At 71.5% G+C, this 55,671-nt stretch carries 53 protein-coding genes (1 of these 53 only partly in view); 25 read left to right on the top strand and 28 right to left on the bottom strand.

Features of this window, described 5'->3' with window-relative positions:
* Window positions 1-569, bottom strand: the 5' end (the start) of a protein-coding gene (locus tag ADL03_RS31820; protein WP_157529520.1) for an ATP-binding protein. It extends 964 nt beyond the left edge of the window; 569 of the gene's 1,533 nt are visible here — the first part of the coding sequence; it begins with the start codon at window positions 567-569; its stop codon lies off the left edge, out of view.
* Window positions 566-1,714: a PP2C family protein-serine/threonine phosphatase gene (locus tag ADL03_RS31815; RefSeq protein WP_053737282.1), complete on the bottom strand. Its 1,149-nt coding sequence runs from the start codon at window positions 1,712-1,714 to the stop codon at window positions 566-568. The genes ADL03_RS31820 and ADL03_RS31815 overlap by 4 nt, the downstream gene beginning before the upstream one ends.
* A gap of 53 nt (window positions 1,715-1,767) precedes the next feature.
* Here ADL03_RS31815 and ADL03_RS31810 point away from each other — a divergent pair, with 53 nt between their 5' ends.
* Window positions 1,768-2,265 carry a GNAT family N-acetyltransferase gene (locus tag ADL03_RS31810; protein WP_369809044.1) on the top strand — a complete coding sequence of 166 codons (498 nt, stop codon included), beginning with the start codon at window positions 1,768-1,770 and terminating at the stop codon, window positions 2,263-2,265.
* On the opposite strand, the gene ADL03_RS31805 is transcribed toward ADL03_RS31810, so the two are convergent.
* From ADL03_RS31805 to ADL03_RS31790, 4 genes are all read right to left on the bottom strand, one after another.
* Window positions 2,200-2,670 carry a YkvA family protein gene (locus tag ADL03_RS31805; protein WP_053737280.1) on the bottom strand — a complete coding sequence of 157 codons (471 nt, stop codon included), beginning with the start codon at window positions 2,668-2,670 and terminating at the stop codon, window positions 2,200-2,202. The two genes, ADL03_RS31810 and ADL03_RS31805, sit on opposite strands and share 66 nt — an antisense overlap.
* Window positions 2,670-3,077 carry a hypothetical protein gene (locus ADL03_RS31800; protein ID WP_053737279.1) on the bottom strand — a complete coding sequence of 136 codons (408 nt, stop codon included), beginning with the start codon at window positions 3,075-3,077 and terminating at the stop codon, window positions 2,670-2,672. The genes ADL03_RS31805 and ADL03_RS31800 overlap by 1 nt, the downstream gene beginning before the upstream one ends.
* A 91-nt stretch (window positions 3,078-3,168) precedes the next feature.
* Window positions 3,169-3,909, bottom strand: coding sequence for an anti-sigma factor (locus tag ADL03_RS31795; protein WP_053737278.1), 741 nt, complete (start codon window positions 3,907-3,909; stop codon window positions 3,169-3,171).
* Complete coding sequence (locus ADL03_RS31790) at window positions 3,906-4,397, bottom strand: sigma-70 family RNA polymerase sigma factor (RefSeq protein WP_304438816.1); 492 nt, start codon at window positions 4,395-4,397, stop codon at window positions 3,906-3,908. The genes ADL03_RS31795 and ADL03_RS31790 overlap by 4 nt, the downstream gene beginning before the upstream one ends.
* A gap of 192 nt (window positions 4,398-4,589) precedes the next feature.
* Between ADL03_RS31790 and ADL03_RS31785 the strand changes: the two genes are divergently transcribed.
* The 4 genes from ADL03_RS31785 to ADL03_RS31770 all read left to right on the top strand — a co-directional run bounded on the left by ADL03_RS31785 (window position 4,590) and on the right by ADL03_RS31770 (window position 8,279).
* Entirely contained in the window at window positions 4,590-5,162 is a 573-nt protein-coding gene (locus ADL03_RS31785) for a hypothetical protein (protein ID WP_053737277.1), read from the top strand.
* Window positions 5,163-5,199: 37 nt separating this feature from the next.
* On the top strand, window positions 5,200-5,910 hold the full coding sequence (locus ADL03_RS31780; protein WP_082373639.1) for a DUF4142 domain-containing protein: 711 nt from the start codon (window positions 5,200-5,202) through the stop codon (window positions 5,908-5,910).
* 174 nt (window positions 5,911-6,084) lie between these two features.
* Window positions 6,085-6,912, top strand: coding sequence for a 4Fe-4S domain-containing protein (locus tag ADL03_RS31775; RefSeq protein ID WP_053737301.1), 828 nt, complete (start codon window positions 6,085-6,087; stop codon window positions 6,910-6,912).
* Entirely contained in the window at window positions 6,909-8,279 is a 1,371-nt protein-coding gene (locus ADL03_RS31770; RefSeq protein ID WP_197288815.1) for an NAD(P)/FAD-dependent oxidoreductase, read from the top strand. The genes ADL03_RS31775 and ADL03_RS31770 overlap by 4 nt, the downstream gene beginning before the upstream one ends.
* 219 nt (window positions 8,280-8,498) lie before the next feature.
* Here the strand turns inward: ADL03_RS31770 and ADL03_RS31765 are convergent, their stop codons facing one another.
* From ADL03_RS31765 to ADL03_RS31755, 3 genes are all read right to left on the bottom strand, one after another.
* A complete protein-coding gene (locus ADL03_RS31765; RefSeq protein ID WP_053737276.1) occupies window positions 8,499-9,704 on the bottom strand; it encodes an MFS transporter in 1,206 nt (401 codons plus the stop codon).
* Between the two features lie 171 nt (window positions 9,705-9,875).
* Window positions 9,876-11,195, bottom strand: coding sequence for a cytochrome P450 (locus tag ADL03_RS31760; RefSeq protein WP_082373637.1), 1,320 nt, complete (start codon window positions 11,193-11,195; stop codon window positions 9,876-9,878).
* Between the two features lie 110 nt (window positions 11,196-11,305).
* The gene (locus ADL03_RS31755) at window positions 11,306-12,247 is read right to left on the bottom strand and encodes a beta-ketoacyl-ACP synthase III (protein WP_053737275.1); all 942 of its coding nucleotides are present in this window, start codon (window positions 12,245-12,247) and stop codon (window positions 11,306-11,308) included.
* 94 nt (window positions 12,248-12,341) lie between these two features.
* Between ADL03_RS31755 and ADL03_RS31750 the strand changes: the two genes are divergently transcribed.
* Window positions 12,342-12,941 (top strand): TetR/AcrR family transcriptional regulator, encoded by a 600-nt coding sequence (locus ADL03_RS31750; RefSeq protein WP_053737274.1) that lies wholly within the window; start codon window positions 12,342-12,344, stop codon window positions 12,939-12,941.
* A 33-nt stretch (window positions 12,942-12,974) separates the two neighbouring features.
* On the opposite strand, the gene ADL03_RS31745 is transcribed toward ADL03_RS31750, so the two are convergent.
* From ADL03_RS31745 to ADL03_RS31735, 3 genes are all read right to left on the bottom strand, one after another.
* Window positions 12,975-13,436, bottom strand: coding sequence for a hypothetical protein (locus tag ADL03_RS31745; RefSeq protein WP_053737273.1), 462 nt, complete (start codon window positions 13,434-13,436; stop codon window positions 12,975-12,977).
* 61 nt (window positions 13,437-13,497) lie between these two features.
* Window positions 13,498-13,728, bottom strand: coding sequence for a papain-like cysteine protease family protein (locus ADL03_RS31740; RefSeq protein WP_053737272.1), 231 nt, complete (start codon window positions 13,726-13,728; stop codon window positions 13,498-13,500).
* Window positions 13,677-14,840 (bottom strand): hypothetical protein, encoded by a 1,164-nt coding sequence (locus ADL03_RS31735; RefSeq protein ID WP_157529519.1) that lies wholly within the window; start codon window positions 14,838-14,840, stop codon window positions 13,677-13,679. The genes ADL03_RS31740 and ADL03_RS31735 overlap by 52 nt, the downstream gene beginning before the upstream one ends.
* 206 nt (window positions 14,841-15,046) lie before the next feature.
* Between ADL03_RS31735 and ADL03_RS31730 the strand changes: the two genes are divergently transcribed.
* From ADL03_RS31730 to ADL03_RS31700, 7 genes are all read left to right on the top strand, one after another.
* Complete coding sequence (locus ADL03_RS31730; RefSeq protein WP_053737270.1) at window positions 15,047-17,593, top strand: AfsR/SARP family transcriptional regulator; 2,547 nt, start codon at window positions 15,047-15,049, stop codon at window positions 17,591-17,593.
* A 52-nt stretch (window positions 17,594-17,645) separates the two neighbouring features.
* Window positions 17,646-18,551 (top strand): LysR family transcriptional regulator, encoded by a 906-nt coding sequence (locus ADL03_RS31725; RefSeq protein WP_053737269.1) that lies wholly within the window; start codon window positions 17,646-17,648, stop codon window positions 18,549-18,551.
* A gap of 109 nt (window positions 18,552-18,660) precedes the next feature.
* Entirely contained in the window at window positions 18,661-19,809 is a 1,149-nt protein-coding gene (locus ADL03_RS31720) for a CaiB/BaiF CoA-transferase family protein (RefSeq protein ID WP_197288814.1), read from the top strand.
* Window positions 19,806-20,561 (top strand): crotonase/enoyl-CoA hydratase family protein, encoded by a 756-nt coding sequence (locus tag ADL03_RS31715; protein ID WP_053737268.1) that lies wholly within the window; start codon window positions 19,806-19,808, stop codon window positions 20,559-20,561. The genes ADL03_RS31720 and ADL03_RS31715 overlap by 4 nt, the downstream gene beginning before the upstream one ends.
* The gene (locus ADL03_RS31710; protein WP_053737267.1) at window positions 20,558-21,283 is read left to right on the top strand and encodes an acetoacetate decarboxylase; all 726 of its coding nucleotides are present in this window, start codon (window positions 20,558-20,560) and stop codon (window positions 21,281-21,283) included. The genes ADL03_RS31715 and ADL03_RS31710 overlap by 4 nt, the downstream gene beginning before the upstream one ends.
* Window positions 21,280-22,137, top strand: a complete 858-nt coding sequence (locus ADL03_RS31705; RefSeq protein WP_053737266.1) for a 3-hydroxyacyl-CoA dehydrogenase NAD-binding domain-containing protein — start codon at window positions 21,280-21,282, stop codon at window positions 22,135-22,137. The genes ADL03_RS31710 and ADL03_RS31705 overlap by 4 nt, the downstream gene beginning before the upstream one ends.
* The gene (locus ADL03_RS31700; protein WP_053737265.1) at window positions 22,134-23,324 is read left to right on the top strand and encodes an acyl-CoA dehydrogenase family protein; all 1,191 of its coding nucleotides are present in this window, start codon (window positions 22,134-22,136) and stop codon (window positions 23,322-23,324) included. The genes ADL03_RS31705 and ADL03_RS31700 overlap by 4 nt, the downstream gene beginning before the upstream one ends.
* A gap of 90 nt (window positions 23,325-23,414) precedes the next feature.
* Here the strand turns inward: ADL03_RS31700 and ADL03_RS31695 are convergent, their stop codons facing one another.
* Entirely contained in the window at window positions 23,415-24,380 is a 966-nt protein-coding gene (locus tag ADL03_RS31695) for an aldo/keto reductase (protein ID WP_053737264.1), read from the bottom strand.
* Window positions 24,381-24,534: 154 nt separating this feature from the next.
* On the opposite strand from ADL03_RS31695, the gene ADL03_RS31690 reads away from it, so the two are divergent.
* Entirely contained in the window at window positions 24,535-25,590 is a 1,056-nt protein-coding gene (locus tag ADL03_RS31690; RefSeq protein ID WP_053737263.1) for a polyprenyl synthetase family protein, read from the top strand.
* A 369-nt stretch (window positions 25,591-25,959) separates the two neighbouring features.
* On the opposite strand, the gene ADL03_RS31685 is transcribed toward ADL03_RS31690, so the two are convergent.
* Window positions 25,960-26,862 (bottom strand): NADP-dependent oxidoreductase, encoded by a 903-nt coding sequence (locus ADL03_RS31685; protein WP_053737298.1) that lies wholly within the window; start codon window positions 26,860-26,862, stop codon window positions 25,960-25,962.
* A 138-nt stretch (window positions 26,863-27,000) separates the two neighbouring features.
* On the opposite strand from ADL03_RS31685, the gene ADL03_RS50560 reads away from it, so the two are divergent.
* Window positions 27,001-28,248: a response regulator transcription factor family protein gene (locus ADL03_RS50560; protein ID WP_053737262.1), complete on the top strand. Its 1,248-nt coding sequence runs from the start codon at window positions 27,001-27,003 to the stop codon at window positions 28,246-28,248.
* A gap of 54 nt (window positions 28,249-28,302) precedes the next feature.
* Here ADL03_RS50560 and ADL03_RS31675 read toward each other — a convergent pair whose 3' ends face one another.
* The gene (locus ADL03_RS31675) at window positions 28,303-28,605 is read right to left on the bottom strand and encodes a hypothetical protein (RefSeq protein ID WP_053737261.1); all 303 of its coding nucleotides are present in this window, start codon (window positions 28,603-28,605) and stop codon (window positions 28,303-28,305) included.
* A 178-nt stretch (window positions 28,606-28,783) separates the two neighbouring features.
* On the opposite strand from ADL03_RS31675, the gene ADL03_RS31670 reads away from it, so the two are divergent.
* Genes ADL03_RS31670 through ADL03_RS31660 form a run of 3 tightly spaced genes read left to right on the top strand, consistent with a single transcriptional unit; the run spans window position 28,784 to window position 31,965 of the window.
* Window positions 28,784-29,674, top strand: a complete 891-nt coding sequence (locus ADL03_RS31670) for an endo alpha-1,4 polygalactosaminidase (RefSeq protein ID WP_197288813.1) — start codon at window positions 28,784-28,786, stop codon at window positions 29,672-29,674.
* Between the two features lie 30 nt (window positions 29,675-29,704).
* The gene (locus ADL03_RS31665) at window positions 29,705-31,018 is read left to right on the top strand and encodes a nucleotide sugar dehydrogenase (RefSeq protein WP_082373635.1); all 1,314 of its coding nucleotides are present in this window, start codon (window positions 29,705-29,707) and stop codon (window positions 31,016-31,018) included.
* Window positions 31,015-31,965, top strand: coding sequence for an NAD(P)-dependent oxidoreductase (locus ADL03_RS31660; RefSeq protein ID WP_053737260.1), 951 nt, complete (start codon window positions 31,015-31,017; stop codon window positions 31,963-31,965). The genes ADL03_RS31665 and ADL03_RS31660 overlap by 4 nt, the downstream gene beginning before the upstream one ends.
* 56 nt (window positions 31,966-32,021) lie before the next feature.
* Here ADL03_RS31660 and ADL03_RS31655 read toward each other — a convergent pair whose 3' ends face one another.
* The 6 genes from ADL03_RS31655 to ADL03_RS48900 are packed head-to-tail and all read right to left on the bottom strand — an operon-like array spanning window position 32,022 to window position 40,611.
* On the bottom strand, window positions 32,022-32,921 hold the full coding sequence (locus ADL03_RS31655; protein ID WP_053737259.1) for an NAD(P)-dependent oxidoreductase: 900 nt from the start codon (window positions 32,919-32,921) through the stop codon (window positions 32,022-32,024).
* Window positions 32,918-33,661, bottom strand: coding sequence for a sugar phosphate nucleotidyltransferase (locus tag ADL03_RS31650; protein ID WP_053737258.1), 744 nt, complete (start codon window positions 33,659-33,661; stop codon window positions 32,918-32,920). Before ADL03_RS31650 ends, ADL03_RS31655 begins: the two co-directional genes overlap by 4 nt.
* 14 nt (window positions 33,662-33,675) lie before the next feature.
* On the bottom strand, window positions 33,676-34,989 hold the full coding sequence (locus tag ADL03_RS31645) for a hypothetical protein (RefSeq protein WP_053737257.1): 1,314 nt from the start codon (window positions 34,987-34,989) through the stop codon (window positions 33,676-33,678).
* Entirely contained in the window at window positions 34,986-36,449 is a 1,464-nt protein-coding gene (gene pelF / locus ADL03_RS31640) for a GT4 family glycosyltransferase PelF (RefSeq protein ID WP_053737256.1), read from the bottom strand. Before pelF ends, ADL03_RS31645 begins: the two co-directional genes overlap by 4 nt.
* Entirely contained in the window at window positions 36,446-38,530 is a 2,085-nt protein-coding gene (locus ADL03_RS31635; protein WP_197288812.1) for a hypothetical protein, read from the bottom strand. Before ADL03_RS31635 ends, pelF begins: the two co-directional genes overlap by 4 nt.
* Window positions 38,527-40,611 (bottom strand): hypothetical protein, encoded by a 2,085-nt coding sequence (locus ADL03_RS48900; RefSeq protein ID WP_063798773.1) that lies wholly within the window; start codon window positions 40,609-40,611, stop codon window positions 38,527-38,529. Before ADL03_RS48900 ends, ADL03_RS31635 begins: the two co-directional genes overlap by 4 nt.
* A 654-nt stretch (window positions 40,612-41,265) precedes the next feature.
* On the opposite strand from ADL03_RS48900, the gene icmF reads away from it, so the two are divergent.
* Window positions 41,266-44,511, top strand: coding sequence for a fused isobutyryl-CoA mutase/GTPase IcmF (gene icmF, locus ADL03_RS31630; protein WP_053737255.1), 3,246 nt, complete (start codon window positions 41,266-41,268; stop codon window positions 44,509-44,511).
* A 39-nt stretch (window positions 44,512-44,550) separates the two neighbouring features.
* Here the strand turns inward: icmF and ADL03_RS31625 are convergent, their stop codons facing one another.
* Both ADL03_RS31625 and ADL03_RS31620 read right to left on the bottom strand, forming a co-directional pair.
* Window positions 44,551-45,231 carry an MOSC domain-containing protein gene (locus tag ADL03_RS31625; protein ID WP_053737254.1) on the bottom strand — a complete coding sequence of 227 codons (681 nt, stop codon included), beginning with the start codon at window positions 45,229-45,231 and terminating at the stop codon, window positions 44,551-44,553.
* Between the two features lie 5 nt (window positions 45,232-45,236).
* The gene (locus ADL03_RS31620; RefSeq protein ID WP_197288818.1) at window positions 45,237-45,662 is read right to left on the bottom strand and encodes a nuclear transport factor 2 family protein; all 426 of its coding nucleotides are present in this window, start codon (window positions 45,660-45,662) and stop codon (window positions 45,237-45,239) included.
* Window positions 45,663-45,756: 94 nt separating this feature from the next.
* Here ADL03_RS31620 and ADL03_RS31615 point away from each other — a divergent pair, with 94 nt between their 5' ends.
* Window positions 45,757-46,302, top strand: coding sequence for an ABATE domain-containing protein (locus tag ADL03_RS31615; RefSeq protein ID WP_053737252.1), 546 nt, complete (start codon window positions 45,757-45,759; stop codon window positions 46,300-46,302).
* Between the two features lie 111 nt (window positions 46,303-46,413).
* Window positions 46,414-47,571: a hypothetical protein gene (locus ADL03_RS31610; RefSeq protein ID WP_053737251.1), complete on the top strand. Its 1,158-nt coding sequence runs from the start codon at window positions 46,414-46,416 to the stop codon at window positions 47,569-47,571.
* Window positions 47,572-47,689: 118 nt separating this feature from the next.
* Here ADL03_RS31610 and ADL03_RS31605 read toward each other — a convergent pair whose 3' ends face one another.
* Window positions 47,690-48,352 carry a hypothetical protein gene (locus tag ADL03_RS31605; RefSeq protein ID WP_053737250.1) on the bottom strand — a complete coding sequence of 221 codons (663 nt, stop codon included), beginning with the start codon at window positions 48,350-48,352 and terminating at the stop codon, window positions 47,690-47,692.
* A gap of 96 nt (window positions 48,353-48,448) precedes the next feature.
* Between ADL03_RS31605 and ADL03_RS31600 the strand changes: the two genes are divergently transcribed.
* Complete coding sequence (locus ADL03_RS31600) at window positions 48,449-50,080, top strand: GAF domain-containing sensor histidine kinase (RefSeq protein ID WP_231642521.1); 1,632 nt, start codon at window positions 48,449-48,451, stop codon at window positions 50,078-50,080.
* Here the strand turns inward: ADL03_RS31600 and ADL03_RS31595 are convergent.
* On the bottom strand, window positions 50,077-50,727 hold the full coding sequence (locus ADL03_RS31595) for a response regulator transcription factor (protein WP_053737249.1): 651 nt from the start codon (window positions 50,725-50,727) through the stop codon (window positions 50,077-50,079). The two genes, ADL03_RS31600 and ADL03_RS31595, sit on opposite strands and share 4 nt — an antisense overlap.
* Before the next feature lie 212 nt (window positions 50,728-50,939).
* Window positions 50,940-51,497, bottom strand: a complete 558-nt coding sequence (locus ADL03_RS31590; protein WP_053737248.1) for a YceI family protein — start codon at window positions 51,495-51,497, stop codon at window positions 50,940-50,942.
* 95 nt (window positions 51,498-51,592) lie between these two features.
* Between ADL03_RS31590 and ADL03_RS31585 the strand changes: the two genes are divergently transcribed.
* Window positions 51,593-52,126, top strand: coding sequence for a MarR family winged helix-turn-helix transcriptional regulator (locus ADL03_RS31585; RefSeq protein ID WP_082373634.1), 534 nt, complete (start codon window positions 51,593-51,595; stop codon window positions 52,124-52,126).
* Here the strand turns inward: ADL03_RS31585 and ADL03_RS31580 are convergent.
* Window positions 52,031-52,975 (bottom strand): helix-turn-helix domain-containing protein, encoded by a 945-nt coding sequence (locus ADL03_RS31580; RefSeq protein ID WP_053737247.1) that lies wholly within the window; start codon window positions 52,973-52,975, stop codon window positions 52,031-52,033. The genes ADL03_RS31585 and ADL03_RS31580 overlap by 96 nt on opposite strands.
* 70 nt (window positions 52,976-53,045) lie before the next feature.
* Here ADL03_RS31580 and ADL03_RS47575 point away from each other — a divergent pair, with 70 nt between their 5' ends.
* The gene (locus ADL03_RS47575; RefSeq protein ID WP_157529518.1) at window positions 53,046-53,195 is read left to right on the top strand and encodes a hypothetical protein; all 150 of its coding nucleotides are present in this window, start codon (window positions 53,046-53,048) and stop codon (window positions 53,193-53,195) included.
* Here ADL03_RS47575 and ADL03_RS31575 read toward each other — a convergent pair.
* Window positions 53,188-54,312: a citrate/2-methylcitrate synthase gene (locus ADL03_RS31575; RefSeq protein WP_231642519.1), complete on the bottom strand. Its 1,125-nt coding sequence runs from the start codon at window positions 54,310-54,312 to the stop codon at window positions 53,188-53,190. The genes ADL03_RS47575 and ADL03_RS31575 overlap by 8 nt on opposite strands.
* Window positions 54,313-54,353: 41 nt before the next feature.
* On the opposite strand from ADL03_RS31575, the gene ADL03_RS31570 reads away from it, so the two are divergent.
* On the top strand, window positions 54,354-55,481 hold the full coding sequence (locus tag ADL03_RS31570) for a citrate synthase (RefSeq protein ID WP_053737245.1): 1,128 nt from the start codon (window positions 54,354-54,356) through the stop codon (window positions 55,479-55,481).
* The last annotated feature ends 190 nt before the right edge of the window (window positions 55,482-55,671 follow it).

Raw genomic sequence — 55,671 nt, 5'->3', positions numbered from 1 at the left:
CCGATGACCAGCCACAGCACCACGTTCGCCGCGTGGCCCAGGTCGGCGCGGGCGGTGCGGCCGAGCTCGCTGATGTCGGACTGCAGCCCGGTCTGCTGCTCGCGGATCTGGTCGAACAGCACCTTGCCGCGGTCGGTGTCCCGCGGGGGCGCCAGCGCCGGGCCGGAGTGGCGGATGTTCGCGACCGTGAGCTCCGCGTACTCCTCACGCCACTGCCGCGCCAGCGACTCGATGCGCTCCACCCGGCCGTTCGGGTCGCCGATGAGCCGGCGCACGGTGTCCGCGGACCTCCGCTCCGCCTCCTGGCCCTCGCCGTAGGGCGTGAGGAACGACAGGTCACCGGTGAGCGCGTAGCCGCGCACGCCGGTCTCCTGGTCCAGCAACGCCCGGTTGAGGTCCTTGGCCTCACGCGCGGCCGGTTCGATGGCGTCGACGGCGCGCTCGCGTTCGGTGGAGAGCGTGTCCAGGGCGAGCACGGTCGAGGAGATCGCGACCGCGGTCATCACGAGCAGCACCGTGGAGATGGTGACCAGCATTCGGCTGGCCGGTACCCGGTCGGGCAGGTTCACTGGGGGTCCTTCAGCAGCAGCACGGCCATGTCGTCGTCGAGCTCCCCGCCGTTGAGCCGGGTGACCTCGGCGATCACCGGGTCCAGCCACGACGAGGGGTCCACCGCCAGCTGCCGGTGCACGATCTCGCACAGGCGCTCGACGCCGAGCCGGTCGGTGTCGTCGGGCACCCGGCCCTCGATCAGCCCGTCGGTGTAGCAGACGAGCGACCAGCCGGGCGGAAGGGGCACGTCCACGCCGGTCCACGCGTAGTCGGGCAGCACGCCCAGCGGCACGCCGATCTTCGACTGCGGCAGGTCCACGATCTGGCGGCCCGCGACGAGCAGCGGCTCGGGGTGCCCGGCCAGGAAGTAGCGCGCCGAGCGCCGGTCCGGTGCCACGGTGACCATGCAGGCCGTGGTGAAGATGCCCTCGCCGTGCCGTTCCGCGACCAGCACCTGGTCGAGTGTCCTCAGCACCTTCTCGGCCGGCTCGCCGGCGAGCACCAGCGCACGCCACGCGATCCGCAGGCAGACGCCCAGCGCCGCCTCGTCCGGGCCGTGGCCGCAGACGTCGCCGATGATCGCGTGCACCGTGCCGTCGGGCAGGCCCACCGCGTCGTAGAAGTCACCGCCGAGCAGCATCCGCTGGCCACCGGGCTGGTAGCGGACCTCCAGGTCGAGGTCGGAGCCCTTGAGCAGCGGGGGAGGGAGCAGACCGCGTTCCAGGCGGGCCCGTTCCGCCGCGAGCAGCTTCGCCTCGCGCAGCTGGAACTGGGCGTGGTCGGCGCGGCGCCGTTCGACCGCGTACCGCACACCCCGCATCAGCAGCTCGCCGTCGACCTGCCCCTTGATGAGGTAGTCCTCGGCGCCCGCCGACACCGCCTCGATGCCCTCGCGTTCGTCGTCCAGGCCGGTGAGGACCAGGATCGCCGGCGAGTTCGGCTTCTGGAGCAGCCGGTGCAGGCCGTCGAGCCCCTGGGAGTCGGGCAGTCCCAGGTCGAGCAGCACGCACTCGGCGTCGCCGAGCATGGCCTCGGCCTGTGCCAGTGTGTGGGCGCGCGAGATGACGAACGGCGCGTTCACCTCGTCGAGGAGGGCCTCGACGAGCACGGCGTCGCCATCGTCGTCCTCTACCAGGAGGACGCGCACGGTCTTGGTTCGCATCACGTCGGACTTTAACGTTATTCGGGTGCGGGGTCGGTGTCCGACCTACCAGGATGGCGGGCGTGTTGATCCGTCTCGCCCAACCAGCCGAACTGCCGTACCTCCAGGAGATCGAAAACGCCTCCGGCGAACCGTTCAGGGAGGTCGGCCTGCCCGAGATCGCCGACGACGCGCCGATGTCGCTGGAAGCACTGGCGGAGCACGAGGTCTGGGTGGCGGTGGGGGAGCACGGCGTGCCCGTGGCGTTCATCGCGGTCGGCCCCGTGGACGGTGCCACGCACATCCACCAGGTGAGTGTCCACCCGTCGTGTGCACGTCAGGGGATCGGCGCGGCGCTGATCGAGCACGTGACACGGCCCGGGCGCGCGGTGACGTTGACGACGTTCCGGGACGTGCCGTGGAACGGGCCCTACTACGAGCGCCTCGGCTTCCGCGTGGTCACCGAGCCGTCGCCGGGCCTGGCCGCGATCATGCGCGAGGAGGCCTCACGGGGCCTCGATCCCGCGACCAGGGTCGCGATGGTTCTTCTCCCAGCGCAGGAACGTGCCTGACGCCACGGAAAGGCTGCTGAGCAGCCACACCGCGACACCCGCGTCGTCGGTGACGCCGATCACCGGCAGCAGCTCCGGAACCAGGTCGATCGGGGACACCAGGTACACCAGTGCCGTGGCCCACAGCGCGACCTGGCTGCGCGGCAGCTCCGGGTACTTTCCGCTGCGCCACGCCTTGAACAGCCGCGGCAGCGCCTTCGCGCGCTGGACCGGGTTGCCGAGCGGCCCCGGCACGCCCCTGGCGCGCTTGCGGCGGTACAGCACCACGCCCACCGCGGCGGCGACCAGGCCCAGAGCGATCATCACCCAGCCGACGGTGGCCGGGCTCAGACCGCCGAGCGGCGCGTCGCGCACGAGCAGGATCAGCAGGCCGGACAGGGAGATGAACGCTCCGAAGACGATCACTAGGACGGCTCCTGGAACAGCATCGTGGGAATGACCTTGGGTGGTTGCCGCTGCGGTTCCGGCTGGGCGAAGTCGAGCACCTGCTCCGGCGCCTCCGGCACGGGCGCCTCCTTCACCACGGGCTTGCGCGCCGCCTTCACCGGCGGCGGCGTGGTCACGTCCAGGGCCTGACGGGCCTTGGAGATCCACACCTTCTGCATCGCCTCGTCCTTGCTGCCGGCGGCCGAGGCCGTGAGTCCGGAGAGGACACCGCGGATGCGTGCCACCAGTGCGGGATGCCGCCGGACCGCCTGCCACACCGCGTGATCACCCGGCAACCGGGCGGACACGAGCTTGGTGACCTGAGCGCGGAGCTCCTGTGTGGACAGATCGAGCCAACGCTCGACCGCTGACGGGCCAATCGCCACGTAGAAAGCCTCCCCGAAACGACAACTGCCCCCACAGGATCTCACGGATCCGGCGGGGGCAGGTGGTCCGGGCGGTTCTTCGTCGCTCCGGTCAGGAAGCGACGACCTCCAGCAGGATCTTGCCGGTCTCGTCCTGGATGCGGAACGTGGCGATCTCGTGCCACCGCATGGCCACGTTCGCCTGCAACCGGATCGTCTTCTTGTCGCCCGCCACCGGTTCCGGTGCGAACCACGAGGTGACCTGGGCGACGCGACCGGCCCTGCCGACCGCGACGAGCGCGCCCTTGGCAGGCCCGGACATGCCGCTGACCTCGATGTCCATCGACGTGCCCCACGGCTCGTCGGAGGCGGTGATCTTCGTGGAGACACCGCTGTTCGGGTCCTGCTGCTGCACCCGCATCGACGAGTCGGTGGAGTTGTTCGCCACCCTCGTCTGCGAGGTCGACGTGCTGGGGTTCGTCGGCGCGGCCTGGTCCGAGCCGCCGTCACCGCGCACGACCAGCGTCGTGACCACGGCGGTCACGGCGATCACGCCGGCGGCCGCGGCGGCCACGCCCTGCGCGACGAACCACCGCCTGCGCTTGCGCCTGGCCGCCACCGCGTCCAGCATCACGCGCACCGACTTGCCGTCCGGGCGTTCGGGTGCCGTCCCCCTCAGCATCCCGCCCGCGTCGGCCTCGTCGATGAGGTCCGGCACCACCGCGAAGTCGCGCAGGTCAAGAGCGCACCGCCGACATTCGGTCAGGTGGTTCTCGAACGCCTCCACCTCATCGGCATCGAGGATGCCGAGCACGTAGGCGGCGACGTCGAGGTGATCTGGTGCCGTTGTCACCGCGTCTCTCCCCGATCGTGCAACGCACGCCGCAACGCTCGCAGCGCGTAGTACACCCTCGACTTGACCGTTCCCGGCGGCACACCCAGTGCTGCCGCGGCCTCACCGACGGTGCGGTCCCGCAGGTATGTCTCGAGAATAGCCTCCCGGTGCTCCTCGGAGAGACCGTTCATCGCCTCGGCGACGACGATCGCCGCGAGGGTGCGATCCTCTTCACCGCCAGAAGGCGACTCGTCCGAAGGGGTCAGTTCGAACTCCTGCGGACGGACGCTCCTCTTCCGCCTGTCGTCAATGACCAACCGCCTTGCCACCGTGAACAACCACGACCGCAAGAGCACGGGGTCACGTTCGAGTTTCTCGGCGTTGCGCCAAGCCCTGACCAGGGTTTCCTGCACGATGTCCTCGGCCCATTGACGATCATGACCGGTCAACCGCATGCAGTGTCCCAGCAGGGCGCTGCCGAATTCCTCGTACAGCCGACGGATCAACTCTTCCTCGAGAGACCCCGGTCTTGGTGATTGCTCGTCTAACTCACGTTGACGTCTATGCCGCGCCACGGGGGACATCCTTGCCCTACCAACCGTCTCAAGTCGAGAGGCAAATATTCCTCACGAAGTTCGTGAACCGTTGCCGGATCGTGTCCGTACTCCTCGGTACCCAAGCCGAGAAAGGACCTGCCGATGCGACGTGGACCGGGCATCACCGCCCTGGCGGCACTGGCTCTCAGCCTCACCGCGTGCGGCAGCTCGACTCCCGCGACCACGGCGGACGGCGGGCTCAAGGCCGCACCCCCTGACCTGAGCAAGGTCACGTTGCTCGCCGTGGCGGAGTCCCCGCAGGTCGGATGGCACGTCACCGATGGCGACGGCCTGCCGCTCTACCGGTACGACAAGGACACGCCGAAGCCGGCGAAGTCCAACTGCGAGGGCGACTGCGCGAACGCCTGGAAGCCGGTGAAGGCCGACAACGACCCGATGGCCGCCGGGGTGGACCCCGGCCTCATCGGGACCGTGACCAGGTCGGACGGCACCAAGCAGCTCACCATCGCGGGCTGGCCGCAGTACACGTTCGCCGAGGACAAGACGGCCGGCGACCTCAAGGGTCAGGCCAAGGGCGGTGTGTGGTTCGCCACCGCGCCCAACGGCGCGAAGATCACCGGCTCCAAGGCCCAGAACAACGCGAAATCCCCTGCGTCGAGCACCAAAGCCGGCACACCGGCGCCCTCGTCATCCGCCTCGGCGCCCGGTTACTGACCCCTACCCCTTCCTGAACAACGAGGACTTCAAGACGATGACCAGAGCCCTCGCCACCGTCTTGGCGATGTTGTTCCTGTTCTCCGGCGGTGTACTCACCGCGTCCGCGCAACCCGCGGACACCGGGGGAACGGTGCAGGCCGAAGGTGGCCCTTTGACCGCGAATGACCGGGACCTGCTGGTGAAGGTGCGCCAAGCCGGTCTCTGGGAAATGCCGATGGGCGAACTGGCCCAGACCAAAGCGCAAAACCCGCGCGTCAGGGTGGTCGGCAAGCAATTGATGCTCGACCACATGAAACTGGACGAGGCGGTGAAGAAGCTCTCGACCCAGTTGAACGTGCCGATTCCCGACCTGCCCAGCGCGGCGCAGCAGTCGTGGATGGACGAGCTCAACGGCCTCGAAGGCGCCGCGTTCGACCAGGCCTTCGCCGACCGGCTGCGCTCGGCGCACGGTTCGGTGTTCGCGTTCGTCGCGAAGGTGCGCATCCAGACCCGCAACGACCTCATCCGGCCGTTCGCGCAGGTGGGCATCGACGTGGTGATGAAGCACATGACGTTGCTGGAGAGCACCGGCCTCACGGGTGACGCGGCGTTCGCCGAACCCGTGCCGGCCGGCGGCATCATCAACGCGACCCTGGCCTCCGGTGAGGGGCCGAACATGTGGGTGATCCTCACGGTCACCGCCGCGGGAGTGGTCCTGACGATCCTCCTGCTCCGAGTCCTCCGCCCGCGACGACCGGTGCGGTGAGCCAAGACCCCGTTCCACAACGGGGGAAGGAGGTGGTGTCCCCAGGTCAGAGGCACTCCAACGCGGACCTGTTCCCACCCGCCCGGCCCTGATGTGTCCACTCCTGCACCGCAGGACCGGGCGGGTTCCCGCGAGAGAGTTCACCCGTTCGGAGTTCGTTCGGAGGAAGTGTTGTTGTCCAGCCAGATTCCGCTCCTGGTGGCCCAGGCGTCCGAGTTCGACTCGGGCCTGAAGAAGATGGCCCAACTCTCCGCCAGGCTGGCTTACGTCTTCATGTGCGCGACCTTGTCCTGGGGCGTGCTCATCGCGACCGGGTGGGCCGAGAAGCTCACCGGCCGTGAGGGACTGAAGAACGGGCACATGGTGCTCGCATCGCTCGCGATCGCGTTCGGTGCCGTGCACGCCTTTGCGTTCACGTTGCTGCAGAACGGGGCCTTCAGCTACATCAAGCTGGTCCTGCCCTTCGTCGACGGCGGCCTGTTCCGGCACGCCCTCGGCATCCTCGGACTCGAGGTCATGGCCGCGATCGCCATCCTGGCGTCGATGCGGCACAAGGTCTTCTACCGCAAGTGGCTGCGGTTCCACCAGACGGCCTACATCGCCGTGGCGGTCACCGTGGTGCACTCCTGGTTCGGCGCCATCGCGAACGGCAACCTGTCCGTTCTCTGGCTCGCCGGTCTCACCGTCCTCGTCCCGACCGCGACCCTGGCCCTGGCGCGGTTCCTCCCGCCGGAGGTGCTGATGCGCATCGGCATGCTCGAAGCCGAGCGCGGCAAGGAACCCGGCATCGGCGAGGGCGACGCGATGGACGTCAGCGTCAACAACGAGAAGTGCCACCGCTACGGCACCTGCCAGGCGGAGGCCCCCGACGTCTTCCAGCTGATCGAGGACAACCGCCTGACCTACAACCGCCGCCCGCCCGAGGAGCACTTCGCCCAGGCGCGGTCGGCTGCCCGCGCGTGCCCGATGCGCGCGATCGAGATCAGGGAGCGAGTGAAGTGAGCGAGCGGATTGTGGTCGTCGGCGGCGGACTCGGTGGAGTCCGCTCGGCAGAACGGCTGCGCGAGATGGGCTTCGACGGCAGGATCACGATCCTGTCGGCCGAACGCCACCTCCCGTACCACCGCCCCTGCCTGTCGAAGCAGATCATCACCGGCGAGTGGCACCCGGACGACTCCCTGCTGACCTACTCCGGCGACCTCGACGCCGAGTGGCGGCTGAACTCCCCGGCGCTGCACCTGGACCCCAAGACGCAGTCCGTCTGGGTGCCCGGCGGCGAGGAGATCAAGTACGACGGCATGATCATCGCCACCGGCGTCGACGCCAGGGCGATGGGCGGGGCGCCGCGCCACGACCCGCGGGTGCACGTGCTGCGGACGCTGGACGACGCGGTCGCGATCCGCAGGAACATCCGCCAGTCGCAGGGTCTCGTCGCGGTCATCGGCGGCGGCTTCATCGGCTGCGAGCTCGCCTGCTCCGTGCGCCACATGGGCCGTGACGTCGCTCTCATCGTCCGCTCGCCCGCACTGCTCGGCGGCGTCGTCGGTGACGACATCGGCAAGAAGATCACCGAGGCGCACATCGAGCACGGCGTGCGCCTGGCCACCGGCGTCGGCATCAAGCACTGGGTGCGCCAGCCCGGCGGCATCGGCATCCACCTCTCCGACGGCCAGGTGTTCTTCGCCTCGTGCGTCGTACTCGCCGTCGGCGCCTCACCCGCCGTCGACTGGCTGCGCGGCTCCGGCCTGGTCATCGAGGACGGCGTGCTGTGCGACGCCACCAACCACGTCGTCGGCGCCGAGAACATCGTCGCCTGCGGTGACGTCGCCCGGTGGCCGAACCTGCGCTTCAACGGCGTCGTCCGCCGCGTCGAGCACTGGCTCAACGCCGTCGAGGGCGGCCGCGCCGCCGCCGAGAACCTGTTGGTGGGCCGCAACTCCGCGAAGCCCTACACCCCGGTCCCGCGCTTCTGGACCGAGCAGTACGGCATGCGCGTGCAGGGCGCCGGCCTGCCCGTCCTCGGCACCGACACCACCGACGTCAACGGCCTGACCGGCTTCATCGCCGACGGCAAGCTCGTCGGCATCGTCGGCCTCGAACAACCCGGCAAGATCATCACCGAGACCCCGGAGCTCTTCCGGCAGAACACCGTGGACCTCAGCCGTCCGGTGTGGACCCAACCGGCCGAGGAGACCCCGGCGGCCCAGCCCACGACCCAGCTCCAGGTCCCCGAACCAGTCGCCGCCCGCGGCACACCATCTGTTCCCCCGTCCGTCTCGTCGTCGATGTCGCCGCCTTTGCAGCGGCGGAGGCATTCACGATCGAGGCCGGAGATGGTGCGCTCGGGCGGAGGACGCGCGAGGCCGTGATCCAGAGGCCGGCCCCACCGGCACAGGGCAAGCGGCGAGGAGCGACTCCGACGCGCCGCGCGGCCAGGTGGCGGACCGAACGCCCGCGGCGTGCGCTCTTCCCGCGCCGATGGGGCCGGCCTCACCCTCGCGCGTCACCAGCGGTGTGGCGGCTCGGCGGGCTCCCGGGCCGCCACACCGACCCTTCGGGGTGCTTCACCCGCGTGAGCCCACCCACAGCTACCTCGGCGTCGGGGAAGCGTGACCGGCCGGGCTCGCCCGCAGAGCGCGGCGTCCCAGCAACGGCACCGTCGCGAGCACCACGTACGCCGCCGCCAGCACCACCACCGCGGCCGGCGTGGACGTGCCGAACAGCGCACCTCCGGCCGCGCTCCCGAGCGGAAACCCCACCGCGCACACGGCGGAACGCGCGCCGGTGACGGCGCCGCGCGCCTCGCCCGGGACCGCGCGCTGGAACGACGAGCGTTCGACCGCGTAGAACGGGGCCCACAGGAACGAGGCCGCGGCGACGAGCACGGCCGCGGCCCACAGCGTGCCGGCCCACGGCAGGCAGGCCAGGAACGGCGCGCCGGAGGCGATGACGACCGGTAGCCGGGTGTGGGCCGGCAGGCGCAGGTAGAGCGGGAGTCCGAAGAGGACGCCGCACAGGCCGCCCGTCCCGGCCGCGCCGAGCAGCACGCCGAACGCCGTGGCGTCGTCGTGCAGGACGTTGCGCGCGTAGACCGGGTACAGCAGGTCGGTGGCCCCGCTGAGGAACAGGAAGCCGGTGGCGCACGCGGTCAGCACCACGGCCGCCGGAAACCTGGCCAGGGTGGCGAAAGCGGGACGGCGCTCGGGGGCGGTGGTGGCGCGCACGTCCGGCAGGCGCCACGACAGCCAGCCCATCACCGCGAAGCTGGCCGCGTCGGCCACGAGCGCGGTGCCGGTGCCCGTCCTGGCGATGAGGAACCCGGCGGTGGGCGGGCCGAGGACATGGGCGAGCTCCCAGTTCACCGACAGCAGCGAGTTCGCGGCCTCCAGGTCCTCGTCGGGAACGAGCCTGGGCACCAGCACGCCCTCCGACACCTCGCTGACGGCGGCCAGTGCGCCGCTCAGCGCCGCGACCACGCAGAGGTGCGCCACGCCGGGGCGGCCGAGCAGGGTCAGCAGCAGGAGGGCGCGGGTGGTGTTGTCCCAGAACAACAGGCGACGCACCGGGAAGCGGTCGAGCAGGCGGCCGGCGATCGGGCCGCACACCAGGACCGGCAGGCCGGCGCACAGCAGCACCAGGCCCAGCTCGCGTGGACCGGCCAGGTCCAGGACGAGCCACGACAGCGCGACGACCGTGAACGCGCTGCCGCACCGCGACACCATCAGGCCCAGCCAGAAGCGGCGGAACGCCGGGTTGCGGACAGCGTTCAGGTAACCCTGGAAACCACTTCGCATACCGGCACGCTAACGGCATGATTAATCGAAGTGTATTTCCGAAAGCAACGAATGATTAATTAAAACCGCAGGTAACGGCCCACATAAATCGGTTTTCAAGAAATCACGACCCGGTGCCGGAGTGACGACTGCGGGCGACCTCGCGCACGAGACCGCCCGCAGAGCGGGACCTCAGCTCAACAGCTCGTGCGCCGAGGTCGCCGGCCCGCCGAGGTCGATCGGCAGCGACTGCAGGCCGTAGACGATGGAGAGCTTGCGGAACGACAGCGCGCCCGGCTCGACCGCCAGCCGCATGTGCGGGAACCGCCGCGCCAGCGCCGGGTAGGCGATCCGCAGCTCCATCTTGGCCAGCTCGGCGCCGATGCAGCGGTGGGCGCCGTAGCCGAAGGCCAGGTGCTGGCCGGCCGGGCGCTCCGGGCAGATCTGGTTCGGGTCGGGGTACACGTCGGTGTCGCGGTTCGCCTGCGACAGCGAGCACACCACGATGTCGCCGGCCCGCACCCGTGTGCCGGCCACGTCCACGTCGCGGCGGGCCACTCGCGGGAACGCGACCTGCACGACGGTGTGGTGCCGCAGCAGCTCGTCGACCAGGGCGTTCACCGCCTTCTCGTCGCCGTTGACCTGGGCCATCAGCTCCGGGGAGCGCAGGAGTGCGAGGGTGCCGAGCGAGATCATGCTCGCGGTGGTCTCGAAGCCGCCGGTGAGCAGGCCGTCGGCGAGGCCGGCGAGCTCGTCGTCGTCCAGGTCGTCGCCGTGCTTGCGGATCAGCTCGCCGAGCAGGCCGTCGCTCGGGTTGGACCGCTGCGCGCGGACCAGCTCGCGGAAGTAGACGATCGACTCCGACACCGCCGACAACGACGCGGTGGCCGCGCCGCCCAGGTCGAAGCGGGCCACGCTGCGGCGCTGGAACTCCTCGCGCTCGCTCAGCGGCACGCCGAGCAGCTCGCAGATCGTCAGCGCGGGCACCGGCAGCGCGAAGTCCTCGACCAGGTCGACCGGACCGTCCTTCATCGACATCAGGTCGAGCTGGTCGGCCACGATCGCCTCGATCCGCGGCACCAGCCGCGAGAGCCGGCGCATCGTGAACTCCGGCGTCAGCACCTTGCGCAGCCGGGTGTGCTCCGGCGGGTCGCTGAAACCCAGGCCGCCCGGCGCCTCGTCGGCGAACAGGCCGAGCTCCTTGAAGTGCCCGAAGTCGTTGCTGAACGCCTCGACGTCGACGAGCACCTGCTTGGAGGCCTCGTAGCCGGTCACGAGCCAGGCGGGCACGGGCAGCGGCAGCTTCGTGACCGGGCCCTGCGCGTGCATCCTGGCGAGCTCGGGCACGGGATCCAAACCGTTGCGGCGCAGCGGGGCCAGCACGCGCGACGGCACGAACCAGGACGACTCGAGGTCGAAACCGGTGCGGCTCAGGCGCGCGAGCAGGCGCCGCCCCACCCACTCGGTCAGTCGCGAGCGCACGTCCGTGCCCGAGCGCAGCATCAGCTTCATGAGACAGGTTTCCCTTCGGCGGCAAGGGGCTGAGGGATCGGACAATAGCGACAGTGCGGCGCGGATGTCGTCATACCTGAGATCTACTACCTGGGTAGGTACGTCGGTTCTCAGGGAGTCCTGATGACCTGACCGGCCCAGGACAGCCCGCCGCCGAAGGCGAACAGCAGCACCGGCGCGCCCGACGGGAGCTCGCCCTGTTCCGCCATTTTGGACAAAGCGAGCGGAACGGAAGCGGCGGAGGTGTTGCCGGAGACGACCACGTCACGCGCGATGACCACGTCGTCACGCAGGTCGAGCTTGCGGGTCAGCGCCTCGACGATCCGCAGGTTGGCCTGGTGGGTGACGACACCGGCGAGGTCGGTGGTGGCGATGCCGGCCCGCTCGCAGGCCTGCGCGGCGATCGCGGGCAGCTCGCTCGTGGCCCAGCGGAACACGGCCTGGCCCTCCTGCTGGAACCGCGGCTGCCACTCGTCGACGAGGCGCACGGCGTTGCTGCGCGTCGGGTCCGACCCCCACGCGACCGGGCCCACCAGCGCGTCGTCCGAGGCGCTGACCACCGCGGCACCGGCGCCGTCGCCGAGCAGGATGCAGCTGCTGCGGTCGGTCCAGTCGACCAGGTCGGACATCTTCTCGGCGCCGATCACCAGCGCGTGCCGGGCGGCACCGGCGCGGATCGTGTGGTCGGCGGTGGCCAGCGCGGTGCAGAACCCGGCGCAGGCGTTGTTGAGGTCGAAGACGACGGCGGCCGGGATGCCGAGCCGGGCGGCGACCTGGGCTGCGGTCGACGGGCTGCGGTCGATCGCCGAGCACGTGGCGACGATCACCTGGCCGATCTCGCTCGCCGGGACCCCGGACGCGGCGAGCGCCTTGGCCGCGGCGGCGGCGGCCATGTCCGCGACGGTCTCGTCGCCGGCGATCCGGCGCGTGGCGATGCCGGTGCGCTGCAGGATCCACTCGTCGTTCGTGTCGACCATCTGCTCCAGGTCGGCGTTGGTCAGCACCCGCTCCGGCTGGTAGTGGCCGAACGCGACAACACGGGATCCGGACAAGGGGTCAGCTCCTTCAGCGATGCGGGGACGCGGCGAATATAGCAACCGATCGGTCGGTAGCTAAAGAGGTGGAAAACGCGGCTATCATCACGTCGTGAGCCCGCGCCGATCCGTTGCCGACACCCGCGAGACACGGCAGCGCATCCTCGACCACAGCCTGGCGATCGCCTCGCAGGAAGGTCTGGAGGGGCTCACGATCGGCCGGCTCGCCGCCGAGCTGGGCATGAGCAAGGCCGGGCTGCTCGGCCACTTCGGCACCAAGGAGACCCTGCAGCTGGCCGTGGTCGACGCGGCGGCGGAGGTGTTCCTGCGCGAGGTGCCGCGGCGGGTCAAGCAGCTGCCGTCCGGGCTGCCGCGGCTGCGGGACGTCTGCGAGGCGTGGGTGTCCTACCTCGAACGCAACGTGCTGCCCGGCGGCTGCTTCTTCACCGCGGCCACGGCCGAGTTCGATGGCCGCAGCGGCCCGGTGCGCGACGCGCTGGCCGGCATGAACGCGTTGTGGCGCCGCGACCTGCGCATCCACATCCGGCGCGCGGTGTCCGACGGCGACCTGCCGGCCGGCACCGACGTCGAGCAGCTGATCTACGAGCTGCTCGGGATCATGCTGGCGCTCAACCACTTCCTGCAGCTGGAGAAGGACGACGCCGCGCCGGCCCGTGCGCGCAGGGCGCTGGAGCGGTTGTTCCGGCGCTGATCCCGATCGGTCCGAAGTGGACGGGCACCACGCTCAGGTGTCCCTGCGCTGGGCCAGGCGGATCTGGATCGACTCGACGGTGACGCCGCCGTCCGGGTGGCGCTGGAGCTTGTTGCGGTTCACGAGGTCGTGCACGCCCTGGCGGGTGATCCCGAGCATCGCCCCGGCCACCGCGAACGACACGTGCTGCCGGCTGGGGTGGCCCGCCCTGCGCGCGGCCACCCGGCCCAGCGGGGTGGCCCACCAGTCGTCCGGCGGGTCGAACGGGGTGTCGCCGGGGTGGAGCACTGTGAGCAGCCGGATCACGAGGTGCCTGGCCTGCCGGTCGCTGCCGGTCAGCAGCTGCTGCGCCCACGTCCCGGCGTCGGCGTGCACCTGGTCGTGCAGCTCGTCCAGGTCGGCCGTGGGCAGCAGGATCTCCAGCGGGTCCAGCAGGCGGCTCGTGACCAGGCGGATCAGGTGGTCCTGCAGCTCCAGGCGGTCCAGTTCGCTCACTTGACAGACGATAGCAAGTACTTGACGGCTGGCGTCAAGTACTTGCTATCGGGGATTGCGGTCAGGCGGCCCACATCTGCGCGGGCGCGATGTAGTTCCACGTGTAGTTCTGCTGCGCGCCGTCCCCGCTGCCGTCCGTGCCCGCGCCGTAGGTGTCGTGGACCCAGAACGTGCCGTCGTTCTCGTAGCCGATCACCACGGACAGGTGCCCGGCGGTGGAGCCCCAGCGGCCGCTCATGATCACGAACTTGCCCTGGTCGAGGAACGCGCGGACTCCGGCGGCGGTGAACATGCCCTGCTGCACCGAGGCACCGTTGCGGGCCAGGAAGTCGCGCTCCGACTCCCACGACGCGCACGGGCGGGCCGGGTCGCCGTTGCAGTGGTAGCCGGTGATCCAGCCGTGCGCGCCCTTGAACGAACCGGTGCGCGTCCAGTCGTTCTGCGCGCGGTTGAACGTGGTCCGGCGTTGCCGAACTCGTCGGTGAGGTAGCGGCCCCACTTCGACACGTGCGGTGCCGGGCTGGAGACGGTCACCGGGAACTGGTTCGTCAGCTGGTAGCCGACCAGGTCGATCACCGCGCTGGTCGGGCCGCACGACGAGCCGCCGTGGAAGTCGTCGCGGGTGTCCCACAGCTGGTGCACGAACTCGGCGCGGTTGATCCGGCCGGCCGGCGCGGTGACCTCGCGGCGGTCCAGCGCGGCCGCGGTCTCACCGGACGCCTTGCGGTAGCCGCGTTCCGGCGAGCCGATGACCGCCGTGCCGCCCGCGATGCCGGTGAGGGCGTAGTTGAACGACAGGCCGTCCACGACCCGGTCGGCCTTGGCCGTGGCGAGGTCCCGCACGTAGACGCCGCTGACCGCGTCGAGCTGGCCGGGACCGAGCTTTTTGTCGGTGACGCAGCCCATCAGCTCGTAGGCGACCTTCTGCCCGTCGCTGCTCCACACCGCGGTGCGGTAGTGGTGCTTGGTTTCACCGATGAGCCGCCTGGTCTTGCCGTTCTCGGTGGCGAGGCCCAGCCACTGCGGGTCGTCGGAGCCGCAGCGGTAGACCTCGTTGTTCTGCACGTAGCTGACGTGCCGTTCGCCGTTGACGTCGACGAGCCTGAAGTCGCGGTACAGCGTGGTGCGGTCGCTCGCGATGAGCGGCTTGACCGCGCCGGTGGCCAGGTCGAGGCGGCTGAGCGTGCCGACGTAGGCCAGGTCGGTGCCGCGGAAGACCGCCGAGGTGATCGCGCCGGTGGCGACGTGGAGGGTCCTGCCGTAGCGGTCGACGGTCCGCAGGCGGGTGCCGCCGGTGCCGTCGAAGTCGGTGATCACGGCGGCCAGCTCGCCGTTCGCACTGACGGTCGTGCGGACGGAGTAGGCCGGGTCGCTGACCCCTGATGGTGGCTCTCTTCGCGCCACCGACGACGACGTCGTAGCCATTGGCGGCCTTGACGGACCGTGCGGTGGCCGGGCTCTCGGAGTAGGGCTCGACGGCCTGAACGGGCGTTGCGGTCGCGGCGCACAGCGCTGCCGCCGCCACCACGAGCGAGGTCTTCTTCATGTGGACCAAGGTCACCGCGCGTGGCATGTGTCCGGTATGCGTCCGGTGGTTACGATCAGGCGTTGTGGAGTTCCGGGTGCTGGGGCCGGTGGAGTGCTACGGCGACGACGGCGCGCGCCTGAACCTGGGCCCGCCCAAGCAACGGGCCGTGCTCGCGTTGCTGCTCGCGCAGCCGGGACGGGTGATCGCGGTCGACCGGCTGATCAGCGTGCTGTGGGACGACGCGCCGCCCAAGACCGCGCTGAAGAACCTCCAGGTGTACGTCTACCAGCTGCGCAAGGTCGTGGGCGCGCGGCTGCGGTCGCGGGCGCCCGGCTACCTGATGTCGATCGACCCCGCCGAGCTGGACCTGACCCGGTTCACCGAGCTGCTCGACGTGGCGCGCCGCGAGCGGACGCCGCAGCGCTACCGGGAGGCGCTGGCGCTGTGGCGCGGCCCCGCGCTGGCCGACCTCACGGCGTCCGGGCTGCTGCGCGGCGTGGTCGCCCAGCTGGAGGAGCTGCGGCTGGCGGCACGGGTCGAGTGCGCCGACGCCGAACTGGACCTCGGGCGGCACGTCGAGGTCGTCGCGGACCTCTCGGAGTGGGTGCGCGAGCACCCGTTGAACGAACGCCTGCGCGAGCAGCAGATGGTCGCGCTGCACCGCGCGGGCCGCCCGGCCGAGGCGCTGGCGGCCTACCAGGAGTGCCGCGCCGTGCTGGCCGACGAGCTCGGGGTGGAGCCGGGGGAGGCGCTGCGGCGGTTGCAGGCCGAACTCCTGCGCGCGAAACCCGTTGGCGCGCAAGCGGTCCGCCAGCTTCCGCCGGACGTCGTGACGTTCGCCGGGCGGTCGCGCGAGCTCGCGCTGATCCGCTCGCAGGTGCGGCCGGACCGGGTCGCGGTGTGCGTGGTGACCGGGCAGGCGGGCATCGGCAAGTCCGCGCTGGCCGTGCGGGCCGCGCACGAGATCGCCGGGTCGTTCCCCGACGGCCAGCTGTACGCCGACCTGTCCGACGGCGCCGCGGACCGGGTGCTCAGCCAGTTCCTGCGCGCGCTCGGCGACCGCCCCGGCGACGAGGAGGCGGTGCGCTACCGGTCGCTCACGGCGGGACGGCGGCTGCTCGTGGTGCTGGACAACGTCGCCACCGCCGCCCAGGTCAGGCGCCTGCTGCCGACCGGCCCCGGCTCGGTCGTGCTGATCACGTCCCGCCGCCCGCTCACGTCGCTGGCCGGCGCGTCCTGCGTGCGGCTCGGCGCGCTGCCGCTGGAGGAGGCGACCCAGCTGCTGTCGCGGGTGGCCGGGCCGGTCGAGGACGCGGCCGAGCTGGTGCGCTGGTGCGGCGGTCTCCCGCTGGCGCTGCGGATCGCGGGCGCACGGCTGGCCGGACGTCCACAGTGGACGGCGGCGCTGCTGGCCGGGCGGCTGGCCGACGAGACCCGGCGGCTCGACGAGCTGCGGCTCGGGGACGTGGCGGTGCGCTCGGCGTTCGCCGTCAGCTACGCCGAGCTCGGATCTCCCGCCGTGGCACGGGTCTTCCGCCTGCTGGGCCTGCTGGACGGCCCCGACTTCGCGGTGGCGGCGGCACGGGCGCTGACCGACGTGCCCGACGTGGCGGAGCTGCTCGCCGAGCTGGCCGACGCGCACCTGGTCGAGGAACCGGTGCCGGGCCGGTTCGCGGTGCACGACCTGCTGCGGCTCTTCGCCCGTGAACGCTGCCGCGCCGCGGAGTCGGCCGACGAACGCGCGCTCGCGGTGGAGCGCCTGCACAAGCACTACCTGGAAGCGCTGGCGGACCACCCCACCGACCTCTGGCTGGCGGAGGAGCGCGACAACCTGCTCGCCGCCGCCCACCAGGCGTCCCCCGCCGACGCCATCGCCTTCGCCGCCGGGCTGTCGTGGTACTTCCGGCGGCGCTCGGAGGTGGCGGACTGGGCGGCGCTGAACGTGCTGGCGCTGGAGGCCGCGCGGTCGCTGGGCGACGTGCGGGCCGAAGCGCTGGCGTTGAAGGAGCTCGGCGCGGCCTGCGAGCGCGGGTTCCGGTTCGCCGAGGCGCTGGAGCACTGGACGGCGGCGCTGGAGCTGGCGCGGTCGCTGCACGACGTGCAGCTCGAAGCGGTGACGCTGAACAACCTCGGCATCGTGCACTGGCGCCGCCGCGACCTCCCGGCGGCACTGTCGTCGCTGGGGGCCTCGCTCGCGTTGCGCGAGGGGCTGGCCGACTCGCAGGGCGCCGCGTACGTGCGCACGAACCTCGGCCTGGTGCACGCCGCGCTCAGTGACCTGCCGGCCGCGTTGTCCTGCTACGAGGAGACCCTGCGGACGTTCCGCTCCTGCGGCGACCGCTCCGGCGAGCTGCACGCGCTGGCCAACATGGCCGACGCGCACCGCCAGCTGGGCTCGCTCGACCGGGCGCTGGAGCTGGCCGACGAGGCACTGGGGCTCGCGCGGTCGGTGGGGGACCGGCAGATCGAGGCCGGGGTGCTGCTCGACCGGGGCACCGTGCACGAGCTGGCCGGGCGGGCCGAGGCGGCGCGGGCGTCGTTCGCGGAGGCGGGGGAGCTGTCGCGGCGGATCGGGTTCCGCTGGGGCGAGACGGAGGCGGCGCGCAAGCTGGCGGCGCTGACCGGCTGACGCCACCGCCGCCCGCGGCAGGGCGTGATCCGAACGGCCTAGTCTGGGGTGCGTGGAACTGCTGCACCTCAGGTACTTCGTCGCGGTCGCGGAGGAGCTGAACTTCTCGGCCGCCGCACGGAAGCTGCACATGGCCGCCTCCCCGCTCAGCCAGCGGATCAAGGACCTCGAACACGAGCTGGGCACCCAGCTGTTCGACCGCAGCACGCACCACGTGGCGCTCACCCCGGCGGGCACGGCGCTGCTGCCGATGGCGCGGGACGTGCTCGACCGGGTCGGGTCGATCCGGTGGCGGCTCGCCCAGGCCACGGCACCCGCGCGGGCGACCGTGTTCGTCGGCATGCCCACCGGTGTGCACCCGGCGCTGCGGGAACGCGTCGCCGTCCTGGCCGGGCGGGTGTGCGAGCGGTTCGAGCTCAAGCGGTGGCCGGGCTCGACCACCGACCTCGTCGAAGGGGTGAAGGACGGCCGGCTCGCGCTGACGCTGGCCAGGCTGCCGGTGCGGGAGGCCGCGCTCGACACCCTGCACGTGATGTCGGAACGGCTCGGCGCGGTCGTGCCGGCCGACCGGTTCGCCGGGCGCACCGAGGTGAAACTCGCCGACCTCACCGATCTCGCCTATGTACGTCCGCCGGAAGAAATGATGCCGTCCTATTTCGAGCAGCTCGACGCACAATTGCGCGAGCTCGGCATCAAACAACGGATCCAGCTCGCCAACACCGGCTACGGCGGGGTGTCGGAGCTGGTGTCCGGCGGGCTCGCGTTCTCCGTCTCGATGCTCGACGAGGACAGCGCGATGCACGGCTACCTGCTGGAGAACATGGCGGTCCTGCCGTTCGCGGACTTCCGGGCCCAGCTCGACACGGGACTGCTGTGGCGGCACGACCGGGGCGCGGGCGACCTGGCCGAGGTGGTGTCCGCCGCGCGGGAGGTGTTCGCCGAACCGATCGCGAAATAAACCGAATGGTGTGACCGCTGTGGTCACACCATTGTTCGCGACATGATCGTTCCCTTTTCTGGAATTCCGCACTAACTTCGGTGGTGCAGGAACTTCGAAAGGACGAACGATGAAGGACATCACCACCGGTCCGTTGGACGGCGTGCGGGTGATCGACCTCTCGACCGTGGTGATGGGCCCCTACGCGGCCCAGATCCTCGGAGACCTCGGCGCCGACGTGATCAAGATCGAGTCACCGGTCGACACCGTGCGCAACGGCCGGCACCGCACCACCCCCGGCATGACGCCGCTCAGCCTCAACGTCAACCGCAACAAGCGCAGCATCGCCCTGAACCTCAAGGACTCCGACGACCGCGAACGCGCGCTCAAGCTGATCGACACCGCTGATGTGCTGATCACCAACATGCGGCAGGGCGCGCTGAGCCGGCTCGGCCTGGACTACGCCGACGTCGCCGAGCGCAACCCCGGTCTCGTCTACGCCCACGCGCAGGGCTTCCGCGCCGACTCCGACCGCGCCGGCATCGCCGCCTACGACGAGACGATCCAGGGCGCGTCCGGCCTGGTCGACATCGCGAACCGCGCCCTGGGCCGGCCGGTGTACCTGCCGACGATCCTGGGCGACAAGGTGTCGTCGCTGACCATCGCCTACAGCGTGCTCGCGGCGCTCGTGCACCGCAACCGCACCGGGCAGGGCCAGCGGGTCGAGGTGCCGATGGCCGACACGCTGATCGCGTTCAACCTGGTCGAGCACCTCTCCGGGCACGCGTTCGTGCCGGAGGAGGGCCCCACCGGCTTCGGCCTCTCGATGGCCAAGGGCCACCACGCCGTGCACACGAAGGACGGCCTGGCCTGCGTCGTTCCGTACAACCCGCAGAACTTCCGCGACTTCTTCGCCGCCGCCGGGCGCCCCGACCTGGTCGAGGACCCGCGCGTGGCCGGCGACCGGATCGACCCCGCCGACAGCGACGACCTGATGGGCGTCGTCGACGAGTGCGCAGGAGCGCTCACCACCGAGGAGTGGGCCGAGGTGTGCGCGAAGCACAGCATCCCGTTCGGGCCGGTGCTGGAGCTGGACCGGGCGCACGAGGACGACTACGTCCGCGACGGCCACCTCCTCGACGTCGTGCGGCACCCCACCGAGGGCGAGATCCGGTCGATCGGCATCCCGGTCCGGTTCTCCGCGACCCCCGCCACCGTCCGCCGCCTGGCCCCCGTTCCCGGCCAGGACACCGCCGAAGTGCTGAAGGAGCTGGCATGACCGCCGAGACGAACACCGTCCGCACCGAACGCGTCGGCTCGGTGCTGCTGATCACCCTCGACCGCCCGCAGGCGCGCAACGCCGTCGACGCGGCCGTCGCCACCGGGCTCGCCGCCGCGCTGGACGAGCTCGAAGCCGCACCGGAGCTGCGGGTCGGCGTGCTGACCGGAGCCGGTGGCACGTTCAGCGCCGGCATGGACCTCAAGGCCGCGCTGAAGGGCGAGTCGCCGTCGGTGCCCGGCCGCGGGTTCGGCGGCCTCACCGAGGCGGAGCTGACCAAGCCGCTGATCGCCGCCGTCGAGGGCTTCGCCATGGGCGGCGGGTTCGAGCTGGCCCTGGCGTGCGACCTGATCGTCGCCGCCGAGGACGCGCGGTTCGCGTTGCCCGAGGTCAAGCGCGGCCTGATCGCCGCAGGCGGGGGAGTGGTGCGGCTGACCGACCGGATCCCGCACCACCTGGCGCTGGAGCTGCTGCTCACCGGCGAGCCGATCGACGGCCGCCGCGCGGGCGAGCTGGGCCTCGCCAACCGCGTGGTCGCACCCGGAGAAGCCGCCGCGGTGGCCGTGCAGCTGGCCGAGCAGGTGGCGCTCAACGCCCCGCTGGCGCTGGCGGCCGTGAAGAAGGTCGTGCGGTCGGCCGACCGCTGGGCCGCCCAGCGCGACGAGATCGCGAAGTTGATGAGCACCGCCGACGTGCGCGAGGGCATGACCGCGTTCGCCGAGCGCCGCGCTCCACAGTGGACAGGACGATGACCATGCTCGGTGTCACACCGCTCACCGCGCCGGCGTTTCCCGCCGTGCAGCCCCGGTTCTTCGACCGCGAGTACCTGAACATCGTCTACCGCACCGATCCCGGCGCACTGCGCGCCGCCGTGCCGCAGCCGCTGGAGATCGCAGAGCCGCTGGTGCGGTTCGAGGTCATGAAGATGACCGACGTCACCGGCTACGGCCCGTACACCGAGGCCGGCCAGGCGGTCCAGGTCGTGTTCGACGGCGAGCACGGCGAGTACCTGCACGCGATGTACCTCGACAGCTTCGCCGCCACCGCCTCCGGCCGCGAGGTGAGCGCCTACCCCAAGGTCATGGGCTCGCCGTCGCTCTACGCCGACCACGGCGCCCTCGTCGGCACCCTCGACTACGGCACGCTGCGGGTGGCCACGGCGACCATGGGCTACAAGCAGTTCGACCTGGACCTCGGCCGCGCTGAGGCGGAGATCACGGTTCCGACGTTCATGCTGAAGACCATCCACGGATATGACGGAACGCCGCGGGTGCAGGAGCTCGTGCGCACGGAGATCACCGACGTCGTGGTCAAGGCCGCGTACACCGGCCCGGCACGCCTGCAGCTGTTCCAGCACGTCCTGGCGCCCCTCGCGGACCTGCCGGTGCTGGAGGTCGTGTCCGCCAGCCACATCATCACCGACCTGACGCTCGCTCCCGCCAAGCCGGTGCACGACTACCTGGAGGAAGCATGAGCACCGAGAAGGAGGTCCGCACCGTCGCGGTGGTCGGGGCCGGTGTGATCGGCCTGTCGTGGGCCCGGCTGTTCGCCGAGCACGGCCTGACCGTGCGGGTCACCGACCCGCGGCCCGACCTCGCCGACGTCGTTCCCGCCGGTGTCGAGGTGGCGGCGAGCGTCGCGGAGGCCGTGCGGGACGCGGACCTCGTGCAGGAGAACGGCCCGGAGGACCTGGCGTTCAAGAAGACCCTGTTCGCCGAGCTGGTGCGGGAAGCTCCCGCGCACGCGCTGCTGCTCAGCTCGTCTTCGGCCATCCCGTCCACCGCGTTCACCGAGGGCATCGACGGCTCGCGCGTCCTCATCGGACACCCGTTCAACCCGCCGCACGTCATCCCGCTGGTCGAGGTCGTGCCGGGAGAGCAGACGAGCGAGGAGTCGGTCGCCAGGGCCGTCGAGTTCTACCGCTCCGTCGGCCGCACGCCGGTCGTGGAACGCAAGGAGATCCCCGGGTTCGTCGGCAACCGGCTGCAGGCCGCGCTGTCACGTGAGGCCGCGTACCTGGTCGAGGAGGGCGTCGTCACGCCGGAGGACCTCGACACCGTCGTGACCAGCTCGCTCGGCATCCGCTGGGCCACCGTCGGCCCGTTCCTGGGCGCCCACCTCGGTGGCGGCCCCGGCGGTTACCGCCACCTCGCCGAGCACATCGGCAGGTCCATGCAGGGCCTCGCCCTGGGCACCCCCTCGTCCGACCCCGAACGGCTCATCAGGGCCGTGGAAGACGCTTACGGCTCCTCCACGTACTCGGCGCTGGCCGAGACGCGCGACCGCAAGCAGCTCGCCGTTCTGACCGCACTGGAGGAGAACCGATGAACCGCGTGGAAGACCAGCTGACCGCCGACTTCTACAACTACGAGGCGCTGCTGGGCGACGAGGAGCGCAAGATCCTGCTCAGCGCCCGCGAGTTCATGACCACCGAGGTCAAGCCGCTGGTCAACGAGTACTGGGCGCGTGGCGAGTTCCCGCACGAGCTCGTCGACAAGTTCCGCGGCGCCGGCCTGACCGCGTTGTCCTACGAGGGCTACGGCGAGCACCCCGCCGCCGTCAGCCACCTGCTCACCGGCATGCTGGCGATGGAGCTGACCCGCACCGACGCCTCGGTCGCCACGTTCTTCGGCGTCCACAACGGACTCGCGATGTACTCGATCTACTCCGGCGGCTCGCAGGAGCAGCGCGACCGCTGGCTGCCCGCCATGGCCGCGATGGACAAGATCGGCGCGTTCGCGATGACCGAACCCCTCGGCGGCTCCGACGTGGCCGGCGGCATGCGCACCACGGCCAAGCGCGACGGCGACACGTGGGTGCTCAACGGCGCGAAGAAGTGGATCGGCAACGCCACCTTCGCCGACTACGTGGTCGTGTGGGCCCGCGACCTCGACGACAACCACGTCAAGGGTTTCGTCGTCGAGAAGGGCACGCCGGGCTTCGTCGCGGAGAAGATCGAGGGCAAGATCGCGTTCCGGATCGTGGAGAACGCCGAGATCACCCTGACCGACGTGCGGGTGCCGGAGGCCAACCGCCTGCAGAACATCAACTCGTTCCGCGACGTCGCCGAGATCCTGCGCGCCACCCGCGGCGGCGTCGCCTGGCAGGCGCTCGGCGTGATGATCGGCGCCTACGAGGCCGCGCTGGCCTACGCCCGCGAGCGCAAGCAGTTCGGCCGTCCCATCGCCGGTTTCCAGCTCGTGCAGGACCTGCTGGTGAAGTCGCTGGGCAACATCACCGCGTCGTGGGGCATGCTCGTGCAGCTCGCACGGCTGCAGGACGCCGGCATCTTCCAGGACGAGCACTCCTCGCTCGCCAAGGCCTTCGTCACCGCCCGCATGCGCGAGGTCGTGGCGTGGGCGCGGGAGATCTTCGGCGGCAACGGCATCGTGCTGGACTACGACGTCGCCCGGTTCTTCGCCGACGCCGAGGCCATCTACTCGTTCGAGGGCACCCGCGAGATGAACACGCTGATCGTCGGCAAGGCGATCACGGGCGAGAGCGCCTTCGTCTGAGCCACCCGCGACCGGGCCGCCGACGTGACGTCGGCGGCCCGATTGCTGTGCAGCTGCTGCAATGACTTCAGTGCAGACCAAAAGCAGTGCTCACGAGTGGCCGGCGATGCGGTGCGGCTGGTAGGCCTGCTCCAGCCGCCGCACCTCATCGTCAGTCAGCTCGACCGCCAGGGCGGCCACCGCGTCGTCCAGCTGCGCGGGCTTGGTCACGCCGACGATCGGCGCCGTCACGACCGGGTTGCGCAGCAGCCACGCCAGCGCCACCTGCGCCCGTGACACGCCACGCGCGGCGGCCACCGCGGCCACCTGCTCGACGATCTCGCGGTCCGACTCGACGTACAGGGTCGAGCCGAACTCGTCGGTCTCGGCCCGCGCGGTCGTGGCGTCCCAGTCGCGGGTCAGCCGGCCGCGGGCCAGCGGGCTCCACGGGATCACCGCGATGCCCTGGTCCGCGCACAACGGCAGCATCTCGCGTTCCTCCTCGCGGTAGAGGAGGTTGTAGTGGTTCTGCATCGAGACGAACCGCGTCCAGCCGTTCGACCGCTGCGTGTACAACGCCTTCGAGAACTGCCACGCGTACATCGACGAGGCGCCGATGTAGCGGGCCTTGCCGGCCTTCACGACGTCGTGCAGCGCTTCGAGCGTCTCCTCCAGCGGCACGGCCGGGTCGAAGCGGTGGATCTGGTAGAGGTCGACGTAGTCGGTGCCCAGCCGGCGCAGTGAGTTGTCGATCTCGGCGAAGATCGCCTTGCGGGACAGCCCCGCGCCGTTCGGGCCGTCGTGCATGCGGCCGTTCACCTTGGTGGCGAGGACGATCTCGTCACGGCGGGCGAAGTCCTTCAGCGCACGGCCGGTGAACTCCTCCGACGAGCCGGCGGAGTACACGTTGGCTGTGTCGAAGAAGTTGATGCCGGCCTCGACCGCCTTCTTGATGAACGGCCGGGCCTCCTCCTCCGGCATCGACCACGGATGCGTGCCCAGCGACGGTTCGCCGTAGCTCATCATGCCGAGACAGATCTCCGACACGTCCATGCCGGCGAGCTTGGTGTAGCGCACGTTCAGCCCCTCAGGAAAACGATGGTCACGGTCGGGTGATGACGACAACAACCCGTTCAACATCAACGTAGTCCCGCTCGCCGGATCGTGCCTGCATTGGACACGACAGTGGCGAGCAGCCAGGTGACGCCGGCGACGGAGCTAGCTTCTGCTCATGACGAGCACCGACGTGGTCGTGGCGCCGCAGCCCGCGCAGGACGTGCCGGCCTGGTGCCGGGAGGTGGTCGAGCCACCGCTGCGCGCCGCGGTCGCGACGTTGCCGCGGGAGACCCGCGAGGTCGTCGACCACCACCTCACCGGCCAGGACTTCGTCGTCTCCGCGCTGGCCCTGCTCGCCGCCGAGACGGTCGGCGCCGCGGGCAGGGCGCTCAAGGTGGCCGTGGCGCTGGAGCTCGCGCACCTGCACGAACAGCTGCACGCCGACCTGACGACCCGCGCGGTGAGCCGCGGCCGCCAGCCCAGCGCGTGGGTGGAGTTCGGCGACGAGCGCGCCACCTCGGCGGCGGAAGCGTTGCTGTCACTGGCCTTCGCACACGTCAGCAAGGCGGAGGTGCGCACCCTCAACGCCGCACTGCTGTCCGTTGTGGACGGTTACGTGCGGGAGATCGAGCTGACCGACGGCGCCACCGAGGTCGCCGAGCACCTGGGCGTCGCGGCGGCGAAACACGCGGCGCTGCCGGCCTGCGCGTGCGAGCTGGGCGCACTGGCCGCCGGCGCGACGAGCACCCAGGCCCGCCACCTCAGGTCGTTCGGCGAACACGTCGGCCTGGCCAGCAAACACGTCGACGACGTCCTCGCCCTCTGGGGCGGCCCCATGCTCTCCGGCCGCCCGCTGTACGACGACCTCGCCCACGCCCGCCGCACCCTGCCCGTGGTGGCCGCCCTCGACGCCGGCGCGGACCTGACCGGCTCCCCCGCCGAACAGGCCCGCGCGATCGAACAGGCCGGCGGCCGCAGGTGGTGCGAACAGCAGGCGGACCTGCTCCTCGCCCGTGCGCTCGACCACCTGCGCCAGGTCGGTGCGAGCGGGCCGGCGGCCGAGGAGCTGGCTCAGCTCGCCCGTGCGGTGACGGTCGAGCGGTGTGCACCTGTGCGGAGCGCGGCGCGCGGGCTTGTGCCGGGCTCGGTGTTCAGGACCGGCCATGGCTCGGTGCGCCCGGTGACGCAGGCCGTGCCCGTGCAGCCGACCGTGGGCCAGGTTCCGTCCTGACCCAGCCCCTCGGGCGACGGGCTGGTCGGGTTGGCTTGGGTGGGCCGGGGCCGGCTGGTGCGGGGTCGGGTGCGCACCAGCCGTGCTTACCTGGTTGCCGGTGCCACGCGCAGCTGACCGCCGCTGCCTGCGGCCGCCGCGCACCAGCCCCGTCCCGCTGCGGCCTGCCTCGCCGCAGTCCGGCCCGCCGCCTTGCCGGGGTCCAGTCCGCCTCGCCGGGGCCGGCCCGCTCCGCCGCAGTCCAGTCCACCTCGCCGCAGCCCGGCCTGCCCCGCTCCGCCGGGGTCCAGCTCGCTTCGCTGCGGCCCAGTCCCGCTTCGCCGCGGCCCAGCCTCGCCGCGGCCCACCGTTGCCGGGGTCCAGCCCGGCCTACGGGCGCAGCACCAGCTTCCCGGCGGCGTGACCGCCGGCACTCACCTCCTGCGCCCTGGCGGCATCGGCCAGCGAAAAGCTCCGCGCGACCCGGACCGTGAGCTGCCCGTCGGCCACGAGGCGGGCGTACGAGGCCAGCCGCGACCCGAACGGGCCGCTGCCGCCGCCGGAGAACGGGATGCCCAGTTCGGCCGCGCGCGGGTCGGCGATGGTGATGATCCGGTCGGTGCCGCCGCGCAGGTCGATCGACATCGGCAGGTCGTCGGCGCCCGCGGCGTCGAGGACGGCGTCCACGCCCTGGGGTGCGGCGGCGCGGACGCGGGTGGCGAGGCCCTCGCCGTAGGCGAGCGGGGTGGCGTCGAGTGAGCGCAGGTAGTCGTGGTTGGCCGGGGAAGCAGTGCCGAGGACGGTGGCGCCGCGGGCCACGGCGAGCTGGACGGCCACGGCGCCGACGACTCCCGCGGCGCCGTGCAGGAGGAGCGTGTCGCCTTCCTTGACCTCCAGTGCGTCGAGCACGCGCACCGACGTCTCCACGGCCACGGGCAGTGCGGCGGCGACGTCCCAGTCGAGGGTCGCGGGCTTGGCGGCGAAGTCGGTGGCCAGTGCGTACTCGGCGTAGGCGCCGGTCGTGGTCCAGCCGAGGACCTCGTCACCCACCGACACGCCGGTCACGCCCTCGCCGACCTCGTCGACGACACCGGCGGCCTCCAGGCCGGGGACGGCGGGCAGTGCGGGGGACATGTGCGGCATCCACCCGTTGCGGATCTTGTGGTCCACCGGGTTGACGCCCGCCGCCACGACTTTCAACCTGACCTGTCCCGGACCCGCGTGGGGCTCCTCGACCTCGTCCAGGCGCAGGACCTCGGGGCCGCCGAACTCGGTGTAGGTGATCGCCTTCATCTCGCACTCCACTGCTCGCCGCTGGTTGACGTGTCGATCGTGGCGATCGGGCGGCACCGCGGGCGCCCGTCCTTCGGCCAGTCCGGCCTGGCCGGAAGACCAGGTGGTCGCCGGTCCGGGCGGGCTAGGCTCGGCACAATGGACCTCCAGAGCGCCGTCGAGGTGATCCAGGCGCCGCTGAGCGAGTTGCTGCCCCGGTTGTCCGCCGTGCTCGCCGAGACCGTTCCGCACCGGGCGGTCGCCGAGCTGTCGAACTGCTCGTTCGCGCCGTTCAAGTTCCGGGGTTCGGGGCCGTCCGCCACGATCGCCGACCTCGCCGCGCTATGGCCACTGGTGCCGGGGCGGGGTAGCTGGCAGGGGCGTGCGGTCATGGCCGGCGTCGAGGTTCCGGTGGTGGTGCTGGTGAGCGACGTGAGCCGGCCCCACGCGCTGCTGGTGCTCCTGCGCACCGAGGACAGCCCGCTGCCGGACGACGTGCTGGCACCGGCCCTCACGCTGTGGGACCTGGTGACCGCCCACGTGGAGAGCCTGCGCAACGAGGCGGTGCCCACGACGCTCGCGGTGTCGCGGGCGGCCGCGGCGGCACGGGCGATGACGATCTCCGACCTCGGGGACGCCTACGGGACCGCGCTGACGGCGTTGCTCGGCGTGCTGCGCGACCGGGCCGTGGACGACGTGACGGCACGTGCGCGGGCCGTGGACCTCGCCGTCACCGCGCTCGTCGACCTGCGGTCCCGCGCCGAGCTGGAGCGGACGCTGACCGAGGAGAAGGCCGGCGCCGCTTTTCGGCGGGTCGCCGAGTCGTTGCGGCGGGTCCTGCGCGGCCGCGAGGTGCGGCTGGACCTCGGCACCCCCGGTGCGGAGGAGGGTGCGGACCGGGTCGTGCCCACCGAGGTCGCCGCCACGGCCGGTGCGGTGGTCCGGTCCGCCGTGCACGCGATGCTGGACGACCAGCGCGGTGTGCACCGCGTCCACATCGGCTGGAAGGTCGCCGGGACCGCGCTCAAGGCGACCGTGCGCGACGACGGTCCGGGCACGCTGTCGTGCGGGAGCCTCGACACGCGCCGCGTCCCGGAACGCCTCGGGCCGCTCGGCGGCACGGTGGAGGTGGACGCGGTGCCGGGGTGGGGCACGACGGTGACGATCGAGGTTCCGCTCGGGCCGCCGGAGAAACCGCGCGAGGACCCGTTGACCGTGCTCGGCGCACGGGAGCTGGAGGTGCTGGGCCGGCTCGCCCGCGGCCGGCGCAACCGCGACATCGCGGGGGAGCTGCACATCAGCGAGTCCACGGTGAAGTTCCACGTCGCCAACATCCTGGACAAGCTCGGTGTCGGCTCCCGCGGCGAGGCGGCGGCGCTGGCCCACGAATGGGGCGCGGCGCGCTGACCACCCGTGGTCCGGCAGGACGGTCGCACCGCCCTGCCGGACCACGGAGCGGGCTCAGCTGCAGAAGGCGTACATGAGCTCGTTCTTCGCCCAGCCACGCACACCCGTGGCGACGTTCTGCACTTCGATCCACTCCCACCCGGACACGGCCTGCCCGCAGGACAGGTAGGCGTACTGACCGGGGTAGCCGGAGCCCGCGACGCCGTAGTTGAGGCCGGGGCCGTAGCGGATGTTGACGCCCGCGACCTTGAAGTCGCCGGAGTTCTGGAGCGGGTCCGCGCTCGCGGGCCCGGCGACCAGGGTGAGTGCAGCCGCGGACACCACGGTGGCGGACGCGAGCGTGCGGAACAGAGACATTCGAAACCCCCCAGGTTTGAACGAACTGCCCCATGCCTACCGGACCGATCTCCTCGGGTGCAACCGCTCACGGCGCCGGTTGAACACCTGGCCGACGCGCCGGGGAGTCGGGGACCGGCCGTACGAGATGGGCCGGGCGGCGCATTGATCGGACACAAACGATCGGTACCGTGAGCGGGTGGCCGGTCTTTTCCGTCGAGTGCTCCTCATCGTTTCGGCGACGACGTGGATGCTCGCGATGACCGGGTGTTCGAATGATTCCACGCCGCCGGGAAGCTTTGTCTACCAGCTGCAGGGATATCGGGACGGACGGCTCGACGAGTTGGCCGCCGCGCCGTTCCGCACCGCCGTCGTCGACCTGGCGCGCGACGGCGGTGCGTCCTATTTCCAGGCGGACGAGATCGGTGCGCTCAAGGCGTCCGGGAAGCGGGTGCTCGCCTATTTCGAGATCGGTTCGATCGAGTCGTTCCGGCCCGACTTCACCGCGATCCGGGACGACCGGCTGCTGCTGAACGAGTGGCGGAGCTGGCCAGGGGAGCACTTCGTCCGCTACTGGGAACCGCGCTGGTGGGACCTGGCGGTGCGGCCGCGGCTGGACCGGGCGCTCGCCGCCGGGTTCGACGGCGTGTACCTCGACACGCCGCTCGCCTACGAGGAGATCGACCTCGGGCTCGTGCCCGGTCTCGGCCGCACCGAGCTCGCCGAGCGGATGACGGACCTGATCGTGCGGATCAGCGCCCACGTCAAGGGGGCGAATCCGTCATTCGGTGTCTATCCGCAGAATTCGCCGGAGCTGCGCGAGTACCCGGGGTATCTCGACGCGATTGACGGCGTCGGCGTCGAGGAGCTTTTCTTCCGGGCCACCGACGAGCCGTGCACCGCCGACTTCTGCGCCGAGAACCTGGCGGCGACGAGAAAGCTGAAAGAAGCCGGGAAGACCGTTTTGGCGGTTGACTACGCCACGCGCCCCGAGAACGTCGCGCAGGCGTGCCGTCGTTATCGCGAAGAAGGATTCGAAGGATACGTGACGGTGCGCGGACTGGACACCGTCGCCGCGCCGTGCCGCTGACCGGCACGCGCCGACGAGGAGAGGTGGAACGTGACAGAGGGAGAACCCGAGTTCCGTCAGGTGGGCGTCATCGGCATGGGGTACGTCGGCCTGACGCTGGCCGCGGCACTCGCCCGCCGCGGGTACGAGGTGCACGGCGTGGACACCCAGCCCGCACTGCTCGACACGTTGTCGCGCGGACGGCCGCACATCTTCGAACCCGGCGTGGAGGACGTCTTCAAGGAGTGGGTGGGCAGCCGGATCTTCCTCGGCCACGACCTGCCCGACACCGGCGTCGACGCGGCGATCATCTGCGTCTCCACCCCCGTCGAGGCGGCCGGGCACGAGCCGTACCTGCTCAACCTCGCCGCGGCGGCCGAGCACATCGCGAAGCGCTGCTCGCCGCAGACGCTGGTGGTCGTGCGCAGCACCGTCCCCGTCGGCGCGACACGGGCGGTCGTGCTGCCCCCGCTGCTCGACGCCTGGGGGTCGGCACGGCTCGTGATGGCTCCCGAACGCACGATCCAGGGGCAGGCGCTGCGCGAGCTGGTCGAGCTGCCGCAGGTCGTCGGCGGTCTCGACGACGAGAGCCTGCGGCTGGGGCTCGCGCTGTTCGGCGGCCTGTCCGACCGGCTGGTGCCGGTGTCGTCGCTGGAGACCGCGGAACTGGTGAAGCTCGTCAACAACTGCCACACCGACGTCATCTACTCGTTCGGCAACGAGGTGGCCAGGATGACCGAGCGGCTCGGGCTCGACCCGCTGGAGGTGATCAGGGCGACCAACGTCGACTACCCGCGCCCGGACATCGCGAAGCCGGGCTACGTCGGCGGCGGCTGCCTGTCGAAGGACCCCTACCTGCTGCTCTCGGCGGCCGAGCGCGCCGGGTACGTCCCGCCGCTGATCAGCGCCGCGCGCACGGTGAACGAGGACCTGCCGGTGCACGTCGCGGAACGCGTGCTCACGCTGCTGGGCGAGCCGGCGGGCAAGCGGTTGCTGGTGCTGGGCTGGGCGTACAAGGGCTGGCCGCCCACCGACGACATGCGCGGCACCCCGATCGCGTCGATGATGCCGGTGTTCGACCGGGCCGGCGTCGAGGTGCTGGGCCACGACCCGCTGGTGGGCGCCGACGTGATCCGCCGCCACGGCGGCACACCGGTGGACGTCGCCGCCGGGTTCGCGAGTGCCGACGCGGTGCTGGTGATCACCGACCACCCGCAGTACCGGCGGCTCGACGTCGACCGGCTGCTGCCGGGGTCGTCCGTGCGGTTCGTCTACGACTCGTGGCGGGTGCTCGACGAGGACCGGGTGAGCGGGAACGGCGTCGGCTACGCCGGTCTGGGCTACCAGGCGGGGGAGACGCGGTGAGGCACCTCGTGCTGGGCGGCGCCGGGTTCATCGGCCTGCACCTCACCAGGAGACTCGTCGCCGACGGCCACGAGGTGACGGTCGTGGACGACTTCTCGCGGGGCCGCCACGACCCCGAGCTCGCCGAGCTGGACGTGCCGGTGATCTCCGCCGACCTCACCGACCCCGCGTCCTTCCACGACCTGCCGCGCGACTGCGACCACGTGTACCTGCTCGCCGCCGTGGTGGGCGTGCGCAACGTCGAACGCGACCCGGCGCGGGTCGTGCGGATCAACACGCTGGCCGCGCTGAACACGCTGGACTGGGTGACCCCGGCGCAGCGGCTGTTCTTCGCCTCCACCAGCGAGGCCTACGCGGGAGGGGTGGGAACCGGGCTCGTGCCGGTACCCACGCCGGAGGCCGTGCCGCTGGTCGTCGAGGACGTCACCGCGCCGCGCTTCGCCTACGCCATCAGCAAGATGCTCGGCGAGGCGGCGGTCGTGCACACCGGACGCGCGAAGGGCGTCCCCGTCGTGGTCGGGCGCTTCCACAACGTGTACGGGCCGCGCATGGGGGCCGACCACGTCATCCCGGAGCTGTGCCTGCGGGCGTTGCGCCGCGAGGACCCGTTCGTCGTCTACGGCACCGACCAGTTCCGGGCGTTCTGCCACGTGGACGACGCCGTCGAGGCGGTGCTGCGGCTGATGGGCACCGAGGCGGCGACCGGCCGGATCGTCCACATCGGCGACGACACCGCCGAGACCAACATCGGTGAGCTGGCCGAGCTGGTGCTCAAGATCGCGGGGCACGCCCCGGCCGTGGACCGCGCGGCCGCTCCGGCGGGCTCGGTCGCACGCCGCTGCCCGGACCTGGGGCTGTTGCGGGAGCTCACCGGGTACGCCCCGTCGGTCCCGCTCGACGACGGGGTGCGGCAGACCTTCGACTGGTACCGCGCGCACGGGTCGTGATCCGGTGCGGGAAGGCACGCGTCCGCCGGACCGTGCCTTCCCGCACCGGACCGCGGTCACACCCCCTCCCACACCGCCTTCACCGAGTCGGCCAGGTCGCGGCGGGGCGACCAGCCCAGCGCCTGCCGCACACGGGTGGTGTCCGCGGCGATCCAGGTGACCGCGGCGGACCTCGCCTGCGCCGCGGCGGTCTCCCGCACCCGGCCGGTGAAGCCGGCGACCTCGGCCAGGACCGCCACCACGTCGCGCACCGCCACCGCCCGGCCGGTACCGACGTTGAGCACCGGCTCGGGCACCGCGGCCGCCAGCGCCGCGTCCGCGATCGCGGCCGCCACGTCGGCGACGTCGACGAAGTCGCGGTACGCGTCGAGCGGCCCGAGCGTGATGTCGGTGCCCTCGTGCAGGGCCGTTCGCATCGCCTCCGCCGCCCTGCCCAGCACGGTGCCGGGCGGGAGGTCGGCGCCGATCGGGTTGAAGACCCGCAGCGCCACGGCGTCCAGCCGGCCGGCCACGACCGCGTCGCGCACCAGCAACGTGCTCGCGAGCTTGGTGATCCCGTACCCGGACACCGGTTCCGGCACCGCGTCCTCGCCGACCGGGCGGCCGTGCGGAACCCGGCCGTACTCGGCCGCGGAGCCGAGCACGACGAGCCGTGCGGACGGCACGGCCCGGGGAAGCGCGTCGAGCAGGTTCGCCGTGGCGGTCACGTTGGCGGCGACGAGCTCGGCGGTCGTGCCGTCCAGCAGCCCCGTGCAGTTGACCACCACCTCGGGCCGCACCGATCTCAGCAGGTCGACCAGCTCGCCGGTGGTGCCGTGGACCAGGTCGTGCCGCATCCAGTGGCGATCGCGCGGCACCGCGCGGCTGACCCGGACGACCCGCGTGCCGCGACCGCGCAGCTCCTTCTCCGCGGCCCGGCCGAGGCAGCCGGCCGCACCGAACAGCAGCGCGGTCACGACGTCACGTCCAGCACCGCTCTGCTCGCGCTGCCGGGCAGCAGCACCGGCCGCAGCCGCTCGAACTCGCGGTTGGCCTCGTCGTAGTCGTCGGGCCGGCCGATGTCGAGCCAGTAGCCGGCGAAGTCGAACGCCGCCGGTCCCTCGCCGCGGGCGAGCAGGTCGAGCACGAGCTCGTCCAGTCCGAAGGGGACGTTGCGCGGGTACGGCGTGAGCGTCTTGCGGGTCATGGCGTACACGCCCATGCTGACGCCGTAGAACAGCTCCGGCTTCTCCACGAAGTCGACGATGCGTCCCTCCGCCGTGGACAGCGTGCCGAAGTCGATCTTCACCTTGCGCTGGTACGTGGCCACCGTCAGCGGGGCGCCGCAGGCGACGTGGTGGTCCAGCAGCGCCGCGTAGTCGAGGTCGGTGAGCACGTCCCCGTTCATCACGAGGAAGTGCTCGGGCAGCAGGTCGACGATGTTGAGCAACGGCCCGATGGTCGACAGCGGCGCTTTCTCCTCCGTGTAGTCGACCGCGAGGTCCCACTTGGACCCGTCGCCGACGAACGCGCGGATCAGCGAACCCAGGTGCCCGATCGCGAGCGTCACCCGCTCGAAGCCCCGCATCCCGAGCTGCTGCAGGATTATGTCGAGGATGGCGTACTCCTCGCCGATCGGTACGAGCGGTTTGGGCAGCGCCGTGGTGTAAGGGCGCAGTCGCACTCCTCTGCCGCCGGCGAGTATCACCGCATGCATGGGAGATCACTTCCTCATCGGTAGTGGCGAACCTGTCCGACGCTCCAGCGGAGCGCCACGAGCAGGAAGACCGGCAACGCGGCGCAGGCGGTCACGAAGACCGGCACGGGATCGGCCAGGAGCCGGTCCGCCACGACGTTGCCGACCAGGACACCGGACACGATCAGGGGTGCGAGCACCGCGCCACCGGTCCGGACGAGCACGAACCCCAGGAAGAACGCGCCGCCGAGCAGGACGTGCCCGTCGATCAGCAGCGCACCGGACGAGGTGAGCACACCGGCCCAGCGCAGCGCCACGAGCAGCACGAGCGCCGCGGAACCCAGCGCCACCAGGCAGAAACCGAGCTCCAGCAGCAGGGCGCGCCACGTCGCCGCGCCGAACTCCCGCGGCAGCGCGCACCGGCGCAGCTCGGCCGAGGCCACCTCGAAGAACCGGTGCGCGCGCCACTCGACCACACCCATCCCGAGCACCAGCGGTGCGGCCGCCACGGCCAGGTCGACCGCGCTGAGCACGTAGCGGGAATCCGTGTGCAGCAGGAGAGCCGCGCACAACGCCGCGTACACGCCGCCGGGCAGTGCGGCGGCGAGCAGCAGCCGCGGGGGAGGCAGCCGGACACCCGCGCGGTCACGTGCGCCGCGGCCGGCCCACCACGCGCCGCCGACGGCGAGCAGCACGGTCACGCCGCCGAGCACCAGCACGGGTTGAACGGCACCCGACACCAGGTGCAGCAGGCCACCGGCACCGGCGGGCACCACCGCCGCGGCGAGCACGACCTCCCTGCCGTGGAACAGCAGAACGCCGATCGCGAGCTGCAACCCGGCCAGCGCCAGCACGAACACCGCGGCCGGCCAGCCCAGCGCCGTGCCCGCGACGGCAACGGCGACCGCCACCCCGGCGGCACCGAGCAACCGCAACGACCGCGCGGCGGCGCCCGCGGCCCCGACCCCGAGCAACCGGTGCGCGACGGCACTCGTGCCGGAGCCCCACACCCACGTCACAGCGGTCGCGAGCACCATCGCCCGCACGGCGGCCGGGCCACCGAGTACCGCGGCCACGGCGGGGAACGCGGTCGTCGGCGCCAGGTACAGCGGTCCGCGCACGGCGTGCAGCCACGTGCCGGCCGGCGGCTCCGGTGCGGTGGCGACGCTCGCGCGGGGCAGCCGTTCGAACACCTCCTCGCCGAGCACGAACACGTCGGCGCGCCCGTAGCGTTCGGTGGCGACCTGGTCGGTGATGCCCTGGCTCTCCAGCAGCGCGGCCACCTGCAGCTCGTCCACCGGGTCGGGCAGCAGCGCGGCCACGCGGTCCACCAGCTCGTCCGGGATCATCGCGCGGCCTCCGCGGTGACGAGCTCGGCGTACCTCGCCCGGTAGCTGTCGTTCCACCGCTGGACGGTGAAGCGCTCGACGACGCGTTGCCGTGCGAGTGCGCCCATCTGCTTGCGCAGCCCGCCGTCGGTCAGCAGCCGCACGCACGCCCGCGCCACGGCCTCGTGGTCACGCGGCGGCACGACGAGCCCCGCGTCCGCGACGGCCTCGCTGACACCGCCGACGTCGGTGCACACCGGTGGCCTGCCGGTCGACATCGCCTCCACGACGGTGAACGGGAAGCCCTCCGACACGCTCGTCAGCGCCACGACGTGACCGGCGTGGTAGGCGTCGACCTGGCTGGGCACCAGCCCCTCGAACACCGCGGCGCCGGTCAGCCCGAGCTGGTCGACGAGCTGCAGGCAGCTCGCGTGGTAGCCCTTGTTCGCCTCGGGCACCGGGCCGAAGACGCGCAGCCGCGCCTGCGGCAGCGCGCGCCGGACCTCGCCGAACGCCCTGATCAACGTGTGCAGGTCCTTGAGCGGGTCGATCCGGCCGACGAACACGATCGTGGGCACGTCCGGTTCGCCCGGCGCCAGCGGGAACTCCGCCGGGTCGATGCCGTTGTACATCGTCCACATGCGACCGGAGTCGGCCCCGCCGCGCAGCTGCCAGCGGCGGTTGTAGTCGGAGTGCGGGGTGAGCATGTCGCAGGCGCGGTAGGCCGCGGCCGCGAGCGCCCGGTGGAAGCTCAGCATGACGACCTTCGCCGGCAGCGACATCGACTCGCCGACCGCGCCGAGGTACCGCTCGCGCAGGTACACGCCGTGCTCGGACATCAGCAACGGCGTTCCGTGCGCCCACTTCGCGGCCATGCCCACCAGCGCGCTCAACCCGTTCATCGCCAGGTGGCACACGTCCACCTGGATCGGCGGGAACAGCAGGGGCCGCAACGAGTGTTCGAGCAGATCGGTCGCGATCACGGCGTCCCGCAACGAGATCGGGCCCTCGCCGCAGTCGGCCACCGCGTGGACCAGCCGCGCGACCGCGTCGTTGGACACGAGCGCCGCACCGACGTCGCGGCTCTGCGCGAGCTCGAAGATCTGCCGCAGGGACCGGGCGAACCGCTCCGGACTCCGGTCCGTGTACGGGAGGAACGACCGCAGGAACGCTTCGTGCACCTCGGAGAACCCGGCGGGCCGCTGGCGGGCCCGCCGGGGACGTCTGCCCCACAACGGCATCGTCACCACCTCGGCGAGGTTGGCCGGGCGCGGCCACCACGGCTGCTCGGTGCCGTCCGCGGTCAGCGCCACGGCGGTGAACGCGTGCCGGGGCATGCCGCGGACGAGCTGGTCGCACCACAGGCTCACACCGCCGGGGTGGAACGGGTAGCAGCCTTCGGAGACCAGCGCGATGCGCAACGGTGCGCCGTCGTCCGCGGCGGCGAGCCCGGCGAGGTCCAGTTCCTGGTAGGTCGTCATGGGCGCGGGCTCGCCATCAGCACCACGGGCGCGTCCGCCGCCAGTCCCACCCGCGCCACGGTGTCCGCGCCGTAGGAGTCGCTCTCGTCACTGCCCGCCTGGTCGGCCTCGGTGGCCTCCCGCTGCCGCACACCGGTGAGGAACAGGGACCCGGCCGCGCCCGGCACGTAGGTGATCGCGCCGGTGCTGCGGTCCCACACCGCGTCCCGTCCGCTCGCGAGCTCGGCGAAGTGCGCGGTGCGCCCCTGCACGTACCGGGCGAGCGTCAGCCAGTCCGGGCTGAGCAGCGGAACCCGGTGCAGCGCCGCGTACTTCGCCACGGTCGCGGTGATCCAGTCGAACCCGAGGGAACGTCCCGGCGCGTACTCGCGCAGGTTGCCCTGGTGCAGGGTGTGCGCGTAGACCGAGCCGCTCGCCAGGTGGCGCACCGCCACCTCGGCCTCGGAGTCGAGCGCCTGCTCGTAGGTCAGGTCGTGGTCGCGGTGGTCGGACGCCTTGCCGTTGCGGCCGTACTGCTGGTTGTACAGCGCCGTCTGCTCCTCTGGAGCGGTGGCCTCGAAGGCGGTGGCGGTCGGCCAGTCCGGCACGACCAGCAGCTCGGACCGCAGCGGGTGGACGACGCCGCAGTTGAAGCAGGACGGCCGGTGACCGGCGAACGACATGTTGCCCTGCACGTACCGCACACCGGCGTCGTACGCGGCGTCGAGCATCGCCCGGTTCGACCCGGTGAGACCGAAGTCCGTGGGCGGGTCGGCCGAGCTCGGATCCGGTGTGTAGACGCCGAGTCCCGAGTACTCCGGCGTCTTGAGCACGCTCGCCGGCACGGGCAGCCCCGCCGCCGCGGCGATCGCCAGGTTCTCGCTGATCTCCGTGCGGCTGACGTCGTAGGAGGTGTCGTTCATCTGCGGATGCGTCGCCGTGTGGTTGACCCACCGGAACTCCCGCACGAGCTCCCGCGAGCAGCTGCTGAGCGTGTCGGGCGTCTGCTGCGCGCAGGACGCCGGGGCGTCGGTCACCAGCCTGCTCCCGTTGAAGGGCAGGGTGAGCGTGAACTCGCCGGCGACCGGGTAGCGGGCCCGCAGCTCGCGTTGGTGCGCGCTCGCCGCCTTCGCGTCGGCGCCGCTGAGCCGGAACTGGTCGAGCGTGCCGTCCGCGCGCAGGCGCGCCGTGGAGTTGAACCAGTCGTCGACGTCCACGGTGAACCAGTGCCGTTGCTCGCCCAGCAGCACACCGCGCGTCGCCCACCGCACGAGCCCGGGACCGAGCAGCGCCGCCGTCACGTCGTCGGGTCCCAGCGAGAACGTCAGTGCGAGCCGCTCCCTGCCGTCCGGCGACCGGCTGCGCACGCCCACGACCGCGTCACCCGCCGTCAGCACCGCCTCGGCGGCACAGCCGGCGGCCAGCCCTGCCCGGTAGACGTACGAGCTGACCAGGGGGATCCGCGCGTCCGGCCGGAGGTGGTCGAAGACGGCGGCGCCCGCGTCGGGCAACGCCAGCTCGATCCCCGCGTCGCCGACCGCGCCCTCGGTGCCCGTCCGCAGGCACAGGTCCTCCGGGACCGTGCCGGGGTGGGCGTTCAGCGACACCTGCCGGACGCCGTAAGCCCGCTCGTAGTCCCACAGGACCGTCCACTGCTCCGCGTCGAACCCACTCGCGTAGGTGCCGTCCGGTCCCGCTCGCAGCAGCGCGTTGCTCGTCAGCAGCACCGCGTCGTAGCGGCCGACGCCGTCCGGGCGGACCAGCCGCTCCGGGGTCAGGCGCTCGGCACCGGCGTGCAGCACGTCGTAGGGCGTGCCGATGGTGTCGAGCACCGATCTCCACGTGGCGAGCCCGAAGTCGTCCTGACCCGTCGCGATCACCAGCTGCCGCAACGCGACCCGCTCACCGCGGCCACCGGTGGACTCCGGCGGCCGCTCGGCCCGCACCGGCACGAACTTCTTGCGGGGCACCGGATAGGGCACCGGATCGGCCTGTTCCGCCGCCCCGCCCGCCCGGTCGGAACCGGGCGGGCTGAGCACCGTGAGGGTCGTGACGGCCAGGGCCACGGCCACCAGCAGGGGAGCGACCACCGTTGACCTCATGCTCTGGGCACCGCCGTGGCGACGACCGTGGTGCCCGCGGTGACCGGCAGCTGCGTGATGACGTCGGCGCCGTAGCGGTCGACGGTGCCCGACGCGTGGGTCACGCCCGTGAGGAACACCGCACCCGTCGTGGCGGCGGTGCGGGTGACCGTTCCGCTGGAACGGTCCCAGACCGCGTCGGCGGCCGCGCGCAGCTCGGCGAAGTGCTTCGTGCGCGCCTCGACGTACCGCGCGAGCGCGGGCCAGTCGGGGTTGCGCAGCGGCACGGCGAACCGGCTCGCGTACCTGTCGACGACGGCACGCAGCCAGTCGAAGGTCAGGCTGCGGCCGGAGGAGAACTGGCGCAGGTTGCCCTGGTGCAGGGTGTGGCTGTACGCGGACCCGCTCATCACGTGCTGCAGGCCGACCTCGGACTCGTAGGTGAGCAGCTCGGCGTAGCTCAGGTCGTGGTCGTAGTAGGGGAACCGGCCGTTCGGGCCGTAGAGGTTGTTGTACAGCAGGGTTTCCTCGGCCGGCGTGGTCACCTGGTAGCCGATGTTGGTCGGCCAGTCCGGCACGACGAGCAGCTCCGGCCGCAGCGGGTGGACGACGCCGCAGTTGAAGCAGGACGGCCGGTGGCTGGGGAACGACATGTTGCCGTGCAGGTAGCGCACGCCGGTGTCGCGGGCGGCGCTGAGCATCGCCTGGTTGGACGCGCCCAGCCCGAAGTCGGTCGGCGGGTCGGTGTCCGGCGCGTTCGGGTCCGGGTTGTACACGCCGAGCCCGGAGTAGGCGGGGGTCTTGAGCACCTCGGTCGGCACGGTGAGCCCGGCCCGGCGCCCGATGGTGAGGTTGTCCGCGATCTCCTGGCGGCTCGTCGCGTAGTCGGTCAGGTTGAGCTCCGGGTGCGTCACCGTGTGGTTGACCCACCGGAAGCTGCGGGCGAGGCACTTCGAGTAGCTCGTGAGCGCATCCGGGGTGCCCGTCGACGAGCAGCGGGACGGCGCCTCCTGCGTGAGGTCGCCGCCGTTGTAGGGCAGGTTCAGCGTGAAGCCCGCGGCCACCGGGTAGGCCGTGCGCAACGCGTTCTGCTGCGCGTTGGTCCCGGCGGCGTCGGACCCGCTCAGCCGGAAGCCGGGATCGGTCTCCAGCCGCCCGTCGTCGTGCAGGTGGTCGGAGGTGTTGAACCAGTCGTCGACGTCGACGCCGATCCAGTGCCGCAGCTCACCCGCGAACACCCCGCGGGTCGCCCAGCGCACCAGCCCGTAGCCCAGCATGTCGGTCTGCGGCAGGAACTCGTTGGAGGAGAACGTCAACGCCACCCGCTCGCGCCCGTCGGCCGAGGTGCTGACCACGCCCAGCACGTACGCGCCGGCCTTCAGCAAGGGCTGTGCGGAGCACCCCGGTGCGAGCGTGGACCGGTAGACGTAGGACTGCGTGACCGGTACCACCGCGCTCGGCACCAGGCGGTCGAAGAGGCGGCTGCCCGCGCTCGTCAGCGTGGCCCGCAGGCCGCTGTCGCCGACCCCGCCCTCGACGCCGGGCCGCAGGCAGTAGTCCTCCGGGAACGTGCCCCACGACGTGTACAGCGACACCTGGCGCACCCGGTAGGCGCGCTCGTAGTCCCACAGCGCCTGCCACTCCGCCGGGTCGAACGCACTGGTGTAGCCACCCGAGCCGTCCGCCTGGAGCAGGGCGTTGTCGGTGAGCAGCACCGCGTGGTAGCGGCCGGTGCCGTCCGGCCGGACGAGACGGCTCGCGGTCAGCGGTTCGGTGCGCGCGAGCAGCACGTCGTAGGGCGTGCCGATCCGGTCGAGCACCGCCTTCCACGTCGGCAGGCCGAAGTCCGCGCCGTCCAGCGCGACCACCAGCGTCCGCAGCGCCACCCGGTCGGTGCCGGCCGCCGGCGCCGCGGTTCCGGCAGGGGTGATCGGTCCGTTCACCACGCCCAGCCGCGGCGGCGCCGACGGCGCCGGACGTGCCACCTCCCCCCGGATGAGGCCGTGCCTGTGGCCGTGCCCGGTCGCCGCGGCAGCGGGCGAGCCGATGAGCAGCGCGGCCGCGGCGAGCGCGGAGAGCCACCTCGTGCGTGACGTGACCATGGTCGAGTCCCTCCCGGAAGTGCGCAGACGTCTCTTCTTCGAACGGTTCGACGTCAATTCATTGCGCCCTGCGCAACCGTTCGACAAGGCATCCGGAAATGACGGCGGGGTCATGGCCGGTGGGTGTCGGACGGGTGCGCGCAATGCCCTCCCTGATAGGCGCGAAAGAAGATGTTAGGTGCCAAACCATGTCGGGGGTACCTCAGTTCGTACGACAACCGACAATTTTCGTGGAGTAACATCAGGGTCCGAACGGACCAGCTGACCGCAGGTGGGAGCGGGCTGGTGACGGGATTGGCCGTGGAATGAGCCGACCGGGCCGACGTGATCTCGGGCCTTTCGCCTCTGGTTCAAGCGCGGGGAGTTCGTGTGGCGATCCGGGTGTTATGGGTGCATTGTGCGTGAACATGAGCACTCTCAGTATGTTTTGCGGGGATGCCTTATCCGTTTTATTTCTCCGGTCTCTGGAATATCGGGCGTGATTCTCCGTGAGGGCGCATTCCCGCCGTTGTCCGGCCGTCAGCTCAGGAGTGCGCGGGTCCGCCCCGTGGCCGAGGCCGGTGCGGGGTGGTAGAGGTGTTGGCGTCCGGCTCGATCCAGAGACCTGGACCACCCTCGGTTGCACGTCCAATAGTAGGAAGTCAAACTATTCCCATGACGACGTCGTCTCCAGGCACTCTGCACAAGCCGGTCAACCCGGTTCGCTTCGTGACCGCGTCGAGCCTGTTCGACGGCCACGACGCCGCCATCAACATCATGCGGCGCATCCTCCAGTCGCAGGGTGCGGAGGTCATCCACCTCGGCCACAACCGGTCGGTGGCGGAGGTCGTCACGGCCGCGATCCAGGAGGACGCTCAGGGCATTGCCATCAGCGCCTACCAGGGCGGGCACGTCGAGTACTTCTCGTACCTGGTCGAGCTGCTCAACGAGCGCGGCGCCGGGCACATCAGGGTCTACGGCGGCGGTGGCGGCGTCATCGTCCCCGAGGAGATCGAGCTGCTGCACTCGCGCGGTGTCGCGCGGATCTTCTCGCCGCAGGACGGCCAGAAGCTCGGTCTCGCCCGCATGATCAACCTGATGATCGAGGAGTGCGACCACGCGCTCACCGCGCCGTTCAGCCACGACGCGCTGCTCACCGGCGCGGACGAGGCGCTCGCCCGCGCCATCACGCACATCGAGGCCGGCACGGCCGAGCCGCTGGAGACCGCCCGCAAGGTGCCGGTGCTGGGCATCACGGGCACCGGTGGCTCGGGCAAGTCGTCGCTCACCGACGAGCTGGTCCGCCGCTTCCGCCTCGACCAGCAGGACAAGCTGCGCATCGCCGTGCTCGCCGTCGACCCGACGCGCCGCCGCGGTGGTGGCGCGCTGCTCGGTGACCGGATCCGGATGAACTGCCTCGGCGGGCCGGCCGGCCCCGGAGGCAGCCGGGGCGACCGGGTGTTCTTCCGCTCGCTGGCCACGCGCCGTGCGGGCAGCGAGCTCCCGGACGGCCTGGAGCAGGCCATCGTGGCGTGCAAGGCTTCCGGCGCGGACCTGGTCATCGTGGAGACGCCCGGTATCGGCCAGGGTGACGCGGCGATCGTGCCGTTCGTGGACTTCTCGCTGTACGTGATGACGCCGGAGTTCGGTGCCGCGTCACAGCTCGAGAAGATCGACATGCTGGACTACGCCGACGCCGTGGCCATCAACAAGTTCGAACGCCGCGGCGCCGAGGACGCGCGCCGGGACGTGGCCAGGCAGATGGTGCGCAACCGTGAGGCGTTCGGCGTGAGGTGGGAGGACATGCCGGTCTTCGGCACGTCCGCCGCGACGTTCAACGACGACGGCGTCACGGCGCTGTACCAGTTCCTGCGCGACGGCCTGAAAGACCACGGCCTGCACGTCGAGGAGGGCGCGCTCGCGCCCGTCAGCGGCAGGACGTCCACGTCGGCGGCCACCGTCGTGCCCGCCTCCCGCGCCCGCTACCTGTCCGACATCGCCGACACCGTGCGCGGCTACCACCGCAGGACCGAGGAGCAGGTCGCCGCGGTCCGCACGCACACCCAGCTCACCGCCGCGCAGAAGGCGCTGGAGGCGGCCGGGAAGGGCGTGTCCGACATCGCCGAGCTCGCCGCGGCGGCCGAGCGCGAGGTCGACCGCGGCACGGTGGACCTGCTGACCGGCTGGGGGCGGACCCGCGAGCAGTACAGCGGGGACGAGCTCGTGTTCACGGTGCGGGACAAGGAGATCCACACCAGGCTGACGCGCGAGACGTTGTCGGGCAACCAGGTCCGCCGGGTCAGTCTGCCCCGCCACGACGACGAGGGCTCGCTGCTGCGGTTCCTGCGCAAGGAGAACCTGCCCGGCTTCTTCCCGTACACCGCGGGCGTCTTCCCGTTCAAGCGCGAGGGCGAGGACCCGGCCCGCATGTTCGCGGGCGAGGGCGACGCCTTCCGCACGAACCGGCGCTTCAAGTACCTGTCGAAGGGCAACCCGGCCACCCGCCTGTCGACCGCGTTCGACTCGGTGACGCTCTACGGCCGCGACCCCGACACCCCGCCGGACGTCTACGGCAAGATCGGCACCTCCGGCGTCTCGATCGCGTCGCTGGACGACATGAAGGCGCTCTACGACGGGTTCGACCTCGTCGCGCCCACCACGTCGGTGTCGATGACGATCAACGGCCCGGCGCCGACGATCCTCGCGTACTTCCTCAACACGGTGATCGACCAGCAGGTCGAGAAGTTCACGGCCGACAACGGCCGCGAGCCCGACGCCGCCGAGTACGAGAAGCTCAGGGCGTTCGCGCTGGCCAACGTCCGCGGCACGGTCCAGGCCGACATCCTCAAGGAGGACCAGGGCCAGAACACCTGCATCTTCTCCACGGAGTTCTCGCTGCGCATGATGGCGGACATCCAGGAGTGGTTCATCCAGCAGCAGGTGCGCAACTTCTACTCGGTGTCGATCTCGGGCTACCACATCGCCGAGGCCGGTGCGAACCCCATCAGCCAGCTCGCCTTCACGCTCGCCAACGGCTTCACCTACGTCGAGTCGTACCTGGCGCGCGGCATGCACATCGACGACTTCGCGCCGAACCTGTCGTTCTTCTTCTCCAACGGCATGGACGCCGAGTACAGCGTCATCGGCCGGGTGGCGCGGCGGATCTGGGCGGTGGCCATGCGCGACCGCTACGGCGCCTCGGAGCGTTCGCAGAAGTTCAAGTACCACGTGCAGACCTCGGGCCGTTCGCTGCACGCGCAGGAGATGGACTTCAACGACATCCGCACGACGCTGCAGGCGCTGTGCGCGTTGTACGACAACTGCAACTCGTTGCACACCAACGCCTACGACGAGGCGATCACGACGCCGACGGAGTCCAGCGTCCGCCGCGCGATGGCCATCCAGATGATCATCAACAAGGAGTGGGGCCTCTCGGCCAACGAGAACCCGTTGCAGGGCTCGTTCGTCATCGACGAGCTCACCGACCTCGTCGAAGAGGCCGTGCTGACGGAGTTCGACCGCATCTCCGAACGCGGCGGCGTCCTCGGCGCGATGGAGACCGGCTACCAGCGCGGCCGCATCCAGGACGAGTCGATGCTCTACGAGCAGCGCAAGCACGACGGCTCGCTGCCGCTGGTGGGCGTCAACACCTTCCTGCCGGAGGACGGCACCCGCGAGGTCGTGAAGATCGAGCTGGCCCGCGCCACCGAGGAGGAGAAGAAGTCCCAGGTGGAACGGACCCGCGCGTTCCAGGCCGCGCACCGCGACGAGGCCCAGAACGCGCTGGCCCGGCTGCGCGAGGTCGCGCAGACCGGCGAGAACGTGTTCGCCGTGCTGATGGACGCCGCACGCGTGTGCACGCTCGGGCAGATCACCGAGGCGTTCTTCGAGGTGGGCGGGCAGTACCGCCGCAACATCTAGCGGGGTGGTGCGGACCGCGACCGGCGTTCCGCACCACGCTCAGACGGCGTAGGGCCGGCCGACGATCCACCCGCCGACGCGGTCGGGGAGCTCGTCGGTCGGCACCACCTCCACCGGGTCGCCCACCCGCACCACCCCCGGCCGGACCACCCAGCTGTCCAGGCACAGCACCCCGCCGAACTCGTGCCGGATCCGCCGGTGCACGTCCAGGTCCTGCGCGCCGGTGTCGGGGTCGATCGTCGTGACCACGCACCGCGCCCGCTGCCGGAACATCCCGATCACCGCGTCACCGGCCACGAGCGCGTGCCCCGGCCAGCTCTCCTCCTCGCCGGCCTCGACACCGCCGATGAGGATGTTGGGCCGCAGCCGCCGCACGTCGATCCCGGCGGCTGCCACCTGCCCGTCGGTGGCCACCAGCACGTTCAGCACGTCGAACCGCTCCGGCCCGGCGTAGCGGGTCAGGCGGCCGCCGAAGGGCGCCACGAGCGCCTGGGCCTCCTCGCTGTCCCACGGCCGTCCGTCCACCAGCGGGCCGGACGGGCCGGTCGAGGCGGGGATCGTGAGCAGGCCGTAGCGGGTGCGGCCGGTCAGGACCCCGCGCGGGCCCCGCACGTGCACCAGCCGGTCGCCCTCCACGCCGTCGTTCGTGAACACCGCCGACTCCAGCGGTTCCCCGCCGAGCGACTTCACCGGATAACGCCACAGCCCTGAGACGTGCATCGGCTCTACTCCGTCGGGATCTCGTGGGTGGACAAGGGGTCGACGCGGCGCTCGGACTCGGCGATCCGCACGTCGTTGATGCTCGCCTCGCGCCGTGCCATCAGCCCGGACGGCGCGAACTCCCAGTTCTCGTTGCCGTAGCTGCGCCACCACTGGCCGTCGTCGTCGTGCCACTCGTACTGGAACCGGACGGCGATGCGGTCGTCCCCGAACGCCCACAGCGACTTGCGCAGCACGTACCGGTGCTCGCGCTCCCACTTCGCGGTCAGGAACGCGACGATCTCGCCGGTGCCGCGGATGAACTCGGACCTGTTGCGCCACACCGAGTCCGGCGTGTACGCGCGGGCGACGAGGAGGGGGTCGCGGGTGTTCCAGGCGTCCTGCGCGGCCCGCACCTTCTGCCGGGCGGTGTCGGCGTCGAACGGGGGCACGAGGTTCACGGCGAACGTCCTTCCAATGGTTGGGTGGCGCTGCAAACGTTAGAACATGGCACTAACGGATGCAAGTGCGTGTTACCGTTAGGTCGTGCTGCTGACGCCCGACGAACCCCGCCCGGTCCTGCTCATGAACACGATCTGGGCGAGCCGGTCGCAGGTGAACGACGACCTGACGACCGTCGCCGGGCTGAGCGACTTCCTCGGGTTCGCGACCGGCGAGGACGACCTGCGGGCGTTCCGCGCGCTCCGCCAGGCGCTGCGGGACCTCGCCGCCGTGCTCACCCGGGACACGCGCCCGGTCGCCCAGGACCGCGACCTCGCCAGGGCCGTCGAGGACCTCAACCGGTCGGCGCGGCGGGCGGTCGCGTGGCCGCAGCTCGCGGCGGAGGACGGGGAACTGGTGCGGCACGACGACGGTGAGGGCGCACCGGCGGACCGGGCGCTCGCCGCGATCGCCGCGGAGGCGGTGGAGCTGTTCACCGGCGAGCAGCGGGACCGGCTGCGCGCCTGTTACGCGCCGGGGTGCGTGCTCTACTTCGTGAAGGACCACCCGCGGCGGGAGTGGTGTTCACCGGGCTGCGGCAACCGGGTCCGCGCGGCACGGCACTACCGGCGCAACCGAGCGGGCGAGTGAGCGAATCCCCTGGTCCGAACGGGTTTTCCTGATCGCCCGGCCTACACGTGAGCCACCGGAGTTCCGATAACCGGAGAACCAGGGTGTGTTTTCGTGTGGTGGTGATCCGCGATGTCCCGAGAATCCGTACCAGGCCACGACATCAGCTGTCACCTCGTCTGCTTCGACGAGACCGGCAACGAGCGGGGGCACGACAGCGCGGACGTCATACGTGACGCTCGCGCCGGTGTCACCGACGTCTTCTTCTTCGTGCACGGGTGGAACGGCGACGTGCCGGCCGCCCGGCACCAGTACGGGCGGTGGGTCGCCACGATGGCCGGCTGCCGAGCGGAACGTGAAGTCGCACACCGGCTTCCCGGTGGCTTCCAGCCCCTCCTCGTCGGCCTGCACTGGCCGTCGAGGGCGTGGGGCGACGAGGACGTGCGAACCGAGGAGTTCATCAGGGCGTCGGCGGCGCGGCTGGGCGGGGGAGCCGCCCGCACGGCCGCGGTGCGCACGATCGTCCAGGCCGCGCTGCGGCACCCGTGCCGGATGTCGCCCGCGGTCGAGGAGGCCTACGTCTACCTGGAGGGGTCGGTACCGGACCTGCCGGGCGAGGAGGGTCTGCCGTTCGACCCGCAGCAGCTCTACCGGGCGTGCCTGGAGGACCCGGCGCTCGGCGGGATCCTGTCCCCGTTGCGGATCCTGACGTTCTGGAAGATGAAGCGGCGTGCGCGGGTGGTCGGCGACAGCGGCGCGGCGCGGATCGCCCGTGAGGTCGCGCAGGCCGCACCGGCCGCGCGCATCCACCTGGTGGGCCACGGCTTCGGCGCCATCACCGCGACCGCGATGGCGACCGTGGTGCCGGCGGCGACGCTGACGCTGGTGCAGGGCGCGATGTCGCTGTGGTCGTTCGCGGAACGGCTGCCCGGCGAACCCGGCTCCGGCTACTTCCGCGGCGTGCTCGGCCGGGTGCCCGGCCCGATCGTCGTGACGACCTCCGCGCACGACCACGCGATCGGCCGCTTCTACCCGCTGGCCGCGCGGTCGGGCCGGCGGCTCGACCTCGACGAGTACCCGAAGTACGGCGCCATCGGCGCACACGGCGTGCAGGGCACCTACGCCCACGGCCACCGCATCGGTGCACTCGGGGAGCTGACCAGGGGCCAGGTGCACAACGTCGACTGCTCGCCGGTGATCCGCCGCGGCGACGGGATCGCCGGTGCGCACAACGACATCTGCCACGCCGAGCTGGCCCGCCTGCTGTGGAGGGCGGTGCTGTCGAGGTAGTCGCGTCCGGAGCACCGGAAGCCCGCTCCGCAACAGGGGCGGCGTTGTGTCCGGTGTGGACTATCGCGCCCGTTCCGTGCCGCGGGCACGACCCCCGCGCGGCACGGAACGGGCGCGGTCACCCCATGCCCGGCCGCAGGACCACCTGTGGCACCAGCGTGTTGCCGAGGCACGGGCGCAGGTCCGCGCGCAACGCGGACAGGCTCACCGGGTGCCGGGCGGGGGAGACCGCCGCACCGGCCGTCGCCGCCGTCAGGACGACCCGCTGCATCGCCTGGCCCGCGCGGATCTCCGCGGCGGCACCTCGCGTGAACGTGCACAGCACCAGGTCGAGCGAGCCCCGCGGCACGTGCAGCCACGCGCGTTCCACCTCGGCGGCCCGAGACAGCAGGCCCCGCCAGGTGTCCGCGTAGGAGAACGCCGTCCACGTGCGACGGTTCGCGTGCAGGGCGTGCAGGGCGTGCAGCAGCGCCAGCACGTCCGGGTCCGGGTTCTGGTGGCCGCCCAGCCGCACCGCCGCGGCGGCGTCGTGGGCGCTCGGTCCCGGCAGCAGCGTCACCAGCGGACGGATCCCGTGGCCCTGCAACGCCAGCCGCACGTTGAGCAGCGCGACACCGCAGGCGAGCCGCTCCTCCCGGCTGTGCGGGCTGGTGGTGTGCAGCTCTATCCGCTCGGGACGCACCTCGAACCGCACCTGCCCAGCGGCGCCCGCGGCGAGGGCCAGCACCCCGCGCACGTCCTCCCCCGCGAGTCCGAGCGACTCGGGCACCACGATGGCCATGCCCACACTCTCCGGCCGGCGGGGCGGTGCGGCCACGGTCGAAGGTCCTCACTTGCCAGGGCCGTGCGCCGGCCGGATCTGTGCGAGGCTAGCGGCGTGCCCCACCCTCCCGGCCGCCGTGACCTCGACGAGCTGCTCGACGAGGTGCGTGACCGCATGGACGAGATCGTCACCACCCGTGACCACATGCAGGAGCTGCTCGGCGCGGTGCTCGCCGTGGCCTCGGGCCTGGAGCTGGACTCGACGCTGCAGCGCATCGTGCAGGCCGCCGTCGACCTCGTCGGCGCCCGCTACGGCGCGCTCGGGCTGCTGGGGACGCGTGACGACCTGTCCGAGTTCGTCCACGTGGGCGTCGACGAGCGGACCCGCGCGACGATGGGCCACCTGCCGGAGGGCAAGGGCCTGCTCGGACTGCTGATCAAGGAGCCGAGCCCGTTGCGGCTGCGCGACCTGAGCCGGCACGACGTGTCGGTCGGGTTCCCGCCGAACCACCCGCCGATGCACAGCTTCCTCGGCGTGCCCGTGCGGGTGCGCGACGAGGTGTTCGGCAACCTGTACATGACCGAGAAGATCGGCGCCGCCGAGTTCACCTCCGACGACGAGGCGGTGCTGCAGGCGCTGGCGGCGGCAGCGGGCATCGCGATCGACAACGCCCGGCTGTTCGAACGCTCGCGGATGCGCGAACGGTGGCTGGAGGCGATCGGCGAGGTCAACTCCGAGCTGCTCGGCGGGGCGTCCGGCGAGTACGCGCTGCGGCTGATCACCCAGCGGATCGTGGAGCTGGCCGCCGCGGACGCGGCGCTGGTCGTCCTCGGCGACGGGCAGCACGTGCCGATGACGGTGGCGGCGAACGCGGGCGTGCAGCTCGACGGCCTCGACGTGGAGCAGACCGTCGGCGAGGTGGTCCGCTCGGGCCTGCCGCTCATCGTCGATGACCTCGGCTCGGCCTTCGGACCGGCACTGGCGGTGCCGCTGCGGTCGGGCTCCCTCGTCACGGGCGCGCTGGTCGTGCTGCGCCGTGGCGGCGAGTCGCGGTTCCTGCCCGACCAGGTGCCGATGCTCGCCTCCTTCGCCGACCAGGCGGCGGTGGCGCTGGAGTTCGCCGAGCAGCAACGCTCGCAACGGCTGCTGTACGTGCTGGAGGACCGCGACCGGATCGCCCGCGACCTGCACGACCACGTGATCCAGCGGCTGTTCGTCACCGGCCTCACGCTGCAGGCGACCATGCGGCGCGTCACCGAGCCGGAGGTCGCCGCACGCCTGCGGACGGCCGTGGAACAGCTCGACGAGACCGTGCGCGAGATCCGCACCTCGATCTTCGACCTGCACTCGACCGACAGCACGTCGCTGCGCCGCCGCCTGCTCGACCTCGTGGCCGGCCTGACCGAGGCCACGCACCTGTCACCGGCCGTGCGGATGTCCGGCACGGTCGACAACTCCGTGCCGCCCGAGCTCGCCGAACACGTCGAGGCGGTGGTGCGCGAGGCCGTCACGAACGCGGTGCGGCACGCGGAGGCCACCGAGCTGACGGTGCTCGTCGACGCGGGCGAGGACGTGGTGATCACTGTGCGGGACAACGGGATCGGCGTCGCGGTCGACGTCGTGCGCAGCGGGTTGCGCAACCTCGCGCACCGGGCAGCGCAGTTCGGTGGCACGTTCGCGGTGCGCGCGAACGAGGGTGGCGGCACCTGCGTGGTGTGGCGGGTTCCGCTGGAGCAGGCCCGTTAGCGGTGCTGCTCGCCGTCCTTGCGGAACTGCGACGCGAACACGGCGGCCTGCGTGCGGCGCTGCATGCCGAGCTTCGCGAGCAGGTGCGAGACGTAGTTCTTGACCGTCTTCTCCGCGAGGAACATCCGCTCGGCGATCTGCCGGTTCGTCAGGCCCTCGCCGATGAGGTCGAGCACCGTGCGCTCCTGCTCGCTGAGCACGCGCAGCGGGTCGCCCTCGTCGCGTTCGCGGCGGATCCGGTTGAGCAGGGCACTGGTCGTGCGGGCATCCAGCAGCGACTGGCCGGCGGCGACCGTGCGGACCGCGTTGACCAGGTCGGCGCCCAGGATCTGCTTGAGCACGAACCCGGACGCGCCCGCCATGATCGCGTCGAACAGGGCCTCGTCGTCGGCGAAGCTCGTGAGCATCAGGCACTGCAGGCCGGGGATGCGGCTGCGCAGCTCGCGGCACAGCTCGATGCCGTTGCCGTCGGGGAGGCGGATGTCGAGCACGGCCACGTCGGCACGGGCGCCCGGCACCTTGGCGAGCGCTTCCGCGACCGACGCGGCGTCACCGACCACCTCCAGGTCGGACTCCTCGCCGAGCAGGTCCGCGACGCCGCGGCGGACGATCTCGTGGTCGTCGACGAGGAAGACGCGCGTCGCCATGGCGTCACGGTAGCCCAAAGACCACCGCCGGAGGGGACCCGCGGCCCGCGGCACGCTGCGCCGATCGGGCCTACTTCTCCGGCCACGAGCCGCAGACGCGGCAGCGGCCGATCCCCCTGTCGCCGGGGGATCGGCCGCGCTGCTGACGACGGGCTCATCGGGCCGGTTCGACACCGAGCGAGGCGCGGTTCACCACCGCCCGGTGGCCGCGGTCAGGCCTGCTTGATCGCCGAGATCTCGAACTCGAGCACGACCTTCTCGCTGACCAGGACGCCGCCGGTCTCCAGCGCGGCGTTCCAGGTCACGCCGTAGTCCTTGCGGTTGATGGTGTGCGAGCCCTCGAAGCCCACGCGGGTGTTGCCGAACGGGTCGACGGCCACGCCCTCGAAGGCGAACGGGATGGTGATGCTCTTGGTGACGTCCTTGATGGTGAGGTCACCGGTGATCTCGAAGTTGTCGTCGTCGACCTGCTTCGCGGAGGTCGAGACGAACTTGATCTCCGGGTAGTTCTCGACGTCGAGGAAGTCGTTGGTGGTCAGGTGGCCGTCGCGCTGTGCGTTGCGGGTGTCGATGCTCGCGACCTTCAGCGTGACCTGGGCCGTGGTGTTCTCCGGCTTGTCACCGTCGATCTTGATGGCGCCGTCGAACTCGTTGAACGCACCACGGACCTTGGTGACCATCGCGTGGCGGGCGACGAAGCCGATGCGGGAGTGCGACGCGTCGATGACGTAGTCGCCGGTCAGTTCGGAGAGGTTCGTGGCCGTGGTCATGGCGGTGTGTCCTTCGGTTGCTCGGTTTGGTTGAACTGTCATCTACCTTGCCCCAACCGTGGATGATGTGTCAACTATTCCCGTATGCTGAACCTGTGACCCGATGGCTTGAACCTGAACAACAGCGGGCGTGGCGCGCCTACGTCCGCATGCAAGGGGAGCTCAACGCCCATCTGAGCAGGCAGATGACCGTCGACTCCGACATTTCCATGGCTGACTTCGCCGTGCTCGTCGAACTGACCGACGCGCCGGAGGAACGGGTCCGCGTGCTGGAGCTCGCGCGCTCGCTGCACTGGGAGAAGAGCCGCATCTCACACCACGTGGGGCGGATGGAGAAGCGCGGCCTGGTGGCGCGGCAGGGCTGCACCAGTGACGGGCGCGGCTCCTACGTGGTGCTGACCCCGCAGGGCCGTGCGGCGATCGAGGCGGCCGCGCCCCGGCACGCCGAGACCGTCCACGACCTGGTGTTCGACCTGCTCAGCCCGGAGGAGGTCGAGTCGCTGCGGTCGATCTCCGAGAAGATCTTCACGCGGTTAACGACAGGCGAATGTGCGGCGGTAGTCGCTCGGTGCGACGCCGACGAGGCGGTGGAAGTGGTGCCGCAGGAGTGCGGCGGTGCCGAAGCCTGACCTGGTCGCGACCGCGTCGACGTCCAGGTCGGTCTCCTCCAGCAACCGGCGGGCGTGCAGCACCCGTTGCAGTGACAGCCACTTGTTCGGCGTCGTGCCGGTCTCCGCGACGAACCTGCGCGCGAACGTCCGCTCGGACATGACGGCGAGCTTCGCCATCGAGGCCACCGTGTGGTTGTCCGCGATCGTGTCGAGCACCTGTTCCAGCACGGGTTCGAGGCTGTCCGTCGAGCACTCGGGGATGGGCAGCTCCACGAACTGGCGCTGACCGCCGTCACGCTGCGGCGGGACGACCATCCTGCGCGCGATGGTCGTGGCGACCTTCGTGCCGAGCTCCCGGCGCACCAGGTGCAGGCAGGCGTCGATGCCCGCGGCCGTGCCGGCGCTGGTGATGATGTTGCCGTCGTCGACGAACAGCACGTCCGGGTCGATGTGCGCCCGCGGGAAGCGCTCCTGCAACGCGCTGGTCTCGCGCCAGTGGGTGGTGCAGCGGCGGCCGTCGAGCAGGCCCGCCTCACCCAGGATGAACGCCGCGCTGCAGACGCTCAGCAGCGTCGCGTCGGTCTCCCTGAGCGTCTTGAGCAGCTTCTCCGGGTAGTCCTCGCGGATCTTGGCCGCGGGCAGCGCGACCAGGTCGGCGTCGAGCATCGCCTCGAAGCCGTGCTCCGGCGTGATGGTGACGCCGGGGACCTCCGTGCGCACCGGCTCGTTCGGCAGCTCGCCGCACACCCGGAAGTCGATCAGCGGCACGCCCTCCTCGGTCCGGTCGACGCCGAACACCTCGCAGAGCACGCCGAACTCGAACGGCGCGACGCCGTGGATGAGCGGTACCGCCACCGATCGCAGCATGGCAGGATATTAGCGCGCATCGACAGATCTGCCACTGTTGGCTGGATTTTGTCGGCCGCAAACTTCTTACATGACTCTCGCAGTGATCGCCCTGGTGGTAGCGGCAATCTCCGTCTGGCTCGACCGGCACCGCGACCGCGATGCCGGCCTGGCAGGCTCCTCCGACGTCGTCGACCGCGACCGCATCCGCGTGCGCAACGACATCCGGTACCTCACTTGATACCGGTCTTCTCGATCTTCGGTTGCGGACCGGTGTAACGGGCGACCGGGCGGATGATCTTCGTGTCCTCGGACTGCTCGAGCGCGTTGGCACACCACCCGATCACCCGGCTGCACGCGAACGTCGGCGTGAACATCTCGCGCGGGATCCCGCACAGCTCCATCACCACGCCCGCGTAGAACTCGACGTTCGCGTACAGCTGCCGGCCGGGCTTGAGCTCGGCGAGCAGCTCGGTCACCCGGCGTTCGACCGTCGTCGCGAACTCGACGAGCGGGGTGCCGTGCTGCCGCGCGATCTCCCGGAGCAGGCGGGCCCGCGGGTCCTCCGTGCGGTAGACGGCGTGACCGAAGCCCATGATCCGGTTGCCCCGCTCGATCTGCTCCCGCACCCACGGGTCGATGTTGTCCGGCGTGCCGATGAGGTCGAGGCTCTCCAGTGCCCGGTCCGGCGCACCGCCGTGCAGCGGCCCGGAGAACGTGCCGATCGCCGCCGTCACCGCCGACACGACGTCGGCGCCCGCGCTCGCGACCACGCGCGCCGTGAACGTCGACGCGTTGAACCCGTGGTCGATCGTCGCGATCAGGTACTGCTCGACGGCCCGGCTCTGCCACGCCTCCGGCTCGGCGCCGGTGATCATGTACAGCCAGTTCGCCGAGGTTGACAGATCGGCCCTGGGCTCGACGGGGTCAAGCCCGAGCTTGAGCCGGTGCAGCGCGGCCAGGACCGTCGGCGTCACCGCGCACACCCGGAGGGCGTCGGCCCTGCGCGCCGCCATCGGCGCGTCCCACATCGGCTGCGACGGCAACATCGACAACGCCGTCCGCAGCCCGGCCAGCGGCGTGACACCCGACCGCGCGATCGCGGGCAGCACCTCGCCGATGCCGGCGGGCAGCTCGCGCAACGCCGCCGTGCGCTCCCGGAACAGCTCGCTCTCCGCGGCGTCCGGCAACCGGCCCTCCGCGAACAGGAACCAGACGTCCTCGAACGACCGGGTCCTGGCCAGCTCGATCGCGTCGTGCTCGCGGTAGTGGTAGTACCCCGCGGCCCCGTTCACGTCCCCGATCAGGGTCGTGGTGACGACGACGTCTTTAAGCCCTTTGGGTGCATCAATCAACATGCACACAGAGTCCGTCAACATGTAATGTACAGTCAACGTTGATGGAATCAATGTTGACGACGAGTCAGGCCGCCCGCCGCCTGGGCGTGAAACCGGCGACGGTGTACGCCTACGTCAGCCGCGGCCTCCTGACCAGCCAGAAGGTCAACCGGGCGAGCATGTTCGACGTCGCCGAGGTCGAGGCCCTGGCGCAGCGCACTGGTGCGCGCGGAGCAGTGGCCGCTGTGACCGATCGCATCCGCACCCGCATCTCGTTGCAGGAGCACGACCGCCTCTACTACCGCGGCCGCTCCGCCGTCGAGCTCAGCGGCTCCCGCCGCTTCGAGGACGTGGCGCACTGGCTGTGGACCGGCGCCGACACCACCGGCTTCGAGTTCCCCGAGGGCCAGGAGATCTGGATGGCCCTCCCCGACAGCGCGACCCTGACCGACCGCATCCGCGTCGCCGTGGCCCTGGCCGGCGCGGGCGACCCGTTGCGCTTCGACCTCGACCGCGCGGTCACGACCGCCACCGCCCTGATCGCCGACGTAGTCGAGTCGCTGCCCCTCGTCCAGCCACCCCGCGGCCCCGACATCGCCGACCGCCTGTGGGCCCGCCTCTCCGCGGAACCCCCCGAACCCGAGGTGCTGAACGCGGCCCTGGTCCTGCTCGCCGACCACGACCTCGCCGCCTCCACCCTGGCCGCCCGCGTCGCCGCCTCCGCCCGCGCCCACCCGTACGCCGTGGTGTCCGCCGGCCTGGGCGCCATGGAGGGCCAGAAACACGGCACCGCCAGCACCATCGCCCACCGCTTCCTGCTGCAGGCCGCCGCCGACCCCGTGGCCGCCGTGGCCGAACGACTGCGCGCCGGCGAACCCATCCCGGGCTTCGGCTTCGGCCACGGCGTGTACCAGCACCGCGACCCCCGCGCCGACCACCTGCTGGCCATCCTGCGGGAGCGCGGCGAACTGGTGGCCGACCAGGTCATCGAGACGCTGCCGCAGACGTTCCCGAACGTCGACCTCGCCCTGGCCCAGCTCGGGCTGACGTACAAGATGGCGCCGGACGCCGGGGAGGCGATCTTCGCCGTGGCCCGCATCGTGGGGTGGATCGCGCACGCGATGGAGGAGTACGCCGAGCCGGGACTGCGGTTCCGGACGCTCGGCGTGTACACGGGCGACCGGCCGTAGCGGCTCGCTTTTGCGGGTGCTGGGGGTTGGGGCCCGCCTGGGGACGGTGGGGCTGCCTTGGGCGTGGTTTGAGCACGGGCGGCTGGCCTCAGAACGGGGGCGGCTGGCCGGAGGCTGGTGCGGCTGGCCTGGGGTGGTTCGGCTTGGGAAGGGGCGGCGGGGGGGGTTTCCCCCCACCGCCCCCCTTCCC

It is taken from the genome of Nocardia sp. NRRL S-836 (assembly GCF_001279525.1).
In the GTDB taxonomy this organism is placed as follows: domain Bacteria; phylum Actinomycetota; class Actinomycetes; order Mycobacteriales; family Pseudonocardiaceae; genus Lentzea.
The sequence above is the reverse complement of the archived record's forward strand: the minus strand, read 5'-3'. Positions and strand labels throughout refer to the sequence as shown.

Bases quoted from the DNA above. Each gene is read 5' to 3' on its own strand.
- ADL03_RS31720 (WP_197288814.1), top strand. From the start codon at position 18,661: ATGAAGGACATCACCACCGGTCCGTTGGACGGCGTGCGGGTGATCGAC.
- ADL03_RS31675 (WP_053737261.1), bottom strand. From the start codon at position 28,605: ATGTCTCTGTTCCGCACGCTCGCGTCCGCCACCGTGGTGTCCGCGGCT.
- ADL03_RS48900 (WP_063798773.1), bottom strand. From the start codon at position 40,611: ATGGTCACGTCACGCACGAGGTGGCTCTCCGCGCTCGCCGCGGCCGCG.
- ADL03_RS31740 (WP_053737272.1), bottom strand. From the start codon at position 13,728: ATGTTCACCGCCGCCGGAGTCCGCGCGTTCCTCGACCAGGGCAAGTTC.
- ADL03_RS31590 (WP_053737248.1), bottom strand. From the start codon at position 51,497: ATGACCACGGCCACGAACCTCTCCGAACTGACCGGCGACTACGTCATC.
- ADL03_RS31685 (WP_053737298.1), bottom strand. From the start codon at position 26,862: ATGAAGGCGATCACCTACACCGAGTTCGGCGGCCCCGAGGTCCTGCGC.
- ADL03_RS31760 (WP_082373637.1), bottom strand. From the start codon at position 11,195: ATGAAGCTGATGCTGCGCTCGGGCACGGACGTGCGCTCGCGACTGACC.
- ADL03_RS31650 (WP_053737258.1), bottom strand. From the start codon at position 33,661: ATGCATGCGGTGATACTCGCCGGCGGCAGAGGAGTGCGACTGCGCCCT.
- ADL03_RS31710 (WP_053737267.1), top strand. From the start codon at position 20,558: ATGACCATGCTCGGTGTCACACCGCTCACCGCGCCGGCGTTTCCCGCC.
- ADL03_RS50560 (WP_053737262.1), top strand. From the start codon at position 27,001: ATGGACCTCCAGAGCGCCGTCGAGGTGATCCAGGCGCCGCTGAGCGAG.
- ADL03_RS31815 (WP_053737282.1), bottom strand. From the start codon at position 1,714: ATGCGAACCAAGACCGTGCGCGTCCTCCTGGTAGAGGACGACGATGGC.
- ADL03_RS31780 (WP_082373639.1), top strand. From the start codon at position 5,200: ATGACCAGAGCCCTCGCCACCGTCTTGGCGATGTTGTTCCTGTTCTCC.
- ADL03_RS31575 (WP_231642519.1), bottom strand. From the start codon at position 54,312: ATGTTGATTGATGCACCCAAAGGGCTTAAAGACGTCGTCGTCACCACG.
- ADL03_RS31635 (WP_197288812.1), bottom strand. From the start codon at position 38,530: ATGAGGTCAACGGTGGTCGCTCCCCTGCTGGTGGCCGTGGCCCTGGCC.
- ADL03_RS31765 (WP_053737276.1), bottom strand. From the start codon at position 9,704: ATGCGAAGTGGTTTCCAGGGTTACCTGAACGCTGTCCGCAACCCGGCG.
- ADL03_RS31785 (WP_053737277.1), top strand. From the start codon at position 4,590: ATGCGACGTGGACCGGGCATCACCGCCCTGGCGGCACTGGCTCTCAGC.
- ADL03_RS31580 (WP_053737247.1), bottom strand. From the start codon at position 52,975: ATGCTGCGATCGGTGGCGGTACCGCTCATCCACGGCGTCGCGCCGTTC.
- ADL03_RS31625 (WP_053737254.1), bottom strand. From the start codon at position 45,231: ATGCACGTCTCAGGGCTGTGGCGTTATCCGGTGAAGTCGCTCGGCGGG.
- ADL03_RS31605 (WP_053737250.1), bottom strand. From the start codon at position 48,352: ATGGCCATCGTGGTGCCCGAGTCGCTCGGACTCGCGGGGGAGGACGTG.
- ADL03_RS31645 (WP_053737257.1), bottom strand. From the start codon at position 34,989: ATGATCCCGGACGAGCTGGTGGACCGCGTGGCCGCGCTGCTGCCCGAC.
- ADL03_RS31570 (WP_053737245.1), top strand. From the start codon at position 54,354: ATGGAATCAATGTTGACGACGAGTCAGGCCGCCCGCCGCCTGGGCGTG.
- ADL03_RS31595 (WP_053737249.1), bottom strand. From the start codon at position 50,727: ATGGCGACGCGCGTCTTCCTCGTCGACGACCACGAGATCGTCCGCCGC.
- ADL03_RS31700 (WP_053737265.1), top strand. From the start codon at position 22,134: ATGAACCGCGTGGAAGACCAGCTGACCGCCGACTTCTACAACTACGAG.
- ADL03_RS31705 (WP_053737266.1), top strand. From the start codon at position 21,280: ATGAGCACCGAGAAGGAGGTCCGCACCGTCGCGGTGGTCGGGGCCGGT.
- ADL03_RS31690 (WP_053737263.1), top strand. From the start codon at position 24,535: ATGACGAGCACCGACGTGGTCGTGGCGCCGCAGCCCGCGCAGGACGTG.
- ADL03_RS31715 (WP_053737268.1), top strand. From the start codon at position 19,806: ATGACCGCCGAGACGAACACCGTCCGCACCGAACGCGTCGGCTCGGTG.
- ADL03_RS31810 (WP_369809044.1), top strand. From the start codon at position 1,768: ATGGCGGGCGTGTTGATCCGTCTCGCCCAACCAGCCGAACTGCCGTAC.
- ADL03_RS31610 (WP_053737251.1), top strand. From the start codon at position 46,414: ATGTCCCGAGAATCCGTACCAGGCCACGACATCAGCTGTCACCTCGTC.
- icmF (WP_053737255.1), top strand. From the start codon at position 41,266: ATGACGACGTCGTCTCCAGGCACTCTGCACAAGCCGGTCAACCCGGTT.
- ADL03_RS47575 (WP_157529518.1), top strand. From the start codon at position 53,046: ATGACTCTCGCAGTGATCGCCCTGGTGGTAGCGGCAATCTCCGTCTGG.
- pelF (WP_053737256.1), bottom strand. From the start codon at position 36,449: ATGACGACCTACCAGGAACTGGACCTCGCCGGGCTCGCCGCCGCGGAC.